This window comes from Streptomyces sp. NPDC021224 (assembly GCF_044332905.1).
Classification (GTDB): Bacteria; Actinomycetota; Actinomycetes; order Streptomycetales; family Streptomycetaceae; genus Actinacidiphila.
The window spans coordinates 37106-93669 of record NZ_JBIRPW010000007.1; the positions used below are offsets into that span (position 1 = coordinate 37106).

50 protein-coding genes (1 of these 50 cut by a window edge) are annotated in these 56564 nt (G+C 74.6%); 26 read left to right on the forward strand and 24 right to left on the reverse strand.

Annotation, left to right across the window (positions count from 1 at the left end; genetic code table 11):
* The 5 genes from ACH4PY_RS18940 to ACH4PY_RS18960 all read right to left on the reverse strand — a co-directional run.
* A partial coding sequence (locus tag ACH4PY_RS18940) for an FG-GAP repeat domain-containing protein (protein WP_398183572.1) occupies positions 1-2899 on the reverse strand: 2899 nt, incomplete at its 3' end.
* A 168-nt stretch (positions 2900-3067) separates the two neighbouring features.
* Positions 3068-3511: an RbsD/FucU family protein gene (locus ACH4PY_RS18945; RefSeq protein WP_398183576.1), complete on the reverse strand. Its 444-nt coding sequence runs from the start codon at positions 3509-3511 to the stop codon at positions 3068-3070.
* A gap of 34 nt (positions 3512-3545) precedes the next feature.
* Positions 3546-6314 (reverse strand): hypothetical protein, encoded by a 2769-nt coding sequence (locus tag ACH4PY_RS18950; protein ID WP_398183579.1) that lies wholly within the window; start codon positions 6312-6314, stop codon positions 3546-3548.
* Positions 6315-6372: 58 nt separating this feature from the next.
* Positions 6373-7932, reverse strand: coding sequence for a purine-cytosine permease family protein (locus tag ACH4PY_RS18955; RefSeq protein WP_398183582.1), 1560 nt, complete (start codon positions 7930-7932; stop codon positions 6373-6375).
* Positions 7933-7965: 33 nt separating this feature from the next.
* Positions 7966-8892 carry a PfkB family carbohydrate kinase gene (locus tag ACH4PY_RS18960; protein WP_398183585.1) on the reverse strand — a complete coding sequence of 309 codons (927 nt, stop codon included), beginning with the start codon at positions 8890-8892 and terminating at the stop codon, positions 7966-7968.
* A gap of 184 nt (positions 8893-9076) precedes the next feature.
* Here ACH4PY_RS18960 and ACH4PY_RS18965 point away from each other — a divergent pair, with 184 nt between their 5' ends.
* A complete protein-coding gene (locus ACH4PY_RS18965) occupies positions 9077-10036 on the forward strand; it encodes a LacI family DNA-binding transcriptional regulator (RefSeq protein ID WP_398183588.1) in 960 nt (319 codons plus the stop codon).
* Between the two features lie 37 nt (positions 10037-10073).
* On the opposite strand, the gene ACH4PY_RS18970 is transcribed toward ACH4PY_RS18965, so the two are convergent.
* A complete protein-coding gene (locus ACH4PY_RS18970; protein WP_398183591.1) occupies positions 10074-10934 on the reverse strand; it encodes an NmrA family NAD(P)-binding protein in 861 nt (286 codons plus the stop codon).
* A gap of 331 nt (positions 10935-11265) precedes the next feature.
* Here ACH4PY_RS18970 and ACH4PY_RS18975 point away from each other — a divergent pair, with 331 nt between their 5' ends.
* From ACH4PY_RS18975 to ACH4PY_RS18990, 4 genes are all read left to right on the forward strand, one after another.
* The gene (locus ACH4PY_RS18975; protein WP_398183593.1) at positions 11266-12195 is read left to right on the forward strand and encodes an ABC transporter substrate-binding protein; all 930 of its coding nucleotides are present in this window, start codon (positions 11266-11268) and stop codon (positions 12193-12195) included.
* Positions 12196-12294: 99 nt separating this feature from the next.
* On the forward strand, positions 12295-13182 hold the full coding sequence (locus tag ACH4PY_RS18980) for an amino acid ABC transporter permease (RefSeq protein WP_398183596.1): 888 nt from the start codon (positions 12295-12297) through the stop codon (positions 13180-13182).
* A complete protein-coding gene (locus tag ACH4PY_RS18985; protein WP_398183598.1) occupies positions 13179-13973 on the forward strand; it encodes an amino acid ABC transporter ATP-binding protein in 795 nt (264 codons plus the stop codon). Before ACH4PY_RS18980 ends, ACH4PY_RS18985 begins: the two co-directional genes overlap by 4 nt.
* Positions 13970-14491 (forward strand): cupin domain-containing protein, encoded by a 522-nt coding sequence (locus ACH4PY_RS18990; protein WP_398183601.1) that lies wholly within the window; start codon positions 13970-13972, stop codon positions 14489-14491. The genes ACH4PY_RS18985 and ACH4PY_RS18990 overlap by 4 nt, the downstream gene beginning before the upstream one ends.
* On the opposite strand, the gene ACH4PY_RS18995 is transcribed toward ACH4PY_RS18990, so the two are convergent.
* Positions 14488-15294 carry an IclR family transcriptional regulator gene (locus tag ACH4PY_RS18995; protein WP_398183604.1) on the reverse strand — a complete coding sequence of 269 codons (807 nt, stop codon included), beginning with the start codon at positions 15292-15294 and terminating at the stop codon, positions 14488-14490. The two genes, ACH4PY_RS18990 and ACH4PY_RS18995, sit on opposite strands and share 4 nt — an antisense overlap.
* 414 nt (positions 15295-15708) lie before the next feature.
* On the opposite strand from ACH4PY_RS18995, the gene ACH4PY_RS19000 reads away from it, so the two are divergent.
* From ACH4PY_RS19000 to ACH4PY_RS19030, 7 genes are read left to right on the forward strand one after another with little or no spacing between them, the layout of a single operon-like run.
* The gene (locus ACH4PY_RS19000; protein WP_398183607.1) at positions 15709-16731 is read left to right on the forward strand and encodes an ABC transporter substrate-binding protein; all 1023 of its coding nucleotides are present in this window, start codon (positions 15709-15711) and stop codon (positions 16729-16731) included.
* Between the two features lie 40 nt (positions 16732-16771).
* Positions 16772-17800: an NrtA/SsuA/CpmA family ABC transporter substrate-binding protein gene (locus ACH4PY_RS19005; protein WP_398183609.1), complete on the forward strand. Its 1029-nt coding sequence runs from the start codon at positions 16772-16774 to the stop codon at positions 17798-17800.
* A complete protein-coding gene (locus ACH4PY_RS19010) occupies positions 17797-18663 on the forward strand; it encodes an ABC transporter permease (RefSeq protein WP_398183613.1) in 867 nt (288 codons plus the stop codon). The genes ACH4PY_RS19005 and ACH4PY_RS19010 overlap by 4 nt, the downstream gene beginning before the upstream one ends.
* Entirely contained in the window at positions 18660-19583 is a 924-nt protein-coding gene (locus ACH4PY_RS19015; protein WP_398183616.1) for an ATP-binding cassette domain-containing protein, read from the forward strand. Before ACH4PY_RS19010 ends, ACH4PY_RS19015 begins: the two co-directional genes overlap by 4 nt.
* Positions 19580-20488 (forward strand): ABC transporter substrate-binding protein, encoded by a 909-nt coding sequence (locus tag ACH4PY_RS19020; protein ID WP_398183619.1) that lies wholly within the window; start codon positions 19580-19582, stop codon positions 20486-20488. Before ACH4PY_RS19015 ends, ACH4PY_RS19020 begins: the two co-directional genes overlap by 4 nt.
* Positions 20485-21576: an LLM class flavin-dependent oxidoreductase gene (locus ACH4PY_RS19025; RefSeq protein ID WP_398183623.1), complete on the forward strand. Its 1092-nt coding sequence runs from the start codon at positions 20485-20487 to the stop codon at positions 21574-21576. The genes ACH4PY_RS19020 and ACH4PY_RS19025 overlap by 4 nt, the downstream gene beginning before the upstream one ends.
* Entirely contained in the window at positions 21573-22736 is a 1164-nt protein-coding gene (locus ACH4PY_RS19030) for a M20 family metallopeptidase (RefSeq protein WP_398183626.1), read from the forward strand. The genes ACH4PY_RS19025 and ACH4PY_RS19030 overlap by 4 nt, the downstream gene beginning before the upstream one ends.
* A 74-nt stretch (positions 22737-22810) precedes the next feature.
* Here the strand turns inward: ACH4PY_RS19030 and ACH4PY_RS19035 are convergent, their stop codons facing one another.
* The 3 genes from ACH4PY_RS19035 to ACH4PY_RS19045 all read right to left on the reverse strand — a co-directional run bounded on the left by ACH4PY_RS19035 (position 22811) and on the right by ACH4PY_RS19045 (position 27753).
* The gene (locus tag ACH4PY_RS19035) at positions 22811-24433 is read right to left on the reverse strand and encodes a protease pro-enzyme activation domain-containing protein (protein ID WP_398183629.1); all 1623 of its coding nucleotides are present in this window, start codon (positions 24431-24433) and stop codon (positions 22811-22813) included.
* 126 nt (positions 24434-24559) lie between these two features.
* Complete coding sequence (locus ACH4PY_RS19040; RefSeq protein ID WP_398183631.1) at positions 24560-27397, reverse strand: AAA family ATPase; 2838 nt, start codon at positions 27395-27397, stop codon at positions 24560-24562.
* Positions 27398-27606: 209 nt separating this feature from the next.
* Positions 27607-27753 (reverse strand): hypothetical protein, encoded by a 147-nt coding sequence (locus ACH4PY_RS19045; RefSeq protein ID WP_398183634.1) that lies wholly within the window; start codon positions 27751-27753, stop codon positions 27607-27609.
* A gap of 196 nt (positions 27754-27949) precedes the next feature.
* Between ACH4PY_RS19045 and ACH4PY_RS19050 the strand changes: the two genes are divergently transcribed.
* Positions 27950-28447 carry a hypothetical protein gene (locus ACH4PY_RS19050; protein WP_398183637.1) on the forward strand — a complete coding sequence of 166 codons (498 nt, stop codon included), beginning with the start codon at positions 27950-27952 and terminating at the stop codon, positions 28445-28447.
* 38 nt (positions 28448-28485) lie between these two features.
* Here ACH4PY_RS19050 and ACH4PY_RS19055 read toward each other — a convergent pair whose 3' ends face one another.
* Positions 28486-28734, reverse strand: coding sequence for a hypothetical protein (locus tag ACH4PY_RS19055; RefSeq protein WP_398183640.1), 249 nt, complete (start codon positions 28732-28734; stop codon positions 28486-28488).
* Between the two features lie 295 nt (positions 28735-29029).
* Between ACH4PY_RS19055 and ACH4PY_RS19060 the strand changes: the two genes are divergently transcribed.
* Positions 29030-29236: a hypothetical protein gene (locus ACH4PY_RS19060; protein ID WP_398183643.1), complete on the forward strand. Its 207-nt coding sequence runs from the start codon at positions 29030-29032 to the stop codon at positions 29234-29236.
* Between the two features lie 280 nt (positions 29237-29516).
* On the opposite strand, the gene ACH4PY_RS19065 is transcribed toward ACH4PY_RS19060, so the two are convergent.
* Both ACH4PY_RS19065 and ACH4PY_RS19070 read right to left on the reverse strand, forming a co-directional pair.
* Positions 29517-29888 carry a VOC family protein gene (locus ACH4PY_RS19065; protein ID WP_398183646.1) on the reverse strand — a complete coding sequence of 124 codons (372 nt, stop codon included), beginning with the start codon at positions 29886-29888 and terminating at the stop codon, positions 29517-29519.
* 47 nt (positions 29889-29935) lie between these two features.
* Positions 29936-30316: an STAS domain-containing protein gene (locus tag ACH4PY_RS19070; protein ID WP_398183649.1), complete on the reverse strand. Its 381-nt coding sequence runs from the start codon at positions 30314-30316 to the stop codon at positions 29936-29938.
* 240 nt (positions 30317-30556) lie between these two features.
* On the opposite strand from ACH4PY_RS19070, the gene ACH4PY_RS19075 reads away from it, so the two are divergent.
* A complete protein-coding gene (locus ACH4PY_RS19075; RefSeq protein WP_398183652.1) occupies positions 30557-30892 on the forward strand; it encodes a helix-turn-helix transcriptional regulator in 336 nt (111 codons plus the stop codon).
* A gap of 150 nt (positions 30893-31042) precedes the next feature.
* Positions 31043-31942 carry a hypothetical protein gene (locus ACH4PY_RS19080; RefSeq protein ID WP_398183655.1) on the forward strand — a complete coding sequence of 300 codons (900 nt, stop codon included), beginning with the start codon at positions 31043-31045 and terminating at the stop codon, positions 31940-31942.
* On the opposite strand, the gene ACH4PY_RS19085 is transcribed toward ACH4PY_RS19080, so the two are convergent.
* A complete protein-coding gene (locus tag ACH4PY_RS19085) occupies positions 31921-32418 on the reverse strand; it encodes a hypothetical protein (RefSeq protein WP_398183658.1) in 498 nt (165 codons plus the stop codon). The two genes, ACH4PY_RS19080 and ACH4PY_RS19085, sit on opposite strands and share 22 nt — an antisense overlap.
* Positions 32405-33175: a type 1 glutamine amidotransferase gene (locus ACH4PY_RS19090; RefSeq protein ID WP_398183661.1), complete on the reverse strand. Its 771-nt coding sequence runs from the start codon at positions 33173-33175 to the stop codon at positions 32405-32407. Before ACH4PY_RS19090 ends, ACH4PY_RS19085 begins: the two co-directional genes overlap by 14 nt.
* A 244-nt stretch (positions 33176-33419) precedes the next feature.
* Here ACH4PY_RS19090 and ACH4PY_RS19095 point away from each other — a divergent pair, with 244 nt between their 5' ends.
* A complete protein-coding gene (locus ACH4PY_RS19095) occupies positions 33420-34892 on the forward strand; it encodes a SpoIIE family protein phosphatase (RefSeq protein ID WP_398183664.1) in 1473 nt (490 codons plus the stop codon).
* 340 nt (positions 34893-35232) lie between these two features.
* On the forward strand, positions 35233-36744 hold the full coding sequence (locus ACH4PY_RS19100) for an arabinofuranosidase catalytic domain-containing protein (RefSeq protein WP_398183667.1): 1512 nt from the start codon (positions 35233-35235) through the stop codon (positions 36742-36744).
* Here ACH4PY_RS19100 and ACH4PY_RS19105 read toward each other — a convergent pair.
* From ACH4PY_RS19105 to ACH4PY_RS19130, 6 genes are all read right to left on the reverse strand, one after another.
* Positions 36734-37735, reverse strand: coding sequence for a class I SAM-dependent methyltransferase (locus ACH4PY_RS19105; protein ID WP_398183670.1), 1002 nt, complete (start codon positions 37733-37735; stop codon positions 36734-36736). The two genes, ACH4PY_RS19100 and ACH4PY_RS19105, sit on opposite strands and share 11 nt — an antisense overlap.
* A 65-nt stretch (positions 37736-37800) precedes the next feature.
* Positions 37801-38904, reverse strand: a complete 1104-nt coding sequence (locus tag ACH4PY_RS19110; RefSeq protein ID WP_398184638.1) for a zinc-binding dehydrogenase — start codon at positions 38902-38904, stop codon at positions 37801-37803.
* Positions 38901-40334 (reverse strand): aldehyde dehydrogenase family protein, encoded by a 1434-nt coding sequence (locus ACH4PY_RS19115; protein WP_398183673.1) that lies wholly within the window; start codon positions 40332-40334, stop codon positions 38901-38903. The genes ACH4PY_RS19110 and ACH4PY_RS19115 overlap by 4 nt, the downstream gene beginning before the upstream one ends.
* Before the next feature lie 7 nt (positions 40335-40341).
* Positions 40342-41097, reverse strand: a complete 756-nt coding sequence (locus ACH4PY_RS19120; protein ID WP_398183676.1) for a (5-formylfuran-3-yl)methyl phosphate synthase — start codon at positions 41095-41097, stop codon at positions 40342-40344.
* A gap of 367 nt (positions 41098-41464) precedes the next feature.
* Positions 41465-43033, reverse strand: coding sequence for an alkaline phosphatase family protein (locus tag ACH4PY_RS19125; RefSeq protein ID WP_398183679.1), 1569 nt, complete (start codon positions 43031-43033; stop codon positions 41465-41467).
* A 76-nt stretch (positions 43034-43109) separates the two neighbouring features.
* Positions 43110-46493 carry a hypothetical protein gene (locus ACH4PY_RS19130; protein ID WP_398183681.1) on the reverse strand — a complete coding sequence of 1128 codons (3384 nt, stop codon included), beginning with the start codon at positions 46491-46493 and terminating at the stop codon, positions 43110-43112.
* Positions 46494-47583: 1090 nt separating this feature from the next.
* On the opposite strand from ACH4PY_RS19130, the gene ACH4PY_RS19135 reads away from it, so the two are divergent.
* Both ACH4PY_RS19135 and ACH4PY_RS19140 read left to right on the forward strand, forming a co-directional pair.
* On the forward strand, positions 47584-48459 hold the full coding sequence (locus ACH4PY_RS19135; protein WP_398184641.1) for a hypothetical protein: 876 nt from the start codon (positions 47584-47586) through the stop codon (positions 48457-48459).
* Positions 48460-48633: 174 nt separating this feature from the next.
* On the forward strand, positions 48634-49197 hold the full coding sequence (locus ACH4PY_RS19140; RefSeq protein WP_398183684.1) for an RICIN domain-containing protein: 564 nt from the start codon (positions 48634-48636) through the stop codon (positions 49195-49197).
* Between the two features lie 41 nt (positions 49198-49238).
* On the opposite strand, the gene ACH4PY_RS19145 is transcribed toward ACH4PY_RS19140, so the two are convergent.
* Positions 49239-51248, reverse strand: coding sequence for a TerD family protein (locus tag ACH4PY_RS19145; protein WP_398183687.1), 2010 nt, complete (start codon positions 51246-51248; stop codon positions 49239-49241).
* Between the two features lie 151 nt (positions 51249-51399).
* Between ACH4PY_RS19145 and ACH4PY_RS19150 the strand changes: the two genes are divergently transcribed.
* A complete protein-coding gene (locus tag ACH4PY_RS19150; RefSeq protein ID WP_398183690.1) occupies positions 51400-51726 on the forward strand; it encodes a YkvA family protein in 327 nt (108 codons plus the stop codon).
* 38 nt (positions 51727-51764) lie between these two features.
* On the opposite strand, the gene ACH4PY_RS19155 is transcribed toward ACH4PY_RS19150, so the two are convergent.
* Complete coding sequence (locus ACH4PY_RS19155; RefSeq protein ID WP_398183693.1) at positions 51765-52796, reverse strand: YihY/virulence factor BrkB family protein; 1032 nt, start codon at positions 52794-52796, stop codon at positions 51765-51767.
* A 294-nt stretch (positions 52797-53090) separates the two neighbouring features.
* Here ACH4PY_RS19155 and ACH4PY_RS19160 point away from each other — a divergent pair, with 294 nt between their 5' ends.
* The gene (locus ACH4PY_RS19160; RefSeq protein ID WP_398183696.1) at positions 53091-53219 is read left to right on the forward strand and encodes a hypothetical protein; all 129 of its coding nucleotides are present in this window, start codon (positions 53091-53093) and stop codon (positions 53217-53219) included.
* 84 nt (positions 53220-53303) lie between these two features.
* Here ACH4PY_RS19160 and ACH4PY_RS19165 read toward each other — a convergent pair whose 3' ends face one another.
* Positions 53304-53582 (reverse strand): GlsB/YeaQ/YmgE family stress response membrane protein, encoded by a 279-nt coding sequence (locus ACH4PY_RS19165; RefSeq protein ID WP_398183699.1) that lies wholly within the window; start codon positions 53580-53582, stop codon positions 53304-53306.
* Positions 53583-53786: 204 nt separating this feature from the next.
* Here ACH4PY_RS19165 and ACH4PY_RS19170 point away from each other — a divergent pair, with 204 nt between their 5' ends.
* The 4 genes from ACH4PY_RS19170 to ACH4PY_RS19185 all read left to right on the forward strand — a co-directional run.
* Positions 53787-54485 carry a DUF4230 domain-containing protein gene (locus ACH4PY_RS19170; RefSeq protein ID WP_398183702.1) on the forward strand — a complete coding sequence of 233 codons (699 nt, stop codon included), beginning with the start codon at positions 53787-53789 and terminating at the stop codon, positions 54483-54485.
* 132 nt (positions 54486-54617) lie between these two features.
* Positions 54618-54965, forward strand: a complete 348-nt coding sequence (locus tag ACH4PY_RS19175) for an STAS domain-containing protein (RefSeq protein ID WP_398183704.1) — start codon at positions 54618-54620, stop codon at positions 54963-54965.
* 97 nt (positions 54966-55062) lie between these two features.
* Positions 55063-55878, forward strand: coding sequence for an MEDS domain-containing protein (locus tag ACH4PY_RS19180; RefSeq protein ID WP_398183707.1), 816 nt, complete (start codon positions 55063-55065; stop codon positions 55876-55878).
* On the forward strand, positions 55875-56564 hold the 5' portion of the coding sequence (locus tag ACH4PY_RS19185) for an anti-sigma factor RsbA family regulatory protein (RefSeq protein WP_398183710.1). It continues 273 nt past the right edge of the window; only the first 690 of its 963 coding nucleotides appear in the window; the start codon lies at positions 55875-55877; its stop codon lies beyond the right edge, outside the window. The genes ACH4PY_RS19180 and ACH4PY_RS19185 overlap by 4 nt, the downstream gene beginning before the upstream one ends.

A 56564-nucleotide genomic window follows, 5' to 3' on the forward strand; every position in this document is an offset into this window, starting at 1 on the left:
CGTTCGTCCCGACCAGAGCGGTGTAAGCACCCCACCCGCTGCCGACCTTCGTGCGGGCGGCGAACGGCGCCGCGGCGCTCCCCGTACCCGCGTACAGCCACAACGTCCCCGACGCATCCCGCGCCACCAGGTCCGACCGGCCGTCACCCGTCACGTCGTTCGTCCCGACCAGAGCGGTGTAAGCACCCCACCCGCTGCCGACCTTCGTGCGGGCGGCGAACGGCGCCGCGGCGCTCCCCGTACCCGCGTACAGCCACAGCGTCCCCGACGCGTCGCGCGCCACGAGGTCGGCGAGGCCGTCCCCGGTCACGTCGCCCGCGCCCTCCAGCTCCTGGTAGGTGTTCCAGCCGCCGCCGACCTCCTGGCGGGTGCCCAGCGGGGCCGTGGAGTCACCGGTGGCGGGGTAGTACCAGAGGACGCCGTTCGCGTCGCGCGCCACGAGGTCGCCGCTCGCGTCGCTGCGCTGGCCGGACAGGGACGTCAGTGCGGTGTACCGGTCCCAGGCGCCGGCGATCTCGGTCCTCGCCAGGTAGGGCGCCGCGGCCTTCCCCGTGGTGCGGTACTGCCACAGCGTGCCCGAGGTGTCCCGGCCGAGCAGGGCGCCGGGGGCGGCGTCGTTGGCGGTCATGGTCACGGTGCCCCGGTCGGAGGCGGACTGCCCGGTGCCGTCGGCGGCCTGCGCCAGCAGCTCGTAGCGGTACGTCCCGCTCGGGAGTATGAGGCCGCCGCCCGTCCGGCCGTCCCAGGAGACGGAGATCGACCGCACCGCGGGGGTGACGGCGGAGCCGCTGTAGAACCGGGCCTCGGCCCCCGTCATCACATTGGTGACCGTCAGCTGCCAGGTGGCGACCGGCTTGGAGACCCACCACCGCGGGTGCCATCCGCCGTCCGCCCCGAGCGCGCTGAACGCGGCGGGCACCGACCGGTCGGGGAAGGTCAGCTGGGAGGCGGGCCCGGCGGTCGGGTACGCCTGCACCACGTGCACGGTGTCGGCGGAGTCGACGTAGGCGAGCTTGTTGGACGTCGGATCGACGGTCCAGGTCAGGCCGCGCGTGTCGGTGTCGGCGGCGGGCCTCTTCATGCCGGTGACGTCGTCGAGGGCGGTGCTCGTGCCGCCGGACAGCGCGGTCACGTGGATGGCGCCGGACGCCGGGTCGTACGCGGCCAGGAAGCCGTCGCCGAGCAGGACGTCGCCGGACGGTGCCGGGTAGGTCCGGCCGGTCGCCGTCTCGATCACTCCCGCGAGGCCCGCGGCGGAGCAGCTCCAGTACAGCAGCGGCCCGTTGGTGCGCAGGTCGTCGGGGGCGCAGTCGGCGCCGGTCGGCAGGGAGCCGGCCGGGGCGCCGGTCCGCAGGTCGGTGGCGGTCAGCGTGCCGGACGAGGCCGTCCACAGCGTGGAGTAGTCCAGGACCTCGGAGGCCGCCGTGTCGTCGCGGACGATGGTGTTCCGCGCGATGTCCACCACGATCTCGTGCGGCGTGTCGCCCGGGGTCCGGTACAGCACGTACCGCGGGGAGGTGCCGAGGATCCGGCCGCCCCTGGCGGGCAGCGCGACCGGTGCCGGGTCGTCCGCGGTGACCAGGGCGTCCGCCGAGGTGGCGGGGTCAACGACCAGGCGGGCCACGCCCTCGTCGCCGCCGTCGGCGAAGCGGCCCGGCGTGCCGGGGAGGTCGCTCACGGGTACGTCCTGGACCGGCAGCTCGGCGCCGGCCCGCGGTTCCGGGCCGAGACCGACGCTCTCGCCGCGCAGGGTCGTCGCGCCGTGGACGGTGTTCTGCACGCGGACGGTGCCCCGGTCCAGCGTCAGCCCCGTCACCTCTCCCCGGTAGTAGAGCTGCGGGACGGTGTGCCGTACATAGGTGACGACCGTTCCGGTGCCGTCGGTGAAGACCTGGTAGATGCCGCGGACGCCGGAGGCGTCGCGGCCCACCACGATCAGCCCGTCACGGCCGGGCAGCACCTGCTCGGCCACGGGCAGCACGTCCTGGGCGGACTCGCCCGGAACGGCCGGCTCCACATGCAGCGGGCCGCCGGGCGTGTCGTTCCAGACCACATGGGTGCCGACGGTGAAAGCGCGCACCTCGGCGCCGGGCCGCGGCGCGACGGCGACGACGCGCGGGGCCGTGGTGCTCCCGAGCGCCATCATGTGCACCGCGGGGGTGCCCTGCGCGGTGTACCAGCTGACCGTGTCGCCGGAGAGGGCGAAGCTGCTCGCCTCACCCGTCACGGGGAGGACCTGGACCTTCCCGGTGATCTCGTTCACGATGCCGTAGGCCGCCGCGCCGTCCTGCTGCCAGCGCACCACGGCGCTGATGTCGAGGGCGGCCAGAACCGCCGGAGCCTCGTCGGCGACCGCACCGGCCGGCAGTTGCACCGGGATGTCCGACAAGGTGCCCTCCACGGGCCGGACGATCCGGTACTCGCGCGACCCGTCCTCGGCCGTCCTGGTCGCCAGCGCCGCCCCGCCGCCCAGCACGGGGTGGGCGTCCTCGGCCGGCACGGTGAAGGACGTCAGGGTGCCTGTGGTGACGGTCAGCAGGGTGAACCGCGTCGAGCCGTCGGCGTCGGCGCTGGAGTAGCCGATCCGGTTGTTGCTCTCGTAGCCGGCCGTTATCGCCGACACCGGGACGCCGTCCAGCGCCGGCACGGCCTTGGTCGCGCCGTTGGCGTTGCCGGTCCACTGGTAGCCGGCGGTGCCCTCGACCTGGAACAGCTCCCCGTCGAAGCCCGTCGCGACCAGCGACACGGCGGGATCCCCGGTGGCGTCGACCGCCGGGATCCGGACGTCCGCCGCCCCGGCAGCGTAGGCATGTCCGCAGACGGCCAAGGCGCTCCCCGCGCCCAGCGAGAACACCGCGGTCACCGCCACGGCGGCGCGCACGAGCTGATGGCGTTTCACAGGAACCACTCCCCCTCGCGGCGCGCGCGGCGGATGCGGTTCACACCACCACCCACGCCCCCATTGTGTGCGATCCACTCTAGCACGTGGAGTGTGAACTCGGTCAACACTTTCCATGCCTGTGAATAACCCACCCGAGAACTCACCCGAGGAGAGGGCCGGCCGGCGTCACTCCGGGGCGAACTCCGGGAGGACACCCTTCACCAGCAGGAAGCAGCCGTAGGGCCGGTCCTCGCCGGTGACGACGACGGCGAAGGCGGCGCGGGCCCGGTCGTAGAACGCCTGGCGTTCCAGCCCCTCGACGGCCACCGGCCTGCCCGTCTCCTGCTCCACGACGGCGAGGAACTCCGTCTGCACCGCCGGCCGGCTGCCGGGATCGCCGACGACCCGCATCCGCGCGACCGGCTCGGGGACGAAGGTGTCGAGCGGCAGGAGACCGAGCACGGCCCGGCCCGCCGAGACGACGTCGGTGCCGTCGAGGCGGATCACCCGCTCGTTCAGGGAGTGGGCGGGGAAGTTCCGGTCGACGAGCGCGATCGTGTCCCCGTGGCCCATCAGCGCGAGCGCGTGCAGGAGGTCCGGGGAGAGCAGCGGGTCGATCCCCTTGAGCATGGTCGGCGGCTTTCTGTCGTGGGGTTCGGGCGGGTCAGTGGTCGGCGCCGGGGGCGGGCCGCGGGGCCCGGCGGCGCAGCACGGGTGGCGCGAGCAGCCCGCAGGGCTCGGGGGCGGAGCGCAGGCCGGTGCCGGCGTAGTAGCGGTTGGCCGCCGACGGGGTGAGGCGGAGGCGCAGTTCGTTCGGGCCCGGCCGCAGGCACCCGGCGGGGACGGTGAACCGGTAGGGGGACCAGCCCCGGTCGCCGGCGCCCGTCCCGTTGACGGACAGCGACGCCCCTCCGGCCACGGCCGGGAGGGTCAGCTCCAGCTCGGCCGGCGTGTCGAGCACGAGCTGCCGCACGTAGTCGGCGGCGCCCGCGAACGACGGAAGGCCCTGGCCCTCCCAGCCGTGCGTGACGGCGATCGGGCGGCGGGTGCCCGCCTCCTCGTGGGCGTCGTCCGGGATCTCCAGGAACCACCCGGAGGCGAGCTCCTGCGGGGCGGACCAGGCGTCACGGGCCTCCGGCGCGGCGGGCACGGCGGGCACGGCCTGCCCGGCGGGGCGCACGCGCAGCAGGCGCAGGGCGTTGGGCTCCAGCCGCCAGGCGATTTCGCCCTCGGCCGTTCCCAGGTCGCGCACCGAGCCGTCGTCGGCCGTCCACTCCTCGACGTGCCAGGCTCCCGCGGGCAGCCGCACCTCCACCGCCGACTCGGCACCGGCCCCCGGACCGGCGAAGAAGGCGAACCGGAAGGCGCCGGAGGACCGCGGGCCCGCGGGCTCCCGCTGGACGCCGGAGGTTTCCGGGCCTCCGCGCCAGCGCACCGCCGAGCCGTCCGCCGTGCGCACGTCGGGCACCACCGGGTCGTACGGGACGAGGGCGCGCAGCGCGTCCGCGCCGGGGACCGCCGCGCGGGTCTCCACCGACGGCGCCAGCGCGGCCCAGTCCGCCGCGGCGGTCTGGGGTCCCTCCTGGTAGACGGCCGGTGTGGCCCCGGCGGCGATCACCCGTACGCCCGCCTCGGCCATGCCGCGGATCCGGCGCAGCACCTCGGCCGAGCGCAGGGTGGTCACGGAGGGGAGTACGAGGGTCCGGTAGCGGCGCCCGCCGAAGAGGACCGCGCCCTCCGTCAGCGCGGCGTCCGCGATGTCGCGCTCGTCGACGAGGTGGAAGCCGACCCCGGCCTCGGTGAGCGCGCGGGCCCAGTCGCCCGTCACCCGGGCCTGCGGACCGAGCTGTCCTTCGGTCCACAGGGTGCGCAGCGGGTAGAGGACGGCGACGTCGGCCCTCGGCGCCACCGGCTCCAGGAATTCGCTCAGCCGCGCGCTCTCGGCCGCGAAGCGCGCGTGGTGGTCGGGGAACCAGGGCTCGAAGTTGATCCCCGGGGGGAAGTCGAAGCGGGGGTTGGCCAGCGATTCGTGGTCCGCGCCGTGGCCATGGGTCTGGTAGAAGCCGTGGAAGATCATCTGCCGCATGCCGTGCAGGTGGTGGGTGATCGCGGTGGTGCGCAGCTCCTCCAGGCCCAGTCCCCAGTGGCCGGACCACGGGGCGCCGCCCTCGGGCGGGGTGAGGAAGTACTGCTCGACCATGGTGCCGCTGCGGCCGTGGTGGCGGGCGACCGAGTCGCCGAGGACCGGGCTGAGCTGCGCGACGGCGTCCTGGGCGTCCACCGCCGTCAGGTCTCGGTAGGCGTCGACGCCGAAGTGGTCGAGGCCGAAGTTCACCCGCAGGTCCCAGTGGGCGAACGCGGTGTCCAGCCGCCAGCCGCCGACGTGCCCGAGGACCTCGTGGCCGGACTGGAGCAGGCCGTGGGCGTGGCTCCAGTCCCGCAGCCGGCCGAGGAAGGTCCGCGTCGCGTACGCGCTGAAGTGCTCGTAGAACTGGGCGCGCAGGCTCAGCTGCTCCGGTTCCTCACCGTCCAGGACGGCGGCGAGCACTTCGGGGGTGCGCGCTCCCCAGCGCTCGCGGACCGAGGCGGCCAGCCGGGCGTGGAAGGGCATCGCCGAGCGCAGGTCGCCGGTGCGGCCCTCCCAGTCGTAGTACACGGCGTGCGGCTGGTCGAAGAACATGTAGGCGACGGTGCTGCCGAAGAAATCGCCGAGGGCGTCGGCGAACGGCTGGTAGCCGGCCTCCACGAAGCGGTCGACGGCGGCCGGGTCCATGGGGTTGACCAGCCGTGAGGTGGCGCACCGGGCCGAGACCAGGACGATCGTCTCGTCCCCTTCGGCCACCGGCCCGGTGAGGTGGACGCGGCACCCGTCGGCGGCGCCGCGCACGCGCTCGACGGCGTCCGGCCGCTCGGCGACCGGGCCGCCCGGCCCGCGGCGGACGAGGACGTACTCGGTCCGCCAGTCGGCCCAGGCGACCGCGCCGCCCTCGTAGTGCCATCGCATCGCGGCCGGGCCCAGGTCCTCGGTCGCCGAGCGGATCCCCCGGAGCGTCCCCTCGCTCTCCCCGGGGCCGATCCGCACCCAGAACAGGTGCCGCTCGCGCAGTTCGTCGTGCCCGGCCACCGCGCGGCCGCCGGCGTGGCCGGTCTGCCAGTTGTAGTCGTCGTAGACGCCGACGACCATGCCGTACCGCGCGGCCTCCTCGACGGCGCAGCGGCAGGCGGCGAGGTAGTCCTCGTCGAGGTAGCCCTCGATCGGGTAGGACAGGCGCGCCTGCACCTGGAAGCCGCGGATCCCGGCGTCGTGCATCTGCCGCACCTGGGTGCGGATCGTGTCCCGGTCGGGCAGGTGGTGCCAGAACCAGTACGTCGCGGGTGAGTGCCACGGGTCGGGGTCGCGGAAGCGCTCCTGCGCGGTGCTGTGTGCGGGCAACGGATGTCAGCTCCTCGGGTGGCGGCGGGGCGCTGCGGCCCCGCCGCCACCGGGTCGGTCAGCGGTCGGTCGCGTCGGCCGCGGCACGGCCGGGCGCACCGGGGGACGGGACCACCGGGCCGCCGGCGTCCCTCCCGGTCACGAGCGAGTAGTCGGGCTTCGGGTCGAGCCGGAGCCCGAAGGTGAGCACGGCGTAGAGCGCGCCCGCGATGGCCATGGCGATGACGATGCCGAGCCCGCTCGCGCCGAACACGCCGTGCTGGGCGCCGGAGGTGAGCAGGAAGCCGGTGATCTTCGCGAAGTTCTTGTCGGAGCTGGTGACCAGGCCGAGGCCCAGGACCGTGGCGACGACCAGGCTCACGATCGCCGTCCACCGCCCGTCCCGCCCGCCGAAGCCGCGGCCGTTGGCCATGTCGGTGTTCCAGCCCAGGCGGCGCTGCCGGACGAAGTCGACCAGCTGGATCGCGCCCATCGACCCCATCATCACGGCGATGAGCGACAGGAACGACTGGAAGGTCGCGAGGAAGGAGGTGGAGACGAATTCCAGGTAGAACGCCCCGGCCGCGATGATCGTGGCGTTGATCCCGGTCGTCGCGGCGCGGCGCAGCGGGACCCCGACCGCCATGAGCGCCAGGCCCGAGCTGTACATGCCGGTGATGGCCGCGGAGACGAGCGAGATGACGATGACGACGGAGAAGGGGACGAAGAACCACATCGGCAGCAGCGCGGTCAGCGCCCCGACCGGGTCGGAGGCCGCGGCGCCGCCCAGCTCCGGGTCGCCGCCCACGAGCAGCGCCCCGACGACGAGCATCACGACGACTGGTGCGCTCAGCCCCGCGACCGTCCATCCGATCACACCGCGCGCCCTGGTCGTGCGCGGGAGGTAGCGGGCGAAGTCGCCGCCGTAGTTGAGGAAGCCCAGGCCGACGAGCGTCATCGCCATGATGATGCCGCCGACGAATTCCAGCGGGCCGCCCGCGTGCGGGTCGCCGAGGTGCGACCACTGGACCTTCGGCAGCACGAAGGCGAGGAACGCCACCGTCATGACGCCGGTCAGCCAGGAGATCCACACCTCGATCCTCATGATCAGCTGGTGCCCGAGCACGGCGACCGTCATCGTCACCGCGAGCACGGCCACGAACCACAGCGCGAGCGCCGGGGTGGTGCTCGAACCGTCGGCTCTCGCGAACGCGGACGGCCAGAGCTTCGCGAACAGGTGGGCGCCGGTGCTGGAGGCCAGGGTGATGATCGTCACCTTCCAGCCCATGTTGGACAGGTAGGCGAAGAACGCGGGGATCCGGTTGCCCTTGGTGCCGAAGGCGAAGCGCGTCTGGGTGAGGGTCGGCAGGCCGGTGCGCGGCCCGCCGACCGCGAGGATGCCGACGAGGGCGGCCGAGGCGAGGTACCCGATGGTGCCCGCCACGATCGTCTGCCAGACGTTCAGGCCGAGACCGAAGACGAAGATGCCGTAGCTGACGGCGAGGATCGATATGTTCCAGGCGAACCACACGGCGAACAGGCCGCTGGCCCTTCCGCGCCGTTCGCCGTCGGGAACGGGGTTGACGCCGTTGGTCTCGACGGTGGTGCCTCGTCGTCCCTGCTGAGCCGCATTGCTCATGGACGTGCGCCTTTCGGTGGGGACTGGTGAAGGTCAGGGGGTGGTGGCCGGGGTGGTGGCGGCCGCCGGTTCGCGGGCCACGAGGGCGTCGACGGCCTCCGGGCTCAGCAGGGCCCCGCGGGCGCCGGGCGCGGTCACCGCGAGCGCGGCCGCGGCGCAGGCCCGTACCGCTGCCGCGCCGAGGGTGCTCCCGGCGGCGAGACCGGCGGCGAGCGCGCCGAGGAAGGCGTCGCCCGCGCCGACCGTGTCCACCGCCTCGACACGGAACGCGGGCACATGGGCAAGGATGCCGCTTTCGGAGACGACGGCGCCGCCGCTGCCCAGGGTGACGACGCAGTCACCGAGCCCGCCCTGCCCGAGCACGGCCGCGACCGCCTCGGGGGTGGCCAGGACCGGTCCGGCGCCGAGCAGGTCGGCGAGCTCACCGGCGTTGAGCACCAGGACGTCGACGAGCGCGAGCAGCTCGCGGCCGAGCTCACGCGCGGGTGACGGGTTGAGCAGGACGCGCGCCTGCCCGGCGTAGGCGCGCAGCGCGGCCTCCACCACAGGGGCGGGCACCTCGTGGTTGGTGACCACCACGGCGGGCGGCGGCGCGGACGCCGCGAGGGCGCGGACGTGGTCGGGCCGCAGCAGGTCGTTGGCGCCCGAGTCGACCACGATGCAGTTGTCCTCCGGGCCGACGAGCAGCACCGCGGACCCGGTGGCGGTGTCCTCGTGCCGCAGGACGCGGGTGAGGTCCACACCGGCGGCCGCGAGGTCGGCGAGCGCCGGTCCGGCGTCGTGCCCGACGCTGGCGAGCAGCGACACCGCGGCGCCGAGGCGCCGGGCGGCGAGCGCCTGGTTGGCGCCCTTGCCGCCGCCCGCCTGGAAGCGGCCGCGCGCGCTGACCGTCTCCCCGTCGCGCGGCAGGCGGTCGAGCCGGTAGCCGAGGTCGAGGTTGACGGAACCGACGACGAGCACTTCCCCGCCGCCCGCGGGACGCCGGTCCGCACGGCGGTCTGGAGGTGTTTGCGGTAGATTCTCCTCTGGGAAATGCATTTCCAAAGGAAAGCACGGGGCCTTCCTCCTCGTCAACGGTCGGCCGGAAGGCGCCCTGCTAGCATCGGCCGCGCCGGAGGCGGAGGGGATCGGGATGGGCGCACGCGTGAGCTTGAAGGACGTGGCCGCGCGCGCCGGGGTCTCGGTCACGACCGCGAGCCGGGTGCTCTCCGGTGTGCAGCGCAACGTCGATCCCGAGCTGGCCGAACGTGTGCGCACCGCGTGCGAGGCGCTGGGCTACAAGGTCAACGCGGCCGCCCGGGCGCTGCGGGTGCAGTCGATGGACGCCGTCGCGCTGGTCGTGCCCGCGATCGCCAACGCGTATTTCGCCGAGCTGGTCTCGGCCTACTCGCGCCGCCTCGGCCACCTGGGCAAGCGCCTGGTGACCATCGACACCGACGAGAGCCCGGAGATCGAGCGCCGCCAGCTCGGCGGCATGGACCGGGTGCTCGTCGACGCCGTCCTGGTCGTCCCCGCGGCCTACGAGCGCAGCGGCGCGGCGATAGCCGAGCTCGCCCGGTCCGGCCGGGTGGTCCAGGTCGACCGCCGGGCGCGCGGTGTCGACGCCCCCTCGGTGCGGCTCGACAACGCCGCGGGCGTGCGCCTCCTGGTCGAGCATCTGCGCTCGCGCGGGCGGCGGCGCATCCTGCTGGTCGACGCCCAGGAGGACTCGTCCTCCAGCATCGAGCGCACCGCGGCCTTCCGCGCCCTGGCCGGGCCGGGCGACCGCGTGCTGGAGATGCCGAGCTTCACGGTCGCCAGCGGCATCGAGGCGGCCGGGCATCTGCTCGCCGACCCACGCGGGACGGACGCGGTCATCTGCACCGCCGACGTCGTCGCGGTCGGCCTGCTCACCGCGCTGCAGCACGCGGGCCGGCGGATACCGGACGACTACGCCATCGCGACCTTCGACGGCACCTTCCTCTCGGAAACAGCGGCGCCGGGGCTGACCACGCTCGGCTCGGTCGCGGACGCCATGGTCGAGGCCTCCCTGACGCTCCTCGAAGGCGGCCGGGACGACATCGTGCTGGCCCCCGAGCTGGTGGTGCGCGGCTCCACGGGCTGAACCCCCGCCCCGGGCAGGCGCGGGTCCCGCCGCCCCGTCAGCCCACGGCCCGCCGGTCGAGCCACGCCCGGAAGGTCAGCAGGTCCGGCCACCGCCCGCGCAGCGCGGCGACGTCCGCCCCGTAGCCCGCGCCGTTCAGCCACGCGTAGAAGTCCACCAGGTACGGGGCCTGCTCGCGCAGTTCGCCGAGCGGGGTGCGGGCGATGCGGGCCGGTACGCCGTCGGCCGCGGTGAAGGCGTCGGCGACCTGCCGTACCGTCAGCTCGTCCCCGGCGATCTCCAGTACGGCGCCGGTGAACTCCTCCGGGTGCTCGAAGCAGTCCGCGGCGATCCGGGCGATGTCGGCGACGGCGATCATCTGGAGCGGGGTGCCGGCGTCCAGCGCGACCGCGCCCCTGCGTTCGCCGTCCCGCGCCTCCTGCATCAGGTAGGACCAGTTCTCCATGAAGAACACCGGCCGCAGGACGGTCGCGGGCACCCCGCGGGCGCCCAGGTGCGCCTCGACCTCCGCCATCGCCTCGAAGTGCCCGACGCCCGACCCGCGGCCGACCGGGGCGGCGGTGCTGTAGACCAGGTGGGCGACGCCCGCGGCCGCCACCGCGTCCACCAGGGCGCGGCCCCGGCGCACGTTGCGCGCCGGGTCCGGGTCGGGCAGGTCGCCGGGCTGCGGGGCGAACACGCCGTGCGCGCCCCGCGCGGCGGCCTCCAGCGACGCGGGGACGTCGAGGTCGCCGACGGCCAGTTCCGCGCCCAGCGAGGCGAGTTCGGCGGCCGCGGGCCGGGCGGCGTCCCGGACGAGCGCGCGTACCGCCCAGCCGGAGCCGAGCAGCCTGCGGGCCACCGCACCGCCCTGCTTTCCGGTCGCACCGGTGACCAGAACGGTCTTCGTGGCGGGCATGCGGGAACCTCCGACGGGTGACGGGTCATGAGTTGGGGCGGGGGCGCGACGGGGACGGGCCGGTCGTCGCACGAGCAGTCTCGTCCGGCGGTGATCGATGAGTCCAACACATGCTCGTCATCGCATCGATCGCCGGACGCGATGGATCCGGCGGCGGCACGACGGGCGGGACGGCGCACGCGCGCCCGGTCCGCCCCGCCGGCCCGCCGCCGTGATCGGCGGACGCCGCCGGGCGACCGGACACGAAACACCCCGGACACAAACGTCCGCCATCCGGACAACCGGCGCAATCGCGTGGACAGTTGCGCCGTCGCGGTGCCAGGGTCCGGCCATGAGTCCCGCGCACCCGCCCTCCCCGAGCCGTCCGGTCCTCGCCGCCGCCGTCCTGTTCCTCGGCACGGCCCTGACCGCGGCACTGACCGGCTGCTCCCCGCAGAGCGACACCTCCTCCGGCGCCCCGTCGGCCTCCGCGGGCGGCGCGTCCGCCACGGCGGCGGCCACCACCTCCTCCTGCGCCGCCGCCTCGCTGCCCACCCGCACCGCGGGCAAGCTCACCGTGGGCACCGACAACCCGGCGTACGAACCGTGGTTCTCCGACGACAAACCCGCCAACGGCAAGGGGTACGAGTCCGCGGTGGCCTACGCCGTCGCCCAGCGGCTCGGCTTCGGGCCCGGCCAGGTGGTGTGGCAGAAGGTGCCGTTCAACTCCGCCTTCTCCCCCGGGGCGAAGAACTTCGACTTCGACATCAACCAGGTGTCCATCAGCGACGAGCGGAAGAAGACGGTCGACTTCTCCCCCGGCTACTACGACGTCCGGCAGGCCGTCGTCGCCCGCAAGGGCTCCCCGATCGCCGGCGCGACCACGCTGGCCGACCTGAAGCAGGCCAAGCTCGGCGCGCAGGTCGGCACGACGAGCCTCGACACCATCACCGGCGTCGTGAAGCCGGCCAAGCAGCCCGCGGTCTTCCAGCGCAACGACCTCGCCGTGGCCGCCCTCAAGAACGGCCAGGTGGACGGCATCGTCGTGGACCTTCCGACCGCCTTCTACATCACCGGCGCGCAGGTGCAGGACGCGAAGGTGGTCGGGCAGTTCGACTCGGCGGGCGGCCCGTCCGAACAGTTCGGACTGGTCCTGGACAAGGGCAGCAAGCTCACGCCGTGCGTGTCGGCGGCCGTGACACAACTGCGCTCCGACGGCACGCTCGCCGGGCTGGAGAAGCAGTGGCTGACGGACGCGGTCGACGCACCGGTGCTCAGGTGACGGCAGCGGAGCGGGGGTTCCTGACGTGGCGGTGACGTGCGGGGGCGCCGATCGCAGCGCCGGGCACGCGCGGCGCGGTCCCGGCACGGCGGTGTCGCGATGACGGTCCGGGACGAGGCCGCGCCCGGCCTGCCCGACGGCGGGTACCGGCCCTCCGCGCGGCGGCTCGCCCGGGAGCGGTACCGGCGGGCCGCGACCCGCCGGGCCTTCGCGGTGGCCGCGGTCAGCTCGCTGGTCACCGCGGCCGTCCTGGTCACGCTGGTGGTCCAGTCGCCCGGCTGGCAGCGCACCAGGGAGACCTTCTTCGACGCCCACCACGTCCGCGCCGCGCTGCCCCAGGTGCTCGACGGGCTGTGGCTCAACCTGCGGCTGCTGGCGGTGTGCGGGGCCGTGGTGCTCGTCGCGGGACTGCTGATCGCGGTGCTGCGCACCCTGCGCGGCCCGGTCTACTTCCCGCTGCGCGCGCTCGCCACCGCGTATGTGGACTTCTTCCGCGGGATGCCGCTCATCATCTGCATCCTGGTCTGCGTCTTCGGGATCCCGGCGCTGCGGCTGAGCGGTGTCACCAACGACCCGGTGCTGCTCGGCGGGTTCGCGCTGTGCCTGACGTACAGCGCCTACGTGGCCGAGGTGTTCCGGGCGGGCATCGAGTCGGTCCACCCCAGCCAGCGCGCCGCCGCCCGCTCGCTCGGCCTGAGCAGCGCCCAGACCATGCGGTACGTGGTGCTGCCGCAGGCCGTGCGCAGGGTGGTGCCGCCGCTGCTCAACGACCTGGTCTCGCTGCAGAAGGACACCGGGCTGGTGTCGATCGGCGGCGCGGTCGACGCCGTCTACGCCGCGCAGATCATGGCCAGCCGGGACTTCAACTACACCCCCTACGTCGTCGCCGGGCTGGTCTTCGTGGCCGTCACCATCCCCATGACGCGGTTCACCGACTGGGTCGCGGCCCGGATGAACGGGCGCCAGGCACAGGGAGGGAACGCATGACCGCCGACGCGTCGGCCAAGGAGGCCGCGGGTCCGCTGCTGTCGGACGAGCCGGTGCTGCGGCTGGAGGCGGTGCGCAAGACGTACGGCCGGGCGGTCGTGCTGCGCGACGTGGCGCTGGAGGTGCCCGCGCACTCCGTGACCGCGCTGATCGGCGCCTCGGGGTCGGGCAAGTCCACGCTGCTGCGCTGCGCGAACCTGCTGGAGGAGGTGGACGACGGGGCGATCTTCCTGGACGGGCAGGAGATCACCGACCCGCGCACCGACCAGGACGCGGTGCGCCGCCGGATCGGTGTCGTCTTCCAGGCCTACAACCTCTTCCCGCACATGACGGTGCTCGACAACATCACGCTGGCGCCGCGCCGGGTGCACGGGGTGCCCCGCGACCGCGCCCGGGCCGAGGCGCTCGACCTGCTGGACCGGCTGGGGCTGGCCGACCGCGCGGGCGAGTACCCCGACCGGCTCAGCGGCGGCCAGCAGCAGCGGGTGGCCATCGCGAGGGCCGTCGCGACCAGACCCCGGCTGCTGCTGCTCGACGAGATCACCGCGGCCCTCGACCCCGAACTGGTGGGCGAGGTCCTCGCGGTCATCAGGGACCTGAAGGAGGAGGGCATGACGATGGTGATCGCCACCCACGAGATGGCTTTCGCCCGCGACGTCGCCGACCAGGTGTGCTTCCTGGACGCCGGGGTCGTGTGCGAACGCGGCACCCCGGAGCGGGTGTTCGGCGCACCGGCCGAGCAGCGCACCCGGGACTTCCTGCGCCGGCTGACCGAGGCGGGACGCCTGTGAGCGAGCAGCGGTCCGCCGCCGGGGAGGGCTTCCACCCGCATCTGCCCGACGCGGCGCCGTCCCCCGCCGCCGAGCAGCGCGCCCGCCTGCACCACGTCCGGGCCGACGCGCTGGACGGCGACACCGCGCAGACGGGCGGGATGCGCCGGTTCGCCGCGATCAGCGGCCGGACGGTGGGCTCGGAGAAGCTGTGGATGGGCCAGACCCGGGTGTCGCCCGCCACCTCCTCCTCCGACCACCACCACGGCGCGTCCGAGACGGCCATCTACGTCGTCAGCGGGCACCCCGAGTTCGTCTTCCTCGACTCCTCCGGCGGCGCGCCCGAAGAGGTACGCCTGCGCACCTCCCCCGGCGACTACGTCTTCGTGCCGCCGTTCGTCCCGCACCGCGAGGAGAACCCCGACCCGGAGACGGAGGCCGTGGTCGTCATCGCCCGCAGCACCCAGGAGGCCGTGGTGGTCAACCTCCCCGGTCTGTACGCGCTGCCCCCCGGCGAGCCGCCGCGTGAAGCCCCCTAGCCGACCGCGTCCGGGCCCTGGTGGCGCCGCGACGGGGGCAGCAGCAGGACCTCCAGGGCGCGGGCGCAGGCGGCGGCGCGGGCGACGAACCAGCCGAGCCGCTCGTCGGTGATGACGTCGGGCGTGGCCCGGACGGCGACGGCCGCGTGCGCGTGGCCGGAGGCGTCCAGCACCGGGACGGCGGCGGTGCGCACCCCGTAGGCGGACTCGCCGTCGTTCAGGGCGTGTCCGGCGGCCCTCACGCGTTCCAGCTCGGCGCGCAGCTCGGCCGGGGTGGTGATCGTACGGTCGGTGTGCGCGTGCAGGGGCAGCAGCGTGTCGAGGTCCGGGTCGCCCGGACGGGCCCAGGCCAGCAGCACCTTGCCGAGTGCCGTGGAGTGCAGCGGGCGGCGCAGGCCGAGTCCGGCGGCGGCGTGCACCGAGCCCCCGGCGAGGATCACCGCGTGGGCGCCGCTGCGGATGGCCAGGTCGGCGGTGGTGCCGGTGGTCCGTGCCAGCGCGTCCAGTTCGGGCCCGGCCCGGTGCATGCCGCGCTGGTGCAGCGAGAGGCGGCCCAGTTCCGCGACGGAGGGGCCGAGCCGGTAGCGGGCGCTGTCCTCGTCCTGCTCCAGGAAGCCTGCCGCGACCAGGGTGCGGGCCAGCCGGTGGGCGGTGGACACCGACAGTTCCATGCGGCGGGCGAGCTGGGACGCGCTCAGCTCCCCCGCGTTGTCGCGGAAACAGTGCAGCAGGCGCAGCGCGCGGGTGACCGCCTGCGCTCCCGGCGGCGCGCCGGCGACGTGGGTGCGCGCATCCGTCGTCATGCCCCAAGCATGGTCAGGCTGCCACGATCTGGCAAATGTTGCGGGAGCATTGCGCCGTGTTCCGCCGTGTGAACACTGCCCGGCAAAGCGCATGCCACATGGTGGGAAAGATTGCTTCGGGCCGAGGACGTGTGCCAGCCTCCGTTGCAGACCGCACGCCACACACCGCACCGGAAGGGAGAGCACCCGTGACGACGACGCCGGGCCTGCTCAGCCCGTTCCGCCCGCTGCTGGCCGCGCGGCTGTACCTGGACCTCGGCAGGTCCCGCGGCACCGCCTGTCGCTGACGGCCCGTCGCACAGCCGCCCGTACGACCTTCTCGCGTGGTGGTGAACCGCGCCCCGCCGCGCCGGTTCCGCCGCGCCCGCCCTCTCCCGTCCTGCCGCCTCCCCCGTCCCGCCGCTTGGAGCACCCATGTCCGTTCCGGACGAGATCTGGTTCACCCGCTGCCCCGTCCCGACCGCCACCGGCATCGCCGCCGACCGCGGCACCCTGGCCGCGGAGTTCGCCCCCGACGGCATCTCGGTGCGCTCGCTCGCCGACGCCGCGCCCGACGCCGGGTCCGGCGGCGGCCTCCCGCTCAGCCACTTCACGCACGAGCTGCCCGCGCTCTTCCGCGAGGGCGGCAACGTCCCCGCGCTATGGGCCCGTTCGCGCGGCGAGGCCACCCGGCTGATCGCGCTGACCTGGATCGAGGAGCGGCAGTCGATCCTGGTCCGGCAGGGCGGCGGCCCGCGCTCGCCCGAGCAGTTGCGCGGCGCCCGGCTGGCCGTGCCGCGGCACGACATCGCCATCGACTTCTGGCGGGCCATGGCGCTGCACGGCCACGCCGGGGCGCTGGGCCTGGCCGGACTCACCCTGGACGACGCCGAGATCGTCGAGGTCCCCGGTGTCCGGCAGGGCCAGTGGGAGGGTGAGCTGGCGGCGCTGCGGGACGGGCGGGTCGACGCCATCTACGTCAAGGGCGCGGTCGCCGTCGAGGCCGCCCGCCGGTACGGGGCCGAGGTCGCGATCGACCTGGACGCCGCGCCGGACCGCCGGTCGCGGGTCAACAACGGCACCCCGCGCCCGATCACCGTCCACCAGCGGCTGCTGGACGAGCACCCCGACCTGGTGGCGCGCTTCCTCGCCGTGCTGCTCGACGCGGCTTCCTGGGCCGCGGACCACCCCGCCGAGGTGACCCGCATCCTGGGCGCCGAGACCGGGGCGGGCCCCGAGGGCGTGGCCGGTGCCTACCGCGCCGGCACCGCGGGCAGCCTGCGCCTCGACCTGAGCCAGGAGCGGCTCGCGCTGCTCGCCGAGCAGGAGCGCTTCCTGCACGGCCACGGCTTCCTGGCCGCCCCGGTGGACGTCGCCGCCTGGGCGGACCACGAGCCGCTGCGGCGGGCCCGCGAGCTGCTCGCCGCCCGCGCCTCCGCCCCCTCCCCCGCCCCCTGAACCCGCGCCGCATCCGGCCGGCCACCTCCTGGAGAACCACGTGAACGTCCGTCAGCTCACCCTCGCCACCACGTCCCTGCTCGCCGCCCTGAGCCTGGCCGCCTGCTCCTCCTCGTCCGGCGGCTCGGCCCGCACGGACGCCGCCGGTCCGGGCGGCGGCCCCACCGTCACCGTCCGCATCCCCGACGGCGGCAACTCCGGGGTGCTCGCGCTGGCCCGCAAGGACGGCTCGCTCGACAAGGCACTGGCCAAGGTGCACGCCAAGGTGGCGTGGACCGGGACGGCCGGGGCGTTCGCCCCCGCCGCGCAGGAACTCGACGCCGACGCGCTGGACGTCGCCGAGGGCTCGATCACCTCGGCGATCGCCGCCCTCGCCCAGTCGCCCGGCTTCAAGCTCTTCGCCGCCGTGGACCCCGACCAGCTCGGCGAGGGCATCCTGGTGAAGAAGGACTCCGGCATCAACAGCATCAGCGACCTGGCCGGGAAGAAGGTCGCGGTGTGGCACGGCGGCACCAGCGAGTACCTGCTGCTCAAGGCGCTGGAGCAGAACCACGTGCCGGTGGACCGGGTCACCCGCGTCTACCTCCAGCCCAACCAGATCGGCCCGGTCTTCAACTCCGGGCAGGTGGACGCCTGGTCCACCTGGGCCACGTACTCGATCCCCGCGGTCGCCAACTCCGGCGCCCGCTTCCTGACCACCGGCGGCCAGGTCGGCTCGGAGAACTACGCCGTCTGGGCCGTCCGCAACGGCTTCGCCAAGGACCACCCCGAGGTCGTCAAGGCCCTCTACGACTACCTGCACCAGGCCGGGATCGAGCAGCAGAAGAACCCGGAGGCGTACCTCAACGTCAAGACGACCTCCGGTCCGGAGGCCGTGAGCCCCGCCCAGAAGGCCGTGGAGCTGCCGATCGACAAGGCCCTCGGCACCGCGCAGCCCATCGGCGCCACCCAGCTCGCGCACTTCGCGACCGTCGCGCGGTTCTTCGCCGACCAGAAGATCACCAAGGGCACGCTCGACGTCACGCCCTACGTCATCGACATCACCGCTCCCGCGGCGGCCGCGAAATGAGCACCCCGCCCGGAGCGCTCGCCCCGGCCCTCGGCACCTCCGCCGACCCGCAGGCCCCGGACCTGGTCGCCCCGAACCCCCGTCTTGCGCGCCCGCGCCCGCGCGCGCTCAGCGTGGGCCTGCGCCTGCTCGGCCCGCTGGCCCTGCTGCTGGCCTGGTACGTGACGTCCGCGACCGGGACGCTCAGCTCGTCGCTGCTCGCCTCGCCCGGCCAGGTGGCCTCCGCCTTCCGGGAGCTGTGGAGCAGCGGCCAGCTGGGCGACGCCCTGAAGGTGTCCCTCACCCGGGCCGGACTGGGCCTGGCATTCGGCGCGTCGGCCGGGCTGGTGCTCGGTGTGGTCACCGGCTTCTCCCGGCTCGGCGAGGAACTCCTCGACTCCTCCCTCCAGTTGCTGCGCACCATCCCCTTCCTGTCGCTGGTGCCGCTGTTCATGGTGTGGTTCGGCATCGGCGAGACCGCCCGGGTGGTGCTGATCGCGGTGGCGACCAGCTTCCCGATGTACGTCTCGGCGGCGGGCGGGGTGCGCAGCACCGACCGCAAGCTTGTCGAGGCGATGCGCAGCTTCGGCATGGGCCGGCTGGCGCTGGTCCGGGAGGTCGTGCTCCCCGGGGCGCTGCCCGCGCTCCTGTCGGGCCTGCGGCTGTCGATGACGCTCAGCGTCATCGCGCTGATCGCCGCCGAGGAGATCAACTCGACGGCGGGCATCGGCTACCTGATGTCCACCGCCCAGGAGTACTCGCGCACCGACATCCTCACCGTCTGCATCCTGGTCTACGCCCTCATCGGGCTGCTCGCCGACGGTGTCGCCCGCGTGCTGGAAAGGCTGCTGATGCCGTGGCGCACACAGGAAGCCGCCCGATGAGCGAGATCACGGCCGTGCGGGACACCCCGCAGCCCCCCGCCGGGGAGCAGCCGCCGGGCGGCCGCGCCGCCGCCGTCCGCATCCGGGGGCTGCGCCGCACCTTCGGCGCCCGCCACGTGCTGGACGGGCTCGACCTCGACATCGCGCAGGGCGAGTTCCTGGCGCTGCTCGGCGCGAGCGGCACGGGCAAGACCACGCTGCTGCGCATCCTCGGGGCGCTGGACCGGCACGACGCCGGCACCGTGCTCGTCCCGCGGTCGCGCACCGTGGTCTTCCAGGAGCCGCGCCTCGTCCCGTCCAAGAAGGTGCTCGGCAACGTCACCGTCGCACTGCCGCGCGGCCCGCACACCCGGGAGACCGGGCGCCGCGCCCTCGCCGAGGTGGGCCTCGAACGGCACGCCGACGCCTGGCCCGGCACGCTGTCCGGCGGCGAGGCGCAGCGCGTGGCCCTGGCCCGCGCGCTCATCCGGGAGCCGGAACTGCTGCTGCTCGACGAGCCGTTCGCCGCGCTCGACGCCCTGACCCGGCTGCGGATGCACGACCTGGTCGGCGAGCTGTGCCGCCGCCACCGGCCCGCGGTGCTGCTCGTCACCCACGACGTCGACGAGGCGATCAGGCTCGCCGACCGGGTGGCCGTGCTGCGGGACGGGCGGCTCGCGGTGGACGAGCGCATCGGCATCGACCACCCGCGCGACAGCGCCGACCCGGGCTTCGCCGCGCTGCGCACCCGGCTGCTCACCGAACTCGGCGTCCACCGGACCCCGGACCCCACCGCGACCGGCCCCGCCACGAAGCCCGCCACGATTCCCGCCGCGCGGGCCACCGAACGGGCCACGCCGGCGGCCCCGCACACCACCGCACCGCACGCCACCGCACCGCACACCACCGCACCGGCCACCACCGAGGAGCCCTCCGCATGACCGTCAACATCGGCGTCCACCCGGCCAATCCGTCGCTCTACCACCTCTCCCGGCTCGGCCTGCTCGAAGAGCTGCTCGCCGCGCACGGCGAGACCGCCGCCTGGCACCGGATCGGCGGGCTGGACACCGCCGCGGCCCTCGCCGACGACACCATCGACTTCGGCGGCACCGGCTCCACGCCACCGCTGTCCGCGCAGGCCGCCGGGCACGACCTGGTGTACGCGGCCGTCTCGGCGCCGCGGCCCGGCCACGGCGCCCTGCTGGTCCGCGCGGACGGCGACATCACCTCGCTCGCCGACCTCAAGGGCCGCACCGTCCACCTGGCGATCGGCTCCTGGCAGACCCACTTCGTCGCCAAGGCGCTCGCCGGGCAGGGCCTGTCCTACGGCGCCGACATCACCGCCGAGCGCTCCACCGCCGGGTCGTACCGGGCGCTGCTGGACGGCCGGACCGACGCCTGGGTCGGACAGGGCGCGGAGCTGACCGCGGCGCGCCGCGAGGGCCGGGTCCGCACGCTGGCCGAGGCGGGCGAGCTGATCGCCGACCGCTCGGTCTTCTTCACCCGCCGCGACGTCGCCGACAGCCGCCCCGAGCTGGCCGGGCTGATCGTCCGGGCGCTCGCGGCGGCCGACGCCTGGGCCGCGGGGCACCTGGACGAGGCCGCCGCGATCGCGGCGGCGGACCAGGGAGGTACGGCGGCCGACTGGCGCGAGGCCCTCGCGGCGCTGCCGTGGCGGCTCGAACCCGTCTCCGACGCCTTCGTCGCCGAGCAGCAGGAGGCGGCGGACATCCTCGCCGCGGCCGGCTTCCTGCCCCGGCCGGTCACGGTCGCCGACGCCCGCCACCCGGGGCTCGACGCCGTCGCCGCGCAGGCCCTCCAGACCGCCGACTCCCCGGAGAAGTGACCGTGCCCAGCCCCGAGATCCTCTGGTACATCATCCCGCGCGAGGGCGCCTACCCCTGGGAACCCGAAGGCCGCCGGGCCGTCGACCTCGCCTACCTCCAGCAGCTGGGCGTGGCCGTCGACCGCCTCGGCTACGACGGGGCGCTGTTCGCCACCGACCTGTACGACGTGTGGCCGCTGGCGTCCGCGGTCGCCGCCGTGACCAGGCCGAGCTTCAAGCCGCTGCTCGCCGTGCACCCCGGCCTGATCTCCCCGACCGTGCTGGCCAAGACCGCGCTCACCTTCAGCCACCTGTTCGGCCCCGACCGGCTGCGCTTCAACGTCGTCAACGGCTCCACCGAGGCGCTGCGCCAGGCCGGGCTGCACCTGGAGCACGACGAGCGCTACCAGCTCAGCGGCGAGTACTGGGACATCGTCAAGCGGCTCACCGCGGGCGAGGTCTTCGACCACAAGGGCCGCTTCTACGAGCTGACGCAGGCCGGCGCGGGACTGCGCGAGCTGGCCCCGATCCAGGGCGGCGCGCACACCCCGCTGTGGTTCGGCGGATCCTCCCCGGCCGGCATCGAGATGGCCGCCGAGCACGTCGACGTCTACCTCACCTGGGGCGAACCGCCGCACCTGCTGGAGGACAAGCTCAGGCAGGTCCGCGAACGCGCCGCCCACCACGGCCGGGAGCTGCGCCTGGGCCTGCGGCTGCACCTCATCGTCCGGGACACCGAGGACGAGGCGTGGGCGGCGGCGGACCGGCTGCTGGACGTCACCAGCCAGGCCACCTACGCGCGGATGCTGGGCGACCCGGAGAGCAAGGACGGCGAGGGCTGGGCACGGCAGTTCCGCCAGCACGGCGGCCGGGTGCCCGCGCACGCCCGGGAACTGGAGAAGCACCCCAACCTGTGGCCCGGTATGAGCCTGTTCCGCCCCGGTCCGGGCACCGCCGTGGTCGGCAGCACCGCGCAGGTGGTGGCCCGGCTGCGGGAGTTCCAGGACCTCGGGGTGGACACCTTCATCCTGTCCGGCAACCCGCTGCTGGAGGAGTCCTACCGGATCGCCGAGACCGTGCTGCCCGCGCTGCGCGGCGCCGTACGGTGAGCGGTCTGCTCGCGGACGCGCGGCTGCTCGGCCTGGAGCGTCTGCGCCGCACCCTGCACGAGCGCCCGGAGACCGGTCTGCACCTGCCGCGCACCCAGCGGGCGGTGCTGGACGCGCTCGACGGCCTCGGGCTGGAGCTGCGCACGGGCACGGCGCTCACCTCCGTGGTGGGCGTCGTGTCGGGTACGCGCCCGGGCCCGACCGTGCTGCTGCGCGCCGACCTGGACGCGCTGGAGTTCGCCGACGGCCCCCGGCACACCTGCGGCCACGACCAGCACGCCGCGATGCTCGTCGGCGCCGCGCACCTGCTGGCCGCGCGGCGCGACCGGTTCGCCGGCGATGTGCTGCTGATGTTCCAGCCCGGCGAGGAGGGCCACGACGGGGCGCGGCTGATGCTGGCCGAAGGGCTGCTGGAGACCACCGGCAGCCGCCCCGTCGCGGCGTACGCCCTGCACTGCGCCGCCGACGCGCCGGCCGGGCAGTTCGCCAACACCGCGGGGCCCGCGCTCGCCGCGAACGGCACCCTCGCCGTCACCCTGCACGGGACCGGCGGCCACGGCGCCTGGCCGCACCGCACCCGCGACCCGGTCCCGGCGCTCGCCGAACTCGTCACCCTGCTCGGCGCGCTGCCCGCCCGCAGGTTCGACCCGTTCGACCCGGTGGTGCTCACCGTCGGCGCCGTGCACGCCGGGACCCGGCCCGCGATCGTCCCGGACCGGGCCCGTCTGGAGGCGACGCTGCGGGCGCTGTCGGACGGCACCCTGGCCCGGCTCGCGGAGGCCGCGCAGCACGCCGCGCGCTCGGTCGCCGCCGCCCACGGGCTGGAGGCCCGTATCGAGTACACGCCCGGCTATCCCGCGACCGTGAACGACCCCGCGGAGGCCGACCGCGTCCGGGCGGCGGTCACGGAGCTGTTCGGTTCCGGGCGGTTCGTCCGCGGCGACCGCCCCGCCCTCGTCTCCGACGACATCGGGCGGGTGCTGGCCGAGGTCCCCGGGGTGATGACGAGCCTCGGTGCATGCCCGCCCGGCCGCGACCCGCACACCGCCCCCGGCAACCACGCGCCCGGCGCGGTGTTCGACGACGCGGTGCTGCCGGACGGCGCCGCCCTGCTCGCCGCGCTGGCGCTGCGCCGGCTCGGCGCGCAGGACCCGGCCTGACGGCGCGCGGGTGGGGCCCGGGTACGCGTCGCGCGTACCCGGGCCCCCGCGGTGAGCCGCGCCGCCGGGTCAGCTCACTGGCTCAGCAGCTTCGTCGCCAGCGTGGCGGCGTTGTACGAGCCCCAGCCGGTGGTGAAGTCCCAGCCGGAGGCGGCGGAGTAGGCGCCGTTGCTGCCGCTGGTGACGTCGTGGAAGCCGGTGCCGCTCGCCTTGTACAGGGCGGGGTTGGCGAAGCCCAGCCGGGCCTTGCCGGCTGCCGCGGCCTGCTGGTTGTAGAGCGCTGCGAACGCCGCCCACTCGGGGGCCGCCGCGCTGGTGCCGCCGACCTGGCCCCAGCTGCCCTCGGAGTAGATGGACACCCCGGGCGAGGGGTTGGCCAGCGCCGCGACGTCCGGGACCTGCCGCTTGCCGCCGCCCTGGCTCTTCTGGACGGGCGTCTGCCAGCTCGGGATGGTGAACACGCCGGACTTGCCGCCACCACCGCCGGACCACGCGGTCTCCCGGCTCCAGGCGTTGGCGGAGGTGACGGTCAAGGTGGTGCCGCCGACGCCGGTGACGTACGGGTCGCTCGCCGGGTAGTCGACGGAGGTGCCGCCGTTGCCAGCGTCGTCGGAGCCGCTGTCGCCGGAGGCGGCGAAGAAGCTCAGGCCCTCGGCGGCGCCCTGGGCGAAGACGGCGTCGACGGCGCTGATGTTGGAGCTGGTCCGCTCCGTCTCGGCCAGGCCCCAGCTGATGGACGTCACGGGGATGCCGCTGTCCACGATCGCCTGGTAGGTGTCGACCTCACCGGCGTCGGAGTTCGGGCCCTCGAAGACGGTGACCTTCGCCGCCGGGGCGATGGCGTTGAGCACCTCGATGTCCAGCTCGACCTCGATCTGGCCGCCGCCGAGCGGGCCGGAGCCGCCGCTCACCTTCTGCACGGTGGGGGCCGACGAGCCGAGGCCGTAGTGGCTGTCGTAGGTGGTGATGTTCGACTGCTGGAAGCCGTCGAACTCCAGCAGGGCGATCTGCTGGCCGCTGCCGGTGTAGGTGCCCGAGACGTTGTAGCCGCCCTTGATCTGGGCGGGGGTGTAGCCGCCGCCGGGGCCGTTGCGCGGGGCGACGGCGGAGGGCGCCTGGTGGTGGAGCTGGTTGCGGCTGTTGAGGCCGGAGACGTCGCTGACGAGGGCGCCGAGCGAGCCGGGCAGCGAGGGCGCGGCGTCGTTGGCGTAGAAGGACCGGCCCGAGGCGCTGTCCTTCCAGGTCGACAGCGTGGTGCCGAAGGCCTTCTGCAGCTGGGCGGCGGTGCCGCGGGCGTCGATCAGCAGGTTGCCGGAGTGCACGGCGCCGACCGTGAGGCCCTGTGCGCGCAGGTAGTCGGTGACCTTCTTGACGTCGGCGTCGCTGCGGCCGAAGCGCGCGGCGAACTGGGCCTTCGTCAGGTAGTGGCCGTAGGAGGCCGACGCGGGGTCGCTGACCTGGGCGACGAAGGCGTCCAGCGCCTTGCTGTCACGGGGCGTCAGGCTGACGGCCACGGATATCCGGTCGCCCGCGGCGACCGCGCCGGTGCGTACGGCGTGGCTGCTCAGACCGGGGAGCACGTCGCCGGACAGCGCGACGCGGGCGGTGTCCGGCTGGGCGGCGAAGGCGGCGGGTACGGCTGCCAGCAGCAGGGCCGGGGTGGCGGCGGCCGCCAGCAGTTTCAGGCGTAAGGTCACGGAGGTCCTCCATGGGGGTCTGGTCCGTGTGCGGGTCCAGATCGTTCGGCTCCGGGTTGATGGGGCCGGATCCACGCTAGGCAGCGGTGCGTTGCGGCATAAGCGTGGGAACCCTTGCGCCTGCCGTTAAGGATGTGTTTCCCGGGATGTCTGCGGCATGGAGGCCAGGACGTGTGCCAGCGCCGTCCGGGAACGCACCCCGAATCTGCGGTAGAGCCGCGACAGCGTGCCCTCGACCGTCTTGACGCTGATGAAGAGCTGGGCGGCGACCTCGCGGTTGGTCGCCCCGCCGCGGACCAGCTCGCTGATCCTGGCCTCGGCCGGGGTGAGCGCGGTGACCGCGAGGCCTCCCGCGCTCCCGTCCACCCGGGCGAGTTCGGCGGCGGCGCGCTCGGCCAGCGGCAGCGCCCCGGCGTCCGCGGCCAGTTGCCGGGCCTGCGCGAGGACGGTGCGCGCGGCCGTACGGTGCCGCGCCCGGCGCTCGACCGTACCGAGCGCGGTCAGGGTGCGCACCAGGTCCACCGGAAGATCCAGCGGCAGCAGGCGCTCGGCGGAGGACCGCAGGAGCTGGGCGCCCTCGCCGGGCCGGCCCTCCGCCGCCGAACGGAGCCCCTCGGCCCGGTCGAACGCGGCCACCACGCTGCCCGGCATCCGCCCGGCGCGCCCGCGGGCCGCCCGCAGCACACCCGCCGCGGCCGCGGTCTCGCCGAGCCGCACCAGCGCCTCGGCGAGGTCGGCGTACCAGCCGAGCAGGCAGGGGTCGGCGGCGCCCATCGAGGCGCCGAGGTCCACCGCCTCCCGCAGCGCCTCCGCCCCCTCGGCGACCTGCGCGCGCTCGCCCGCGAGCAGGCCGATCTGCCCGAGCACGGCCAGCGAGCGCAGCAGGAAGAGCTGGTCGCCGTCCTCGCGCGCGGCGGCCACCGCGCGGGCGGCGAGCGGGCGTGCCTCGGCCGCGGCGCCGCCGAAGGCCGTCGCGAGAGCCGACGCGTAGAGGGCGGGCGCCGACGCCATGCCCGCCTCCGCGGCGATCGCGGCGCAGCGGGCCGCGGTGCCGAGCGCCTCCCGGCAGGCCCCGGCGCGCACATGGGCGCGGGTGAGCGCGACCAGCGAGGCCACGGTCGCCTCCACACCGTCCGACTCCCCCGCCGCCAGGAGCAGGTCGCCCAGGTCGCGGCGGGCCTCGCCGACCCGGTCGGACTCCAGGGCCAGCACCGCCCGCATCCGCTTGAGGTCGCGGCCGCGCGGGCCGTCGTCGGCGAGCCGCATCGCCCGCGCGAGCGCGGCCTCGGCCCCCGCCGCCTCACCGGCGAGCGAGCGCACCCGGGCGAGCGTGGAGAGCGCGGCGATCCGCAGACCGCTGTTGCCCGCGCGGGCGGCGCACCGCTCGGCGTGCCCGGCGTGCCGGGCCGCCTCGTCCAGCGAGCCGGTCAGCAGGCCGCGCACCGCGGCCCAGTGGTAGAGCGGCGCCTCCAGCTCCGGCGCGCCGGCGGCGTCGCGCAGGCCCTCCTCGATGAGTTCGGCGTGGTCCCGCAGCGCCTGGCCCGCGCCGCGCAGCAGCACCAGCCGGGCGCGTACCCGGCCCCGGGCGGAGTCGGCGTGCGCGAGCACCGTGCGCGCGGCGCGCTCGCACTCCTCCCACCGCCCGGCGTCGCAGGCGAAGTCGGCGGCGTCCAGCAGGCGCTGGTCGTAGTCGGCGGGCCGGTCGGCCGGTGTCCTGCGCAGTGCCAGCTCGGCGAGTTCGACGGCCGCGTCCGGGTCGCCGCCGCGGCGCGCGGCGTGCGCGGCGGCCATCACGGCCGCCGCGACGGCGGCGTCCTCGCCGGGGTGGGCCAACGCCAGGTGGCGTGCGGCCGCGGCGGGTTCGGTGACGGCCTCGGCCAGCCGGGCGTGCGCGGCCCGCCGCTCCCTCCCGTCCGCCGCGCCGTGCAGGGCCGCGCGCACCAGCGGGTGCCGGAAGCGCACGCGCTGCGCGGTGTCCGCGGCGGCCAGGCCCGCGCGTTCCGCCTCGGCGAGCGCGGCCTCCGGGTCGGTCACACCCGCGGCCCGCAGCAGCGGCAGCGTCGGCCGCGCGGCCAGGCACGCCACGAGCAGGGCCCGGCGGGCGGACGCGGACAGACCGGCGGCGCCCTCCAGCACCCGGGCGCGCAGCGCGGCGGGCACCGGGAGGAAGCCCCCGTCCTCGGCGGGCACCCCGTCACGGGGCGCGTGCCGGGCCAGTTCCAGGGCGTAGCAGGGGTTTCCGGCCGCCGTACGGAGCACGGCCCGCAGCACCCGCGGCGGCAGCCCGGCCCCGGCGGAGCGCAGCAGCCCGGCCACCGCGTCGTCGGGCAGCGGCGGTACGGCCAGTTCCGCGGTGTCCGGCGGCAGCCAGCCGGTCCGCTCGGGCCGCTCCCCCTCCGCGGTCCGCCGGGCGACGGCGATCCGGACGTCGGCGTCGTCGGTCCGCCGGGCCGCGAACGCGAGGGCGTCGGCGCTGGGTTCGTCGAGCCACTGGACGCCGTCGAGGAGCAGCAGCACGGGCGACCCGGCGGCCAGCCGCCGCAGCACCTCCAGGACGCCGACGCGCACCATGAGCCGGTCCGGCCGACCCGCCCCGCCGCGTCCCAGCGCGGTCAGCAGGCCGGTCCGCGGTCCCGAGGGCAGCTCACCGATCAGCGCGTCCGGCACCCGGGCGAACAGGTCGACCAGGCCGAGGAAGGGCAGCTCCGCGTCCTCCGCGGCGGGCGCGCACCGCAGGACGGTCACGCCCTCGTACCGCAGCGCGCCCGCCACGGCCGCGAGCAGCGTGGACTTGCCGATGCCCGCGGGCCCGTACACGAACAGAGCGCCGCGCTCCCGCAGCCGGCCGGCCGCCTCCCGGACCAGCGCCTCCCGCCCCGCCGCGCCGTCCGGCGCGGGGCCTGCGCCCCCGCTGCGGGGGGCGAACGGGCCGGACGGGACTTCGGGGGCGGCGGGGTCCGGCACGTCGTTGCCTCTCCTTCTGGTCGCGCGCCGTCCGTACGGGGCGGCCGGCACCCTCGACCATTCCATGTGCTCATGACAACTACCGGAATACCGTGTGTCAATGCCGCGGGACGCTCCGCGACCCGGCCCGTACGCGCCCGAAGGCCCCCGGCGCACCAGGGGCCTTCGGACGGCAGGTCGGCCGGACGGCAGGACCGCCGGGGCGGGTGTCAGGCGGTGGGGGCGGCGCGGGCGGCGGCCCCCGCCCCGCCGAGGGCGACGGCACCGGCGGCGCCACCGAGGACGAGCATCCGGCGGCGCGTCAGGAGCCGGGAGACGACGGCGTTGTCAGGCTCTTCGGAAGAGGTTCTCGACATGTGCCGGGACACTAGGGACGGTGCCTGTGAGCCGATGGTGAATGACCCGGCCTCATCGCGCCAACCTCTGACCGGTTCAGGGCCGGCCGCCCCGGCGCGGATCGTGCCCGGCGGCGGAGCCTGCCGTGAACCACCCTTCGGCGCCGGCGCCGTCGCCACCGGACCGGTCCGGGCCCGCCCCTGGTTGGATGCCGCCATGAGCGAAGACATCCACTCGGAGTCCGGTCTGACGAAGAGCGTCTGGAGCGACGCCGACTTCGACACGATGGGATGGCACGACGCCACCGTCCACGGACTCTGCGTCCAGCCCTCCGTCACGGACGGCCCGCTGCCGCGCCTGCTCCTGGACATCGACTACATCGTCCGCTGGGTGCACCCGGTCGCACCGCGGACGCACTTCACCTTCTGGATCGCCCCGTCCACGCTCGTGTTCGACGACGTGTGGGACGTCGAAGGCGACCTCGACCTCAAGGGCATGGCCCTGAGCCTCGACATCGACCACATCCGGCGCTCCGCCCCGCAGGACGGCCCCGGCGGCCCCCGATGGCACATCGAGGGCCACTCCTTCGACCTCACGTTCCGGTCCACGGGATTCCACCAGTACATACGGCGGACGCCGCGCCACGCCCAGCGGCTCGCCCTCTCCCCGAGCGAGCGCGGCGGCGTCTCCTTCGTGGAAACCCCCTTCGCCTGACCCGCCACCCCCGCCCCGCGCGCACGCGCGCCCTGGGCCTACGGCCGCTGGTGCCCGCACGGAACGACCGCGCCGTCCCGGTCGACCACCCCGGAGGAGTTCGCCGAGTTCACCCAGACCGTGACGCCCTCGGCATGGACGACGACGCCGAACGGGGACTCCTCGGGCTCCAGCTCCGTCACAACGGTGAACTGCTCACCGGGGCGCATCCAGTGGTCGGTCCCCCAGGGCTCCACCCGCAGGCAGAGCATGCTCCCGGTCTCGTTGCTCACACTGGTCCGCGACATCCCGCAACCCTAGGGCCCGCCCCGGAACCGCCGGTTACGCGGCGGCCCGAACGCTGCCGGTCCGGATGTCCCGGCGAGACTGGCGGGGTCCGGGCTAGAGCCATCCGACGGCCTTGGACCTCCACATGCCGGCACAGGACGCGGACTAAGCGCCAGACTTCACGGGTGACCGGGTTCGAACAGTTCGGGGGTGGAAATTCGGGGCGGGCGTGGTCCGTCGGGGTTCGGTGCAGGTCTTGCGGTGGGCTGGCCGCTGGTACGCCTCATCCAGCAGAAGCGGTCTCGATGGGCTGCGTTGCTGGAGCGGTGGCCCAACCCCACCGGGGACGTCGATGACCACCCGGTGTGGGACGACGGCTTGGTCGGCAACGAGTCGGGTCCACTGGTCTACTTCGGTGTGCGGTGGAACATGGCCGAGGAGGTTTCGGCGTTTGCGACACAGGTCGCGGCGTCCCTCGGGCTGGTCTGCTTCGACGTGTCGCACGGGAAGCTGCTGTCGTAGCAGGCACCTGTTTCGGACATGCGGCAGAAGCAGATGACGCAGCATGCGAGTTCCAGGAGGGCCTGGTGAAGGTCGTTCGCTGACGGATCATCGCGGAAATCGAGGCAGGAGGTCCCCGCGCCGCGCACCGAACCGCGCGCACCGGCTGCGCCCGGCAGGCCGGACCGACCGGGGAACAGCTCCCGGCCACCGCCGACGCCGGTTCCGCATCGTCGAAGGTTTCGACCGACCGGCGCGGCGGCGCACCGGCGTTCGGCGGTCACACCCGGCCCGGCGCGGCTCAGGCGATGAGGGTCCGCTTCGGGCGGACCACGCAGAATTCGTTGCCCTCCGGGTCGGCGAGGACCGTCCAGGACTCGTCGCCGTTCTGGCCGACGTCCGCCCGGCGGGCGCCGAGGGCGAGGATGCGGGCGATCTCGGACTCCCGGTCGTGCGGGGAGGAGGTCAGGTCGAGGTGGAGGCGGTTCTTCACGCTCTTGCGGTCGGTCACCGGCATGAAGCAGATGCCCACGGGGGACGTCTCGTCCGGGCCGATGACGACCTCGCGCTCCCGCTCGGAGAGGATCCGCCAGTCCAGGACCTCGGCCCAGAAGCGGGCCAGGGCGGGGAGGTCGTGTGCGTCGATGACGATGTGGTGCAGCGAGAGCGGCATGGCGGCCAGTGTGCCCCGCGCGGGGCCCGCGCGGGAGTGGGGCGGGGTCAGGCCGGGCGGGCGGCGCTCCAGGGGAGGGTGGCGGCGGGCGGGACCGGGCGGGCGGGGAGGGAGAAGACCTCGGTGCAGTGGGTGAGGTCCAGGACGCGGGCGACCGCGGTGGACAGCGCGGTCAGGGTCAGCTCGGCTCCTGTGGCCCTCGCCAGGGCGCGGGCGCGCAGCAGCGCGTTCAGCCCGGCGCAGTCGAAGAAGCCGACGCCGGCGAGGTCGATGTCGATGCCCTTCGGGGTGACCGCCAGGCAGTCGACGGCCGCCTGGTGGAGGATGTCGGCGGAGTCGAGGTCGATCTCCCCGCGGACCGTCAGCAGTGTGCGGCCGTGCAGTTCGGTCATCCGGATCGTGAGGCCGGACCGGAGATGCCTGATCACGCGTTGCGGCTGCGCCGTACGCCCCTGGGCGGTCTCGCCGTGGCGCACGCCCTCGCGCCGGAACCGTCCTTCACCTGCCATCGGCCATGACCTCCACTGGTCTTCCCGCCGCTCTTCCCGTGCCCCCGCCGCCCGTGCGGGCGACACCAGACTGTGCCGCGGCGGCATCCCTGTCAAGTAATGCGCGAAATGTGATTCGTGTTTTTGCTGACCTGAATCTGTTGTCGTACGATGACCGGCATGGATGACGCCGCCCGCTCCCGCACCGGATGGACCTTCCTCACCAACCACGCGCGCGTCCTGGCCACGATCGCCCGCGACCCGGAGGTGCGCGTCCGGGACATCGCCGCGCAGTGCATGCTGACCGAGCGGGCCGTGCAGAAGATCATCGCCGACCTGGAGTCGGACGGGTATCTCAGCCACACGCGCGTCGGGCGCACGAACACCTACGAGATCCCGGCCGGTACGTCGCTGCGCCACCCCGCCGACGCGGGTCCCACCGTCGCCGCGCTGCTCTCGCTCTTCTCGCTGGACACGGCGGCCCAGCCGCAGGCGGAAGCCACACCCGCGCCCTGACCCCGGGCGGGCCCCACGCGCGCTGCGGCCGGGTGCGCCCTTCCCCCGCCCCCGGCCCGCCGATAGCGTCTTCCGGCAACGCCGGGGACCGGCGGGACGGCCCGGACGACGGGACGTGACCGGGACGGGGACGGGGACGGGGGCGTGCGCATGGATCCGCTGACGGCGGTGACCGCGGGGCGGGCCGCCGCGGGACGGCGGTTCGCGTTCTACCTCGCCATGCAGCTGACGTCCGTCCTGGTGCCGGGTCTGGTCGCCGTCACCTGCTCGGGCCTGCTCCTCCTCCGCGCCCGGCATCCGGACCACCTCGGCCGCTCCGTCGAGAGCGCCGCCAGGACACTGCACGGGCCCGCCGTCATCCTGGTCGACGTGACCTGGCTGGCCGCGGCGTACGTGCTCGGCTACGTCGGCCGGGAGCTGGCCTTCCGTCTGCTCTCCGCCGCCGAACTGGCCCTTCCCCGGCGGCGGGCGAGCACCGGGGCGCTGCGCGCGGAGCTGGAGGCCGTCTACGGGGCGGCGGCGCTGCGCCGCTGCCTGGACGCCCATCCCCTGCTGGGCCACCTGCTGAACACGGCGGGCCGCGCCGTCACGCCCGCCGAGAGCATGCGGCGGCCCGGCGGGGCGCTGCGCGCGGGCAACGCCTACGAGGCCTTCAACTACGCCAAGTCCTGGCTGCGCACGCACAGCCCCCAGCTCGCGCCGGACGCGAACGAGGCCGAGATCAACGTGCTGCTCTCCACCCTGCTGCCGCTCGCGCTCGGTACGTGGACGGTCGTCGCCCTGGTGCCGCTGGGTCTCCCGCTCGCGACCGCGATCGTGCTGGCCGCCGCTGCCGCCGCGGCCCTCACCTTCGCGCAGGTGCTGCGCCTGCGCCGTATCGAGTGCTGGGAGGCGCTGCGCAATCTGCTGGAGGACCACGAGATGCGGCTCGCCGCCGCCCGGCTGCCCGCGGCCGCCGACCCGGCCCTCCCCGCGCAGGCGGCGCGGCCGGACCCGGAAGCCGCGGCGGGCACGGACGGCGGGGCGGCTCAGGGCGGCGGCGCCGCGTAGTGGCGCAGGTCGGGCAGGATGTCCTCGCGCACCGGCCCGGTCAGCGCCCACAGCGTCAGCCGCAGGTCCCGCACGGGCGCCAGGTGCGCGGCCACCGCGCGGTGGTTGCCGTCGAGCAGGACATGGCGGCCGGCGCCCGCCCGGTACACCGGGACGGTGAGGTCGAGGGGGCCGGTTCCGGCCGCGAAGGAGCGCCGCAGGGCGTCCACGGCGCGGCGGCGGTCGCCGGGCCAGCCGGGAAGGGCCCGCTCGGATTCGGCGACGCGCAGCGGACGGCTGCCGGGCGCGTCCCACCGGCTCCCGGCCCCGGCGCCGTCCGTGTACCAGACGGTGAACAGCTCGGCCAGCCGCCGCCGCCCTGCGTCCCCCTCCAGCGTCTCGACCCCGACCCCGGCTCCCGCGCCGGCCAGCAGCGCCCAGTCGAGCCGCGCCCGGATGTCCGCCCGGAAGCGCCCGGCGAAGTCACCGAGCTCCATCGGTGCTCCCCTGCCCCCGACCGCACTGCTCCCGGCCGCCCCGCTCCCGCCCGCCCCGCACCCGCGCGGCGAACCGCAGCGCCACCTGGCGCCAGACCCGGGCGGCCTCCCGGTCGTCGCGCAAGGCCGCGCGGTGCAGCGCGTCGCGGTCCACCCCGTAGCGCTCCAGCCGGGCCGTGGACCACCGGGCGATGTTGCGCGCGGCGGCCTCGGGGTGGAACTGCACGCCCCATGCGCACTCCCCGACCCGGAACGCCTGGTGGGCGCATTTCTCGCTGCTCGCGAGCCAGTGCGCCCCGTCCGGCAGGCGCACGATCGCGTCGACGTGGTTCTCCACGGCCTTCGGCCGCTGTGGCAGCTCCCGGAACAGCGGGTCGTCCGCCGCTTCCTGGCGCAGTGTCAGCTGCGTGCTGCCGAACTCCGGCTCCCCGTGCTCCCCCGCGACCGCTCCGCCCGCGACCTGGGCGAGCATCTGGCCGCCCAGGCAGATGCCGAACACCGGGACGTCCCGCTCCAGCGCCTGCCGCATCAACGCCCTGGCGCCCGCGAGCCACGGGGCCCGCGTGTCGTCGCCGGGAAGGTAGCCGCCGCCCAGCACGACCAGCGCCTGGTGCTCCAGCCGCTCCGGCAGCGCCTCCCCCGCGTCCGCCCGTACCACGTCCATGCCGACACCGCCTTCGGCGAGCCAGCCGGACCACCGTCCGGGCCCGCCGTGCGGACCGTTCTGCACCACCAGCGCCGTCGCCTCGCCCGCCATGACAGGACCGCCCCCTTCCGCCCGGCTCGGCCCGGACCCGCCCGCCGCCACATGATCCGGGGCGGTGGGCAGCGTAGCCGCCGCCCGCGGCGGCGGACCAGAGCGGCGGACCGGGGCGGCGGGCCCCGGCGGTGGACCGCGCCAGGCCTCGGACCGCTCACGTAGCATGGGACAAACGGACATTTCACCCCCGAGCGGGGTGGTGTCCGGTGCTCGCAGCGTGCCGGACGAAGGCGGTGAGCCCATGGGCACGTCGTCCACCGCGCGCCGGGCCGGGCCCGGCGCGATGGCGATCGGGGCGCGGCTGCTGCCGTTCGCGGTCCTGGTCGTCCTAGGGGTACTGCTCGTGGTCGCGGCACCGGGGGACCACTACGGGCTGCTGCTGTCCGTCGTGCCGTTCCTGGCGGCGGCCGTGCACGGGGCGTACGTCACCGCGCTGCTCGGTGTCGCGGTGCTCGCCGTCTACGGCTCGCTGAGCCTGACGCGGGAGGACGACGGCACCGATGTGACGCTCATCAAGATCGCCTTCCTGGCGGTGGCCTCGGCGACGGCGGTGCTGTTCAGCCAGGCCAGGGCGCGGGAGCGGACGCTGAACAAGGCGCAGGACGTCGCTCTGGGGTTGCAGCGCGGCCTCATGCCCGCGTCACTGGCCGGGAACCACGCGGTGGAGGTGTGCCACCGCTACGTGCCCACCGACAGCGAGGCGGGCGTCGGGGGCGACTGGTGCGACGTGATCCGGCTGTCCGGGGCGCGCGTCGGGCTGGTCGTCGGCGACGTCGTCGGGCACGGGGTGCACGCGGCGGCCACCATGGGGCGCTTGCGCACGGCGGTGCGCACCCTGGCCGATCTCGACCTGCCACCGGACGAGCTGCTGTCGCGGATGGACGACCTGGCCGCCCAGCTGGCCGACGAGGACGAGACCCGTGACCTCGGCGCGACGCTGCTGTACGCGGTGTACGACCCGGTCGCGGGCACGTGCACGCTGGCCGGAGCGGGCCACCTGCCGCCCGCGGTGCTCGGGCCCGGCGGGGAGCTGGACTTCCCGCAGCTGCCGGAGCACCCGCCGCTCGGCGTGGGCGGCACCCCGTTCGCCACCACGAACCTGGACGTCGCCGACGGCACCGTGCTCGCGCTGTTCACCGACGGCCTGCTCGACCTGCGCCACCGCGCGCCGGAGGCCGCGTTCGCCGACATCGCCGCGGCGCTGCGCCCGGCGGGCCGCCCGCTGGCGGAGATCTGCGACAGCGTCTACCGGGTCGCGCCCGCGGACGGGGACGACGACGTCACGGTGCTGCTGGCCCGCGCCCACGCCGTGGACACCGGCCATGTCGCGGCGTGGGAATTCCCCGTGGACGCCCGCTCCCCCGCCGAGGCGCGCGCCGCGGCGAGCCGCCGACTGGCCGCGTGGGGTCTGGAGGAGGCATCCTTCGCCACCGGACTGATGGTCACCGAACTCGTGACGAACGCCGTGCGGTACGCCTCCGGTCCCGTCGTGCTGCGGCTGGTCATGACCGACGCGCTGATCTGCGAGGTCTCCGACACCAGCAGCACCGCGCCGCACATGCGGCTGCCCCGCCTCCTGGACGAGGGGGGCCGCGGCCTCTACATCGTCGGCAGCCTGGCCCACCGGTGGGGCACCCGCTACACCGACACCGGAAAGACCATCTGGGTGGAGCAGTCCCTCCCGTCCCCGCCGCGCGGCGGCGCGGCGGCCTGACCGGGGTCGGCGCGGGCCGCGAGAGGCCCCGGGCGCGGCCGTACCGACATCGGCGGCCTGTTTCGCTCTCTTTGCACATAAGTCCTCCCCGACCGGTGCCAGGTTTGCCGCAAAGGCCGCGCACTTGGCGCAGTCTTGACCGAACCACCGTCTTGACTTAGGCCTAGAGTCAGCCAAATATGTGTGCTGCGCCATAGAAGATCCCTCTGTCCGCCGCGCCGCTCGCCCCCACGCCGAGCGCCACCGGCGATCTCCGGACCGGGCCCGGCGACGAACGCGCGGCCCCGGTCCGGCCCTGCACCACGAGCGGAAGGCACCCCCCACACTTCCGGAGGCATATGTGCCGGCCACACCCACACTCCGACGCAGGACGCAACTGCTGATCGCGTTCCTGCTCGCGCTGGCGATCGCGGTGCCGTTCCTCGGCACGACGGCGACGCGCGCCGCGGCGGCCTCGTCGGGGCCCTGCGACATCTACGCGTCCGGCGGCACGCCGTGCGCGGCGGCGTACAGCACCACCCGGGCGATGTTCGCCTCGTACAACGGCCCGCTGTACCAGATCCAGCGGGCCTCGGACGGCGGCACGCTGAACATCGGCCTCGCCTCGGCGGGCGGTCCGGTGAACGCGGCACCGCAGGTGTCCTTCTGCTCCGGCACCGCGTGCACCATCACCCAGCTCTACGACCAGACGTCCAACGCCAACAACCTGCCCGTCTCACCCGGCAGTTCCTGCGCCGGCTGCTCGGGCAGCCTGTCGGGCCCCGGCCCGAACGGCTCGGACATCGGCGCGGACGCGATGGCGCTGCCGGTCACGATCGGCGGCAGGGCCGCGTACGGCGTGCTGTTCGACAACATCGGCACCGGTTACCGCAACAACGCGGCCAGGAACGTGCCCACCGGCTCGCAGCCCGAGGGCCTGTACATGCTCACGTCGTCCAACCTCACCAGCAACAGCTGCTGCTTCGACTTCGGCTCGGCCGAGACCGACGACTCGGACGACGGCAACGCGACCATGAACGCGATCTACTACGGCTCCGCGTGCTGGACCGGCGGCTGCACCGGATCGGGCCCCTGGGTCGGCGGCGACCTGGAGAACGGCATGTACTTCAGCGCCGCCGGCCCCAACCCGTCGAACATCACCGGCGAGACGGGCTCGTTCGTGAGCGCCTGGGAGAAGAACAACGGCACCACGAACTTCACGCTGAAGTACGGCAGCGGCCAGTCCGGCGGGCTGACGCAGGCGTATTCCGGCGCCCTGCCGAACGGCTACAACCCGATGAAGGTGCAGCCCTCCATCGAGCTGGGCACCGGCGGCGACAACAGCCCCATGGGCACGGGCGAGTTCTTCGAGGGGGCCGTCACCAAGGGCTTCCCCAGTGACGCGACCGAGAACTCCGTGCAGGCCAACATCACCGCGGCCGGGTACGCGAACAACACCACCACGTTCCCGGCGCCCACCCAGTCCACGGTGAGCCTGCGGGCCCACGCCAACGGCAAGTACGTGGACGCCCGCGACAGCAGCACCTCGCTCATCGCCGACGCCGCCTCGATCGGCACGAACGAGACCTTCACCATGGTGGCCAACAACAACGGCACCGTGAACCTCAAGGCGCGGTCCGACGGCCAGTGGGTCACCGCGGAGAGCAACGGCAACTCGCCGCTGATCGCCAACCGCGGCGCGCCGGGGCCGTGGGAGACCTTCTCCCTCCTGCACAACCCCGACGGCAGCGTGAGCCTGCGTGCCTACAACAACCAGCACCTCGTCACGGCCGAGAACGCCGGGGCGGCGGCGCTGATCGCCAACCGCACGGCGGTCGGCCCCTGGGAGGAGTTCGACCTCGTCACCGACTGACCTCCGGGCGGTCGCGGTCGCCGTCCCCGCCCGGTCCGCCGGGCGGGGACGTCCGCCGGTCGTGCGGCCGGTGGGCGAAGACCCAGCGGTTGCCCTCCAGGGCGTCGTTCGGCTCGGGGAGCGGGCCGCGGCCGTGCCGACGGGTGAAGTCGAAGGGGGTGCTGACCTCGGTGGACCAGCCCCTGGCCGACAGGGCTCCGGCGGAGTCGGGGCGGGGCTGGCGGTCGAAGAGGGTGAGCAGGTCGATGCCGATCTGGCGGTGGGTCGCGACGTAGAGGGGGCTGTCGCGGTAGTCCAGCAGGTCGCGTTCGAGCTTGACCTCGTACGCGAGGGCGCTGCCGGGCGTGGTCAGCCGGTCGACGGTGTCGATCAGCCGGGTCTCGGCGGCGCGCGGCAGGTAGAACAGCAGGCCCTCGGCCAGCCAGACGCTCGGCGCGGCGGGGTCGAAGCCGGCCCCGGTCAGCGCCCCGGCCCAGTCGTCGCGCAGATCGACGGGTACGGGGACGCGTGCCGCCTTCGGCGCGGCCGACAGCTCGGCGAGCACCCGGTGCTTGAAGTCGAGCACCCCTTCCCGGTCGATCTCGAAGACGGTGCAGCCGTCCGGCAGGTCGAGCCGGAAGGCCCTGGTGTCGAGTCCGGCGCCGAGCAGCACCACCTGGCGGGCCCCGGCCTCGCGCGCCGACCGCCGTACGAAGTCGTCGAGGACCCGGGTGCGCAGGCCGAAGTAGCGGGCGAAGCGGCCCCACAGCGGATTCGCGTCCCCGTCCGGGACCTGCTCGATGCGCAGCGGCCACCGCGCGCACGCGGGTGCGGCCCGTACGAAGTGCTCCGCGTAGGGGTCCTGGGCGAGGCTGTCGGGCCGGTGGGTCTCCAGCGCGCGGGCCGCCGCGACCAGGAACGCGGTCAGGCCGACGCCCCCTTGCGCGTCCTCGTGCGCGCCGTCTCCCCCGGCCTCGCGCGTACCGGTGTTCTGCTCCGCCGTGCCGGCCATGTGTGCTCCCTCGGTGTGAGTGACGTCCCCGTCTGCCGTTGCGTGCCGCCGTCCGCACCGCTGCCTCACGGCGCCCTCCCGTCGGGGATCAGCACGGGTTTCACCACCCGGCCCGCGTCGCAGTCGCGTTCGGCCTCGTTGACGCCGCTCAGCGGATACGTGCGGATCAGCTCGTCGAAGGGGAAGCGCCCGGCCCGCCACAGGCCGATCAGCCGTGGGACGAGCAGCCCCGGCACCGCGTCCCCCTCGCAGATGTGGGAGACCCGCCGCCCCCGGTCGAGAGTGCCCACCTCCAGCGGGAGCGGGCCGTGCAGGCGGGCCACCAGCCCGAGCCGGCCGCGCGGGCGCAGTGCCCGCAGCGCGTCGTTGATCAGGGCGGCCGACCCGGTGGTGTCCAGCGCGTACTGCGCGCCGCCGTCGGTCCGCTGCCGGATACGGTCGGGCAGTCCGTCCTGCGCGGCGTGCAGCACGGTGGCCCCCAGCCGCTCCGCGAGGGCGAGCCGTTCGGGGTGCCGGTCGACGGCCACCGTGACCGCCCCGGCGGCCGTGGCGGCCATGACCGCCGCCAGGCCCACCGCGCCCGCGCCGAACACCGCGAGGGTGTCGCCCGCCCCGGCGCCGAAGGAGTGGAGGACCGCGCCAGCGCCGGTGAGGAAGCCGCAGCCGAGCGGCCCGAGCAGTTCGAGGGGCAGCGACGGGTCGACGCGGACGGCGTTGCGGGCCGGGACCACGGCGTAGTCGGCGAACGAAGACTGCCCGAACCACCGGGGCGCGAGCGCTCCCCCGGCCGCGTCGGTGAACCGCGCCGCGTGCTCGGTGCGGCCGCCGAAGAGGTTGAGCGAGGCGAAGGAGTCGCAGTACGCGGGGGCGGCGGCCCGGCAGTTGCGGCAGCGCCCGCAGGAGTCGAAGCTCAGCACGACGTGGTCGCCCACGTTCAGCCCGGTGCCGGGCCCGCCCGTCCCCACGACGACCCCGGATCCCTCGTGGCCGAGCACCGCGGGCAGCGGCGAGCGGCCCGCCGAGCGCCGTACCGCGAGGTCGGTCCGGCACATCCCGCTGCCGGCCACCCGTACCAGGACCTCGCCGTCTGCCGGGCCCGACTCCAGCAGCACCTCCTCGACGGCGAACGGGCCGTCGTACGCGCGCAGCACCGCCGCGGCGAACCTCAGTGCCACGCGGTCCCTCCCCCGTCCGGGTCCGGCTGCGCGGGGCGGTGCAGGACGAACGGCTGGAGGTTGCCGTACAGGCCCCACGGTCCGCCCGCGACGCCGACGCCGCTGTCCTTGGTGCCCGCGAAGGGCTGGGCGAGGGACAGTTCGGCGTGGTGGTTGATCCACGCCGTCCCGCACTCCAGCCGGCCGGCCACCTCCTCGGCCCGGTCGAGGTCGGTCCCCCAGACGGAGCCGCCCAGTCCGAAGCCGGTGGCGTTGGCCGCCGCGAGGGCCTCGTCGAGGTGCCCGTACGGCAGCACCGGCAGCACCGGCCCGAACTGCTCCTCGGCCACCACCGCGCTGCCGGGGGCGGCCCCGGTCAGGACGGTCGGGGCGAAGAACCAGCCCGGCCGGTCGAGCCGGTGGCCCCCGGCCGCGGCCCGGGCGCCGTCCGCGAGGGCGCGGGCGGTGACGTCCGCGACCCGGGCCAGCTGGGGTGCGTTGTTGAGCGGCCCCAGCTGCGTGTCCGGGTCGAGCCCGGGGCCGACGACCACGGACCGGGCGCGCTGTGCGAGCGCCTCGACCACGCGGGAGTGCAGCCGGGCGGGGGCGTAGACGCGCTTGACCGCCATGCAGACCTGCCCGCAGTTGCGGAAGGCCGCCCAGAACAGCCGGTCGGCGACCCGCTCCACGTCCACGTCGTCCAGCAGCACCGCCGCGTCGTTGCCGCCCAGTTCCAGGGTGACGCGGGCGAGCGAGGCCGCCGCGCCCGCCGCGACGGCCCGCCCGGTGGGGATCGACCCGGTGAAGGTCACGTGGCGGATGCCCGGGTGGGCCGCGAGGCGCGCGCCGAGCGGCTCGCGGCCGGTCACGACCGTCAGCACGTCCTCGGGCAGCGCCGCCGCGACGACCGACGCCAGCAGCCGTGTGGCCAGCGGCGTGAACGGCGACGGTTTGAGCACCACCGTGTTGCCCGCGGCCAGCGCGGGTGCGAACTTCGCGGAGGCGAGCTGCAGCGGGAAGTTCCACGGGACGATCGCGGCGACCGGCCCGAGCGGGCGCCAGCGCAGCTCGCTGCGCACCGGACGCCCGTCGTCGACACGGACCCGTCCGGGCTCCAGTGCGGCGAAGTAGCGCATCCGGGCCGCCGTGCGGGCGACCTCCGCGTACGACTCCGCGAGGGGCTTGCCCTGCTCGCGGGTGAGCAGCGGCGCGAGGCCGTCGCGGGCCGCCTCCACTGCGTCGGCCGCCGCGAGCAGCGCGGCGGTGCGGGCCGCGCGGTCGCCCCGCCAGCCGGGCCAGGCCGCGCGGGACCGCGCGACGACGTCGTCCAGTTCGTCCGGCCGCTGGTCGGGGGCCTCGTCGAAGGCCTCGCCGGTGGCGGGGTCGACGACCTCGAAGCGCGCGCCGCGGGCCTGCCGCACGGGCAGCGGCTGATGCCTCGTCATGCGGCGGTCAGCCCGCGGCGGCGACGCCGGCGGTCAGCTCCCGGGCGTGCCGGTCCATCTCCGCCCGGAAGGCGGCCACCAGGTGCGGCTGGATCCTGCCGGTGTTGCGGTCGCCGCCCTCGCAGACCGCGCCGCGCACGCCCACGATGTCCGTGCCGATCCGGGTCAGCACACCGAGGTCGGCGGCCTTGACGCTGCCCGCGAGCGCCGCGCGCAGGCCCGCCTCGTGGGCCTGCCGGACGAACTGCGCGCAGGCGTCCGGCGGGACGTGGTCGAAGAGCCCGCTGCCGTCCTTGACCGCGGTGTCGAGCATCGCGGCGTCGCAGCCGGAGCGCCGGGCCACGTCGGGCAGCGCGAGCGGGTTGAGGCAGCCGATCCGGTGGGCGTCGGCGTAGCCGGAGGCCACCACGAACGCCTCCGGCCGGTGGTCCTTCACCGCCCGGACGACCCCGCGCATCACCTCGACGCCCTGCTCGGGCGTGGTGCATCCGTAGAGGCCGACCTTGATGTACGACGCCCCGGACACCACCGCGCCGAGCGCGGCCTGGGCGACCGTCCCCGGCTTGTACGGCACGTCGCCGACGGTGGCCGAGACCGGTGTGCCCGCCGGGACCGCGTCGCGGATCTCCCGGATGACCCAGGGGAAGTTCGCGCCGAGCGAGCCCTCGTCGGGCTTCTTGACGTCGACGATGTCGAGGTGCTCGGCCGCCTTCGCGCAGTCGAGGGCCTCCTCGACGCTGTCCGGGGAGATGAGAAGCAACACCGGGGACTCCTTTTCCTCGCAGGGTCCGCCCGGCTCACGGCCGTGGCGCGGACGCCGCCCGGATCACGTGCGGTGTGCTCATCATCCGGGCGGCCCCCGCCCGCGGGCAGGGCGTGCGGGGGCGGTGCGGGTCACGGCCGGCGCCACCTCACGCCGGTCCGTCGCGCCGCCCGCGCCGGTCCGGACGGACGGCGCGCGCGGCGGCGCGGACCGCCCGGCTCCCGCGCCGCGGCCCCCCGGGGCGGCACGCCGCGCCGGGCCCGGCGCCGCGTGCCGCCCCGGGGGGGAGTGCGCCCGGCGCGAAGACGCCCGGTGGCGGACCCGTGGAATCACGGGCCCGCCACCGGGCGGCTGTCGTCGCGCGGTGTCAGTGCCGCTGGTGGGGCATCTCCTGGGTCGCGCCGGGCACCTGCGGCATGGGCTGGGTCGCGGCCTCGGCCTGCGCGTTGACGTTGGCGAGCCGGGCCTCCTCGTGGAACTCCGGGTCCGACGGCGCCGGCTTGGCACCATGGCGGAAGACTCCCGTGAGGTCGCTGAAGGTCTTCCGGCGCCACCGCGTGATGGCGTCGAAGGTCACCGCGCCCTTGCCCGACAGGCCGCCCGCCGCGGTGACCGACTCGATGAGCCGCAGCGGCGAGGTGTGGTCGGAGATCTCGGAGAAGACGTGGCCGCCGACCGTCCACGGGGACACCACGAGGCACGGCACACGGAAGCCCGCGCCGACCGGCAGGCCGCCGCCGGGGGTGCCCTTGGGCGACGGGAGGCTCACGTACTCCTCGGGGTACGCCTTGCGGTCCGGGACCGGCGGCGGGACGTGGTCGAAGAAGCCGTCGTTCTCGTCGTAGTTGATGACGAAGACGGTCGAGTTCCACAGCTCCTCGTTCGCCGCGAGGGCCTCCAGCTTGGAGGCGAGGAAGTACGCGCCCGCGGCGGGGGTGTTCGGCGGGTGCTCGTCGGAGGCGTAGGGGCCGTCCGGGAAGAGCCACGTCACGTCGGCGAGGGTGCCGTTGGCGCAGTCCTCCTCGAAGCCGAGGTAGGGCGTGCTCGCCATGGTCGGGTTGAGCGGGTCGCCCACGCCGCCGGGCGTGCCGTCGCCGAACAGGGTGCCGTTGAGCCGTATCCGGTTGTACAGCTCGGCCGGGACGAGGCCCGGCTCCTTGAAGTTGGCCCACCAGCTGAAGTAGTTGTAGCTGCCGGAGCTGGTGTACGTCTTGACGGTGTACCCGGCGTCGAAGAGCACCTCGGCCGCCGACTTCCAGGCCAGCGTGTTGGGCTGCACCGTCTCCAGGATCGGGCCGCCCTGCTTGCCCTGCGGGTCGTTGGTGCCCGACATCCACACCGCCCGGTTGGGGTAGGTGGGGCCGAGCACCGAGCAGAAGTAGTGGTCGAGCAGGGTGAAGTTCTCGGCGAGCGCCCAGTGGAAGGGGATGTCCTCCTTCTTCAGGTAGCCCATCGTGTAGGAGCCCTTCACGTCGCCGTCGGAGGCGAGGTGGGAGACCAGCCAGCCGTCCATCGCGCCCTCGTTCCAGGCGGCGTGCTGGTCGCGCCAGTCGTGCGAGAGGGACGGCACGGCGGCCGCGCCGGTCTTGACGGTGTCCATGTGGAAGGGCTCCAGCCACCCGTCGGGGTTGGCCGGGTCGGGCTGCTTGAAGACGGAGTTGCCGTTCGGCAGCTTCATCGCCTTCTTGTCGCTGAAGCCGCGGGCGCCGGGGAAGGTGCCGAAGTAGTGGTCGAACGACCGGTTCTCCTGCATGACGTACACGACGTGCTTGATCTGCGAGAGGTCGAAGCTGCGCCGGTCGGCGGACGCGGCGCGGGCCAGCTGGGCGGGCAGCACGCCGGACATCCCGGCGGCGGCGGCGATCGAGGCCGCCCCGGCGATGAAGGCTCGCCGCGAGGTGCCGCGGCTGCTCGGGTCGGTGCTGTTGTCGGACATGCGGGTGTCTTTCCTCGTCACGGAGTCGGGGTCGGGGTCGGTCGGGTCCGGGGGCCGGGGATGCTTCCCGGCCGCCTCAGCGGGCGACGCCCAGGACCTCGGCGATGGCGCTGTTGGTGGTGTCGGCGATGTACAGGACGCCGGTCGACCGGTCGACCGCGACGGCGTACGGGGTGTTGAGGTGCGAGGCGGCCGGGGCCTGGCCGCTGCTCTCGCCGCCCGCGGCGGGCGCCGCGGCGTTGACGACGGTGGTGATGACGCCGTCGGGGGTGACCTCGCGGATCGCGTTGTTGAACGTGTCGGCGATGAAGAGGTCGCCCGCGCTGTCGACGGCCACGCCCTGCGGGACGTTGAGCTGGGCCTTGACGGCGGGGCCGCCGTCGCCGGACCAGCCGCCGCGGCCGTCGTTCTCGGCCTTGTCCTTGGCGTAGTTGCCCGCGACCGTCGTGATGGTGCCGCGCTTGGCGTCGACCTTGCGGACGACGTTGTTCGACGCGTCGGCGATGTAGACGTCGCCGTGGCCGTCGACGGCCACACCGGTGGGCATGCTCAGCTTCGCCTTGTGGGCGGCGCCGCCGTCACCGGCGTACCCGGCCTTGCCGCTGCCGGCGAAGGCGGTGATCTTCCCGTTCGGCAGGAGCTTCAGGACGCGGTTGTCGAAGGTGTCGGCGATGTAGACGCTGCCGTCCGCGCCGACCGCTACCGCCTGGGGGTGGTTGAGCGAGGTGCGGGTGGCGGCCCGCTGCTCCTGGCCGGAGAGGTCGGAGCCGCCGCCGCCGGCCTGCCCGGTGCCCGCGACCCGGTGGATGACCCCGTCGGGGGTGATCTCGCGGATCACGTTGTCGGCGCTGTCGGCGATGTACAGGTCGCCCTTGGCGTCCACGGCGGTGCCGCCGGGCTGGTAGAGCGTGGCGGCGGTGGCCGGACCGCCGTCGCCGGCCAGGCCGGAGCCCTCCAGCGAGCCCGCGACGACCGTGCTCCGGCCGTTCGACAGGGCGGCGATGACGTTGTCACCGGTGTTGGAGGCGTAGACGACGCCCTTGTCCGCGGAGACCCCGGCCGGGCGGTAGAGGCCGCCGGCGGGCGGCAGCGGCAGGCCCGTGGTCGGGTCGATGCGGACCTCGCCGCCGCCCGTGGCGTCGTAGGGCAGGGTCTGCAGGATCGGGCCGGTCGGCTTGGTGCTGTCGCCGATGACCAGGCTGAGGTCGTCCGCCTCGCCGTTGTTGTCGGCGCCGGTGTTCACCGCGGTCATGGTGATCTTCACGATCACCTTGGCGGCACCGGTGGGGACGGTCCCGTACCAGGCCTGCGGGACGAGGCTGGAGACTGCGGCCCGCTGGTTGGCCTTGACCGGGCCGATGCTCGCGACGGTGAGCGTCTTGCCGCCGCCGTCCTGGAAGTCGGCGGTCACCACGGCGTTGTCGTTCTGCGTGGCGTAGCCGCCGAGCAGGCCGGAGAGCTTGAAGGACCTGCCCTCGACGTCACCGAGCGGGCCGAGGTCGATCGGCTGGGTCTGGGTGGTGGCGACACCCGCGATCGCGTTCTGCGGGTCGTGGCCGCCCCAGAAGACGCGGGTGCTGGTGCGGGCGGGCGGGTAGCTGGACGGGGCCTGCGCGTAGGACTCGGCGACGGCCCGGGGCGCGGGCAGCGGGGAGGCGCTGGCCCAGCAGTCCGGTACGGCCACCGACGCGTCACCGGGGGCGCCGAACCACACGTCGGAGGTGTAGTCCTCCGCGCCCGGGTTGGACACCAGGTTCTGGTCCAGGGCCGGAACCGCCGGGTCGGGGCAGTTCGGGACGCCACCGTGGGTGCCGGTGGTGAGGTCGTAGTTCTGCGCGTGGGTGCCGGACGCGGTGGGGTCGATGACGAAGCCGAGGTCGTCGGCGATGCCGTTGCTGTCGTTGCCGGACGAGATCGCCGTCGCGGAGATCGTGATGACGACCTTGACGGTGCCCTGGGGCAGGGTGCCGAGCGTCTGGGTGGGCAGCATGCCGCTGTCGGCCGGGGTGCCGCCCTTCGCCGCGAGGTAGTCGGCGGCCGCGACCCGCTCGGTCTCGGTGATCGGCCCGATCTGCGCCTGGGCCAAGGTGGTGCCCGCCGCGTCCTGGAAGGCGGCCTGGACCTGGGCGAAGTCGCCCTGGGTCGAGTAGCCGCCGAGCTGGCCGGAGAGCGCGAAGGGGTGGCCGCCGGCGTCGAGGCCGCTGACGTCGACGGTCTGGCTGGCCGTGGTCGTCACGCCCTGGACGTCGTTGCGGAAGCCCGGGGCCGGGGTGAAGCCGGGGTTCGCGGCCGGGGTCGCGCTGGAGTTGTTCCCGCCGAAGAAGTACCGCGAGCCCTCCAGACCCGGGTAGGGGCCCTTCTGCGTCCTGGACTCCACGACCGCGTCGGGCGCCGGCAGGTCGCCGTGGCTGATCCAGCACGCCGGCACGTCGAGGGTCGCGTTCGCCTGGCCGGGGTTGGTGACGCCGCCGCCGGTGCCGTACGGGTAGGCGACCGTGTCGTGGTCCTCCGCGCCCGGGTTGGAGATCAGGTTCTTGCCCGCGCCGATCGCGGCGGGGTGCGGGCAGGTGGCCGTCCGGTCGTAGTCCTGACCGGCCGGTGCGACCGCTTTGTCACCGACGACGAGGCTGAGGTTGTCGGCGTTGGCGTCGTTGTGCCCGGCGCCGCCCATGGTGAAGGTCAAGGTGACGACGACCCGGGTCGCGCCGTCGGGCACGGTGCCGTAGTGGCTGCGCGGCAGCATGCTGGAGGTGTCGCCGCGGTCGGCCGCCATCACCGGGCCCAGCGTGGTGACCGCGGGGCGGGAGGTGCCGTCGTCGACCGGGTTGCCCTCGGAATCCTCCCAGGTCGCGCTGACGGAGGTGGCGTCGTCCTGGTTGGCGTAACCGCCCAGGCTCGCTGCGAGCGCGAAGGGCTTGCCGGCGACGTCGCCGAGCGGGGCGAGGTCGATCGTCTGGGTCGCGGTGGTGACCGTCCCGGCGGGTGCCTTGTCGTTGGCGCTCTTGCCGCCGTAGAAGTTCTGGGCGCCGGCCTTGCCAGGGTAGGAGGCGGCAACGACGCTGGCGATCTCGTTCGCCGCGTCGGTGCCGGCGATGGTGGAGGTGAGCGACCAGCAGTCCGGCAGGAGTACCGCGTCGGGGTCCGTGACCCCGCTGCCGGCGGTGGTGCCCGCGCCGCCCGGCAGCGCCCCGCGCGTGGTCGCGTACTCCGCACCCGGGTTGGAGACCAGGTTGGCGTCCAGGGCGACGTTCGCGAGCCCCGTGGTCGCGGAGCAGTACGCGCCGCCTGTGAGGTCGTACGCCTGCGGCGCCGCCGTGAACGGGATCGCCCCCGTCGCGGCGCCTGCCGACGGCAGCCCGACGATCGCGAGCCCCGCGGCGACCACCGCGACGGCGGCCTTCCGCTGCGCCCGTCCGCCCCACCGGCGTCCGCGCCATCTGACCAGCCCGTTCAACGCCACCGTGCCGCCTTCCGCTCGCAAGAGTGCTCCACCGGTGAACCGGCAAACGGCGAGCAGCACCGGAGGTCCCGGGTGCGCTCGCCTGTGCGTACGTTCGGCGCCCCGGGTGAACGAGCGTCAAACACTTGCCGATCAGCGTGTGTTGGATCAGCGAACGGTTCCGCCGGGGGAACGCCGCGCCGGCCGTGTGACCACGGACGACGTACGAAACGCGGCCGGATCCGCCGCCGTCCGCCGGCGACAGCGGATGATCATGCGGTGACCGCGGGCCACAGCGTAGACCGGGCCCGCGGCGGCGACGCCGTCCCGAACCGCGCGCCGCGCCGCAGGATCACGCGGTTCGCCCAGCCCTTGGGAAACCGGGTCACGGCCCCGGCGCCGCCTCTGCCGGCGTGCGCGCATGCGCATCACCTCGGAAACGGTGGAAGGCGGCGTCCGCGAACAGCTCTTCGCCGTCGGGGAGATCCCCGGGGCGCTGTGGACGCCCGTCACGGGGGCCGGGCCCCGGCCACTGGTGCTGATCGGGCACGGCGGCGGTTCCCACAAGAAGGGCTGGGAGGTCGTCTCCCGGGCCGGCCCCAACGTCACGTCCTGCGGTTTCGCGGTCGCCGCCATCGACGCGCCGGGAACCGGCGACCGGCCGCAACACCCCGAGGTCGAGCGGCTGGTCGCGATCGTCCAGGGACGGAAGGCGGCCGGCGAGCCCGTAGGCCCGGAGTGGCACGCCCTGTGCGAGACCGTCGCGTCACAGCTCGTACCCGACTGGCGGACCACCCTGGACGAACTGCGGGAACTGGACTTTGTCGGCGACGGCGGGCCCGTCGGGTACTACGGCCTGTCGCAGGGCGGTGGGATGGGCATCCGTTCGAGGCCCTCGGCTCCACCGAGAAGACCCTGCACGCGAACCCCGGCGGCCACTTCCGCGTCCCGCCCTTCGAAATCGACAGCAACGTCCGCTTCTTCGCCCGCCGCCTCGGCCCCGCGCCCGGCCCTTCCGGGGACGCCCTCCGACCCGCCTCCGGAAGGGGTGGGACGGCGACCGCCCGGCGGGCCCTCCTCGCGCCGATCGGCGGCTTGTAGTCTGATCCGCATGACGGACCCCCGGGCCGGACGCCGGTGCCACAATCCTCTCAACGCCCTGCACTCCGCGGTGTACTTCTCGCCGGAGTTCGACACGGAGATGGAGGCCCTCGGTCTCGCCAGGGCGCCCGGTGCCTACTTCAGCGCCGCGGGGTACTTCGGTGCCCGGTCCGCGGCGATGGGCGCCGTGGGGCCCGGTACGGTGACGGCGACCTTCTTCAACTTCAGCCATGCGCTGATCGCCCGGCACGTACCCGCGGTCTGGGATGTCGCCACGCCCGAGCAGCTGCTCGCGGCCCGGCTGCGGGCCGCCGACAGGCTGCTGCGGCGGCTGCTGGGCGACGCGGTGGTGGAATCCGCGGTGACGGCCGAGGCGGCCGAGCTGGCCCGGCGGGCCGCGGAGGGCTGCGAGCGGGCGGGCCGTCCGCTGGGCGCGGCGGAGGCGGACCGGCCCGCGGCGACGCAGCCGCACCTGGTGCTGTGGCAGGCGGCGACGGTCCTGCGCGAGTACCGCGGGGACGGCCATATCGCCCTGCTCACCCGCGCGGGCCTGGACGGGCTGGAGGCGCTGGTCTCCCACACCGCCTCCGGGCGCGGCTTCACCCCGGTCTTCGCGCGGGCGACCCGCGGCTGGAGCGAGCAGGAGTGGGCGGCGGCCGAGGACCGGCTGCGGGACAAGGGCCTGCTGGACGCGGACGGCGGTCCGACCGAGGCCGGGACGGCGCTGCGCGCGGACCTGGAGCGCGAGACGGACCGGCTGGCCGCCGCGCCCTACGACCGCCTGGGGGCGGACGGGGTCGCCCGCCTCACCGACCTCGCGGGCGGGCTGGCCGCGACGGCGCTGGGCAACGGGGCGTTCCCCGACGGGATCTTCGGCAGGAGCTGAACGGCGCGCGGTCCCCGGCGCCGGGTGAGCGCGGCGGCCCCCGCCGCCCACACCCTGCGGCCAACCGGGCTATGTCCGGTGCATTCGTTTTCGAAAGTCACCTGTTGCCCGACTTCGTACCGTAATACTCCTCCTGTCTTTCTCATCTGCACGACGGAGCAGGAGGCACACCGCGTGAAGACCCTCAGGAATCTGGCGGCAGTGGCGGGCGCCCTGGCGGTGACCGCCGGGGTGGCGTTCGGGACGCAGGGGGCGGCCGCGGCCGACCACCCCGCGGGCCCGGCGCCGAAGGCGATCGTGGCCCAGCAGTTCACGCTGCGGCTGGCCGCGAACCCCGGCGAGGTCGCGAACGTCCGCGGGGCGGGCAGCTCGGACGGCGTGCCGATCATCCAGTACCCGCTGACCAACGGGGCGAACGAACGCTGGCAGCTGGACGCCGCCGGGGGCGGCTTCTACACGATCAGGTCCGTCAGCAGCGGCAAGTGCGTCAACGTCACCGGGGGCGGCACCGCCAACGGCACCGAGGTCATCCAGTACACGTGCGGAACCGCCCCCAACGAACTGTGGCGGTTCGTGCCCGCGGGCATCGGCTACCAGATCGTCGACAAGTCGGCCAACAAGTGCCTGAACGTCGCCGGCGGCCTCGGGATCGGCCACCTGCTGATCCAGTACGACTGCACCGTCCCGGGCTCGCCCAACGACGTCTGGCTGCCCGTCTGGGAGCCCAACGAACGCTGACCGGCCGCCGGGCCCCCGCCGGGGCCCGGCCGCGTACCCGCTCAGCCCCTCGGTTCGAGGGTCCACCGGCCGCCGCCCCGGAACTGCACGTAGCCGCTCGGCAGCCGCTGGAGTCCCGCGGAGGTGCTGATCCGGCGCACCGGTTCCAGCCGGTCGTCCAGCTCCCACAGCACCGGCAGGTCGAGCGTGCCGCCCGGCTCGTAGGCGACCATCACCTCGGCGGCGGGCCCGGTGTTGCGGACGACCGCGTACCCCTGGCCCTCGGCTCCCTTGCCGATCTCCGGCGCGGTGGCCAGGGAGGCCGTCTCCAGCCGCCACCCGGTACGGTCGCCCGCGCTGACCTGGACGTAGCAGTGGCCCGCCGCCGACACCCACAGCGGGCCGGTCACCGGGCGCCGCCGGCCCGCGGTGTCGGCGGAGATCGCCGAGCGGCCGCCGGCCTGGAAGGTGCGGGTGAGCAGGTTGCCGTCGTCACGCGTGGTGCGCCGCAGCCCGAGCAGCGCGGGCGGGCCGTCGTACCGCAGGACGGTGCTGCCGGTGCCCTCCACGGGGCCGGTGAGCGCCGGGACCTGTTCGACCGGCAGCAGCCGCAGGCTCCACCCGCGCGCGCCGTCCAGCCGCAGCCGCACCTCGCTCTCGCCCTTGCGGAAGAGCAGGGTACGGCCGTGGTCGCCGTGCTGGGAGCCGCTGAGGAAGTCCTCCTCGTCGTCGTACTCGTCGAGCAGCTTCACCTGGTGGCCGAAGACCGTGTCCTCGCTGGTGACCGCGTACTCCAGCAACGCGGGCCGCCCCGGGGAGGGGTTGGCCAGGGTCACGGTCCCGGCGCCGCGTCCGGTCCAAAGGCCGGCGCTCTGCCGCGCGGGCCCCTCGTGGCCGGGCAGCGGCCGGGCGGCGAGCTGCCAGGGGCCGTCGGCCTCGACCACGAGCAGCAGCGGGCCGTCGGTCAGCGGCGCGGTCTGCCGCAGCCGGCCGGTGTCGTTGACCAGCAGGTCGTAGGCGTCCGGGTCGTCGAGCGACGACGCCTCGTGGGAGGTCACCCCGAAGTAGCCCTCGCCGTCCTCGTCGCCCGCGTACTCCACGTCGAGATCGGCGGCGCCGCCCTCGTACACCACGACCTCGGGGCCGTTCCCGTGCAGCGGGGCGGCGCCGAGGCGGCGCGCGGCCGACAGCGGCTGCACCAGCACCGTCCAGCCGTTGTCGCTCTCCACGCGCATCCGCAGCGGGCGGTCCTGCGGGACGCGGACCAGGGCGCGGCCGCGGAAGTCGCGCGCGGTGGTGTTGAAGAGCAGATCGCCGTTCTGGTTGCGCCGGTCGAGGGTGTGGGCGCCGAAGTAGCCCTCGCCCTCGTGCCAGGCCTCGACGATCACCGGCCCCGCGGGCAGGGGGACGTCCACCGAGACCACACCGTTGCCGCGCCCGCGCCGGACGTAGGGCTCGAACCCGGGCCCGAAGGAGTGCGGGAGGGCGTTGCGCACGGCGGCGGGCGCCGGGGAAGGGGCGGGGGCGGGGGCGGGGGCGTCCTCGGGTGCGTCGACGGCGATGCCGAAGTCCGTGGCCAGCCCGGCGAGTCCGGACGCGTACCCCTGCCCGATCGCCCGGAACTTCCACTGCCCGCCGCGCCGGTAGAACTCGCCGAGCACGAACGCCGTCTCGCTCGACGCGTCGCCGACCTCGTAGTGGGCGACGACGGCGCCGTCCGCCGCCAGCGCCTGCACGTACAGCCCGGGGACCTGCCCGAACACCCCGCCGTCGCACGAGCCCGCTATCAGCACCCGCTGCACACCGGGTTCGACGCGCGGCAGGTCCACCTCCAACCACTCGGCGAGGGTGCCGCCGCCCTCGGCCGTTCCGGCGTGCCGTACCGCCTCCGAGGGATGCGCGGGCTGGTTGTAGAAGACGAGGTCCGCGTCGCCCCGGACCTTGCCGTCCGCGCCGAGCAGCAGCGCGGAGGCATCCACCACCGGCGCGCCCGCGACCTGCCGCCGGCACACGGCGACCCGCAGAGCGGCTTCCGGGACGGGGGTGTTGGCGCCCTTGCTGAGGTGTGTCATGGCGATCATGGTGACACCCCCGCCCGCCGGCTCCTCGCGCAGGGGGCACGGCGACCTGCCGCTTCCCGCCGGGCGACCGCGGCGGTCCGCTCGACTCCCGAGGCGCGTGGTGCGGTATCCGGGGAAGACGCAGAGCACGGAGGTGGTGCGGATGGACGGCAGGGAGCGTCTGCTGCTCTGGCTGGCGGCAGTCCTCGCCGTGATCGGCCTGGTGATCGCGCTGAGGCTGCTGATCAGGCTGATCCGGACGTGGCGGCTGCTGAAGGCCTCGGGGGTACCCATACCTCACAAGGCGATGTTCTGGGCGTCGGTGGCCTATCTCGTCTGCCCGGTGGACCTGCTGCCCGACCCGGTCTACCTCGACGACATCGGTGTCCTGCTGCTGGCCCTGCGCTCCCTGAACGCGGCCGCGCGCCGCTACGGGATACGGCCCGCGCGCGACGGCGGCTCAAGCGCCCCGCACGGCAAGGACGGGTGAGCGGCCGTCCCCGGCGGTCCGGACGCGCCGCGCGCGGGTCAGCGCGCGGCGCGTCCGGACCGTCGGGGACGGCCGCGCGGCGGGGCGGCGGCCTGCGGCTCGGCGGGCGTGCCCGGCGCGGGCGGACGGCCCGCGTCGTCGCCCTCCCGTTCCGGGACGGCGGTGGTCCGGGACACCAGGACGGCGTTGTAGTGCGCGCCGACGAGCAGCGCGAGGTTGGTGAACCACAGCCACACCAGGAAGGCCACGGCGCCCGAGAGCTGGCCGTACAGCCGGTCGTACGTGCCCAGGCGGGTGGTGTACGTCGCGAAGCCGGCCGAGCTGAGCAGCCACAGGGCGATGGCCACGCCGCCGCCCGGCGCGGTCGTCCGCAGCCCGCGCGTGGCGGGCGGCCCGGAGCGGAAGAGGATCAGCACCGTCACGACGGCCACGGCGACCAGGCCGGGCCAGCGCAGCCCGCGCCACGCCGAGACCAGGGAGGTGCCGATGTGCAGCACGTCGCCGGTCCTGCGGGCGAGTTCACCGCTGACGACCACGCAGATGGTGCTGCACACCATCAGGACCAGCAGCATCAGCGCGGTGACGACGACGAGCGGCGTGGTGCGCCACGCGGGGCGGTGGTCCGCCACACCGTGGATGTGGTGCAGGGCGCGCCGGAAGACCGCCGCGTAACTGCACGCCGCCCAGGCGGCCGCCGCCCCGCTGACGGCGGCGAGCGAGGTGGTCGCCGAGGCGTCCTCGGCCAGGTGCCGCAGCGTGTCGGCGACCAGCGGGCGTGACGCGCCGGGCATGAGGGCCTCCAGCCCGCCCGGCACGCCGCTGCCGTCGGGGTTCCCGGTGAGCCCGACCAGCGACAGGGTCATCAGCAGCGCGGGGAACAGCGCCAGCACCGTGTAGTAGGTGAGGGCGGCGGCCCGTTCGGTCGCGTCCTTGTCCCAGGCCGCCGCGAGGGCGCGCGCGAGGGTCCCGAGCACGGCGAACACCCGGCCCGCCCGTCGTGTCCGCCGCCGGTCCTTGCCCGCCGGTCTCTCCCGGCCGCCGTCGGACGGCGTGCCCCCGCCACCGGACATGTGCTCTCCCTGTCGCCGACGTTCCCTTGCCGCAGTCCACCGGACGGGCGTCCGGACCGGCCGCTTCGTCCATGGCGGCCGCATTCCCCCGCCCCGCGCTGGCACGCCTGTGAACCGCCGCCACGATGACGCCGACCTGCGGCGCGGACGGCGGGAGCCGGTCGTACCGCGGGCCGGGCTGGAAACGCGTTCCGGGGGTAGAAGCCGACCGGACGGCGTCATGTCCGTACGCACTCGGGGCCGGCTTGCGGCGCCGAGGCCGGCGTCCGGTCCCCGAAGGCACGGGAGGTCAGGATGCAGCATCGAATGGAGATGGTCGGTCAGGGGTGGGCCCCCGGGAGCCCGCTGTGGGATTTCGTCACCGTGCTGGTGATCGCCTTCTCCCTCGCGACCATTGTCAGGCTGCTGCGCAACAAGCAGTAGCGCGGGCCGCGCGCCCGCCGAACGAGGCCCCGCCGTACGAGTCCTCCTCGTACGGCGGGGCCTCGGCCACAGGCGTGACGCACCTCAGAAGCGGTGGTGGTGCCGGTGGCCGCGGCCCGCGTACAGCGGGGTGATGAGGCCGATCAGGACCGCCGCCGCGCCGATCTGGAGCGCGTGCCGGATCCAGTCGACGCCGTTGGTGTCGGCGACACCGAAGGCGGAGGCCAGGCCGTTGCCCAGCAGTCCGCCGATGATGCCGAGGACGACGGTCAGCCACAGCGGGATGGGCTGGCGGCCCGGCAGGACGAGCTTGGCGAGCAGGCCGATGATCAGACCGGCGATGATGGCCCAAAGAATAGTCATGACACTCCCAACCTTTCCGGTCAATTGGCTCAGGTGGACACCCAACGTCCGCTTGCCCGCTGCGACTCAGGTCACTCCTGGCAACTTTCGGCCGGGGGTCGCGGCCGGGCCGCGCGGCAGGAGAAGACGCCGCGGCGGAGTTCCAGGGACTTCCCGGTCATCTTCGGGTGCGCGGCGGGCACACGACAGATCAGGAGGTATGTCATGAACACCGAAGCCGCGGTAAGCCGCACCCCTTGGTGGGCGCGAGTCGTCGTCGCACTGGCGGCGCTGATGGTGCTGGTCCTCTTACTCGGCGGACTGCATCTGCTGCCGGGACTGCCCAACCCGTTCGCCGAACGGACCAACGACCGCAGCGGGCCCGTCCTGCTGAAGTCGATCCAGGACATGAACCGCTACGAGGGGGCGAGCGGCAACTTCGAGGTCGTCGTGGACCTCCAGAAGGACGCCAAGTACCTGCCGGACATCGTGCACGGCGAGCGGACCCTGTACGTGGGCGCGGGCAGCGTGGACGCGTACGTGGACCTCGGCTCGCTCAAGTCCGACGCCGTGACGGTCAGCGACGACCGCAAGTCCGCGACGATCCGGCTGCCGCACGCGGCACTGGAGCGGACGAACCTCGACCCCGAGCACTCCTACGTCGTCTCGCAGAAACGCGGGCTGTTCGACCGCGTCGGCGACTTCTTCGGCAGCGACACCGGCAACGCGCAGAAGCTCAGCGTCCTGGCCGCGCAGAAGATCCAGGACGCGGCCAAGAAGACGGAGCTGACGGCACGGGCCGAGACCAACACCCGTTCCATGCTCCAGGGCATGCTCACGTCCGTCGGCTTCACCCGCGTCACCGTCAGTTTCGGTCCGCCGCCCGCGCCTTCGAGCCCGGCGACGCCCTCACCGTCCTCCTGACCCTCCCGGGCGGCGGCCGGCCGGAGCACCGGCGGAGTGGCGTACCGGGCCTCCGGCCTGGCACTCTCTGCTGAACGTTCGCGGCCGGCCCGCCGCGACCGGGCGGACCGGTCAGGAGAGGAGGCGGCGTCGGTGGAGGGCGAGGACGTGGCAGCCGGCGTCTACTACTCCGAGCAGTTCGGACAGGTGTGGATGATCGCCTTGCAGGGTGACTTCGACATGGACCGGCTGGGCGTCGTGCAGGAGGTCACCGCGCGGGTGCTGGACACCTTCCACGGCCCGGTCGTGTTCGACCTCGCGCTGGTCTCCTTCTGCGACTCGGCGCTGCTCAACCATCTCGTCCGCACCGCGGCCAGGCGGCCGACCGCCCTGGTCCACGTCAGCACCGCGGTGACGCGCCTGCTGGAGCTCACCGGGGCCGGGGCGGTGTTCGCCGCCTACGAGGACGTGATCGCCCCGACGTCCGACCCCGAGCCGTAACCCGGCCCCGGCCGACGGGGTGCCGGTTACCCACCGGCGGCGCGGGGTGAAAGACTGCCCCGAGGAGACGCGCCAGGGTTCGAGCCGGGAGGGTTGTGTGAGGATCGCTCGCAGCGTGGCGAGCCTCGGCCCGGTGGACATCGGCGACCACGTCTGCTGGGTGGTGCCGCGGCCCGGCGACCTGCGGCGCGCCGCGCGAGGGTATCTGTCGGACGGCAGGAACCTCGGCGACAAGATCATGGTCGTGGGGCCGTCGGCACCCGGGTGGCGGGACTTCCGCGCCCCGCACGGGCTGCTGGTGGACCCCGCCGCGGACGGCGGAGGCGTACGCTGGGATGTGGACGCACTGGTGAAACTGGTGCGGCAGGAGGCGGAGACGGCTGACCGCCAGGGCTTCCGGGCCCTGCGGGTGCTGGCACAGATGGACCGCATCTGGCCTGCCGACATCACTGCCGAGCAGGTGGCCGACCACGAACTGCGGCTGGACGCCCTCACCGGGGCGACGGCGGCGATGGTCGTCTGCGCCTATGCGAGTCCTGGATTTGCACCCAAGGTGCTGGAACAGGCGGCGAGCGTGCATCCCCATTTCGCGGGCGCCCCGGCGCAGGCGCCCTCCTTCCAGATGTTCAGCCAGACGGCCGACTGCTGGAGCGTCAGTGGCGTGGTCGACGCGGACGGCGCGGGCGCCTTCCGCGTCGCGGTCACCGGACTGCTGCGGACGCTGGCCACGCTGCGGCTGCGCTGCGACGGTCTGCAGCTGATGGACGCGGTGGGCATGCAGACGCTCGCGGAGGCGGCCGCCGCCCTCCCCGGCCGCAAGATCGTGCTCGAACGCGCCAACCCCACCGTACGAAGGTGCTGGGAGTTGCTCGGCTACGACGATCCCGCCGTCCCCGCGGAGCTGGTGCCGTGACGACGCCGCTGACCGCCGGGCCGGGCGACGACGCGTCGCCCGCCTTCCGCCACGAGCTCTACGCGTACAAGGGCGACTCCGGGTTCCTCCAGGGCGCGGTGTCCTTCGTCCAGGACGCGCTGGCCGCCGACGAGACGGTGCTCATCGCGGTGGGCGACGACAAGCGGCGCATGCTGCGCGACGCCCTCGACGGCGACAGCGCGGGGCGCCAGGTGTCCTTCGTGGACACCGGCGCGCTGGGCCGCAACCCGGCACGCCTCATCCCCGCCTGGCACGACTGGATCGCCAAGAGCGTCGGCGCCGGGCTGCCGGTGCGCGGGATCAGCGAGTCGCCCTGGGACGGGGCCACCCCGGCCGAGCGCGGCGAGCTGCGCTACCACGAGTGGCTGCTGAACCTGACCTTCGCGGCCTCTCCGGCGTGGTGGCTGCTGTGCCCCTACGACGTCACGACGGTCGAGAGCGCCGTCCTGGACTCCGCGCGCCGGTGCCACCCCTTCCAGCTCGCCGACGGCGCGCACGGCCGGAACCCCGCCTTCTCCGACGAGCCCTTCCGCTTCGACGACCTGGCCCCCGCCTGCGGCCCCGACCGGGGCCTGGCCTACGGGGCGGGCGATCTCGCGAAGGTGCGCGGCGCGGTGGCGGAGTGCGCGGCGAGCCACGGCCTGGACGGCCCGCGGCTGCAGGAA

Coding starts and splice junctions, on each gene's coding strand:
- ACH4PY_RS19115 (WP_398183673.1), bottom strand. CDS start 40,334: ATGACGAGGCATCAGCCGCTGCCCGTGCGGCAGGCCCGCGGCGCGCGC.
- ACH4PY_RS19015 (WP_398183616.1), top strand. CDS start 18,660: ATGAGCGAGATCACGGCCGTGCGGGACACCCCGCAGCCCCCCGCCGGG.
- ACH4PY_RS19080 (WP_398183655.1), top strand. CDS start 31,043: ATGGATCCGCTGACGGCGGTGACCGCGGGGCGGGCCGCCGCGGGACGG.
- ACH4PY_RS19065 (WP_398183646.1), bottom strand. CDS start 29,888: ATGCCGCTCTCGCTGCACCACATCGTCATCGACGCACACGACCTCCCC.
- ACH4PY_RS19075 (WP_398183652.1), top strand. CDS start 30,557: ATGGATGACGCCGCCCGCTCCCGCACCGGATGGACCTTCCTCACCAAC.
- ACH4PY_RS19160 (WP_398183696.1), top strand. CDS start 53,091: ATGCAGCATCGAATGGAGATGGTCGGTCAGGGGTGGGCCCCCGGGAGC.
- ACH4PY_RS19105 (WP_398183670.1), bottom strand. CDS start 37,735: ATGGCCGGCACGGCGGAGCAGAACACCGGTACGCGCGAGGCCGGGGGA.
- ACH4PY_RS18955 (WP_398183582.1), bottom strand. CDS start 7,932: ATGAGCAATGCGGCTCAGCAGGGACGACGAGGCACCACCGTCGAGACC.
- ACH4PY_RS19055 (WP_398183640.1), bottom strand. CDS start 28,734: ATGTCGCGGACCAGTGTGAGCAACGAGACCGGGAGCATGCTCTGCCTG.
- ACH4PY_RS19170 (WP_398183702.1), top strand. CDS start 53,787: ATGAACACCGAAGCCGCGGTAAGCCGCACCCCTTGGTGGGCGCGAGTC.
- ACH4PY_RS19145 (WP_398183687.1), bottom strand. CDS start 51,248: ATGACACACCTCAGCAAGGGCGCCAACACCCCCGTCCCGGAAGCCGCT.
- ACH4PY_RS19155 (WP_398183693.1), bottom strand. CDS start 52,796: ATGTCCGGTGGCGGGGGCACGCCGTCCGACGGCGGCCGGGAGAGACCG.
- ACH4PY_RS19050 (WP_398183637.1), top strand. CDS start 27,950: ATGAGCGAAGACATCCACTCGGAGTCCGGTCTGACGAAGAGCGTCTGG.
- ACH4PY_RS19045 (WP_398183634.1), bottom strand. CDS start 27,753: ATGTCGAGAACCTCTTCCGAAGAGCCTGACAACGCCGTCGTCTCCCGG.
- ACH4PY_RS18975 (WP_398183593.1), top strand. CDS start 11,266: ATGAGTCCCGCGCACCCGCCCTCCCCGAGCCGTCCGGTCCTCGCCGCC.
- ACH4PY_RS19165 (WP_398183699.1), bottom strand. CDS start 53,582: ATGACTATTCTTTGGGCCATCATCGCCGGTCTGATCATCGGCCTGCTC.
- ACH4PY_RS19000 (WP_398183607.1), top strand. CDS start 15,709: ATGTCCGTTCCGGACGAGATCTGGTTCACCCGCTGCCCCGTCCCGACC.
- ACH4PY_RS18995 (WP_398183604.1), bottom strand. CDS start 15,294: ATGACGACGGATGCGCGCACCCACGTCGCCGGCGCGCCGCCGGGAGCG.
- ACH4PY_RS18980 (WP_398183596.1), top strand. CDS start 12,295: ATGACGGTCCGGGACGAGGCCGCGCCCGGCCTGCCCGACGGCGGGTAC.
- ACH4PY_RS18985 (WP_398183598.1), top strand. CDS start 13,179: ATGACCGCCGACGCGTCGGCCAAGGAGGCCGCGGGTCCGCTGCTGTCG.
- ACH4PY_RS19085 (WP_398183658.1), bottom strand. CDS start 32,418: ATGGAGCTCGGTGACTTCGCCGGGCGCTTCCGGGCGGACATCCGGGCG.
- ACH4PY_RS18945 (WP_398183576.1), bottom strand. CDS start 3,511: ATGCTCAAGGGGATCGACCCGCTGCTCTCCCCGGACCTCCTGCACGCG.
- ACH4PY_RS19150 (WP_398183690.1), top strand. CDS start 51,400: ATGGACGGCAGGGAGCGTCTGCTGCTCTGGCTGGCGGCAGTCCTCGCC.
- ACH4PY_RS19010 (WP_398183613.1), top strand. CDS start 17,797: ATGAGCACCCCGCCCGGAGCGCTCGCCCCGGCCCTCGGCACCTCCGCC.
- ACH4PY_RS19095 (WP_398183664.1), top strand. CDS start 33,420: ATGGGCACGTCGTCCACCGCGCGCCGGGCCGGGCCCGGCGCGATGGCG.
- ACH4PY_RS19135 (WP_398184641.1), top strand. CDS start 47,584: ATGACGGACCCCCGGGCCGGACGCCGGTGCCACAATCCTCTCAACGCC.
- ACH4PY_RS18970 (WP_398183591.1), bottom strand. CDS start 10,934: ATGCCCGCCACGAAGACCGTTCTGGTCACCGGTGCGACCGGAAAGCAG.
- ACH4PY_RS19020 (WP_398183619.1), top strand. CDS start 19,580: ATGACCGTCAACATCGGCGTCCACCCGGCCAATCCGTCGCTCTACCAC.
- ACH4PY_RS19125 (WP_398183679.1), bottom strand. CDS start 43,033: ATGTCCGACAACAGCACCGACCCGAGCAGCCGCGGCACCTCGCGGCGA.
- ACH4PY_RS19090 (WP_398183661.1), bottom strand. CDS start 33,175: ATGGCGGGCGAGGCGACGGCGCTGGTGGTGCAGAACGGTCCGCACGGC.